Origin of the sequence: Micromonospora sp. NPDC057141, assembly GCF_042670805.1 — a bacterium.
Lineage (GTDB): Bacteria > Actinomycetota > Actinomycetes > Mycobacteriales > Micromonosporaceae > Micromonospora.
Genome location: NZ_JBHUVA010000001.1, coordinates 56,491 through 114,161 on the forward strand (window position 1 = coordinate 56,491; position 57,671 = coordinate 114,161).

Sequence of the window (57,671 nt, forward strand, 5' to 3'; positions counted from 1 at the left end):
CGGGGTGGCCCGCACCGGGCTGCTGCACGAGAGCGCGGAGCCGGGGCTGGGCTTCGTCAACCTGACGGTGCGGCCGGACCGGCGCGGTCGGGGCGCGGGGTCGGCCCTGCTCGCCGCCGCCGAGCAGCGGCTCGCGGGGCTCGGCGCGAGCACGGCGTACGCGATGGTCGACGACACCCCGACGGAGCTGGCCTTCGCCGAGCGGCACGGCTACCGGAGGGGCCGGCGGTCCCTGCTGCTGCGGTGCGACCTGGCCGCGATGCCGCTGCCCCCGGCCCCCGGGCCCGGCGTCCGGCTGCTCGCCGCCGCCGACCTGCCCGACCCGCGCCTGCTCTACGAGGCCGACCTGGACGCCGCGCGCGACGAGCCGGGCGAGGTCAGCATGGACGAGATCGCGTACGCGGACTGGCTGGCGGCGTACTGGGACCGCCCCGACCTGGACCGGGGGTTGACCACGGTGGCCCTGGTGGACGGTGAGGTGGCCGCGTTCACCGTGGCGCTGACCGACGGCCGCCACCGCCACCAGTGCGGGATGGCCGGCACCCGGCGGCCGTACCGCCGTCGGGGCCTGGCCCGGCTGGTCAAGCAGGCCGCCCTGGGACGGGCCGCGGCGGCCGGGTTCCGGCACTCGGTGACCGTGAACGACGCCGGCAACGAGGCGATGCTCGACCTCAACGCCACGCTCGGTTACCGGCCGGTTGCGGCACAGTGGCGATACCGGCGGGATCTGCCCAGGTAGGAGGCCCACGGCGGGTCTCTTGTGGAAGTGGGGAATGTCGCCCGCGAAAATTCTTCTTCTCTCCCCTGGAGAAGTTGACCTGCTCAATGGCATGCTCGGGGCGGGACCGTTACTTTCCACGGTCGTTCCGCGACGCACAGTTGATCAGGGGAGTGCACCACACGTGGTAACCCCACACCCGGCCCCCACCCGTGCTCGGCGAGCGAGATCCGTTCCGCTGCGGCACGTCGCGCCCGGCCTGCTCCGCGACCCCGTCCGCGCTCTCGTCGGATTCGGCGAGCGGGCCGGCGGCGAGGTGGTCCGGCTCAACGTCGGCGCGTTCCGACCCTACCTGGTGACCGACCCCGACCACGTGCAGCAGGTGCTGGGAGACCGGGCCGACAACTTCGGCCGGGCCGGCGACGGCGCGTTCTGGGGCCCGCTGCGCCGGCTGTTCGGTGACGGCATCCTCGGTGACGGTCCGGTGTGGTCGGACAGCCGGCGCATCCTCCAGCCGCTGTTCACCGCCCGGCGGGTCGAGTCGGTGCTGGACCGGCTGGCCGCGACGATCGCCGACGCGGTCGCCGAGCTGGACGCGCCCGCCCGCGCCGGCCGGCCCGTCGACATCGGCGCCGAGCAGGCCCGGATCGTGTGCCGGGCGATCATGGAGACGTTCTTCGGGGACCGCATCTCGGTCGCCGACGCGCTGCGCGTCATCCAAGCCCAGGACGCGATCGCCACCTCGGTGATCCCCCGGGTGCTGGTGCCGTTCGCCCCGCTGGCGCTGCCGATGCCCGGCGACCGGGCGTTCCGCGACGCCGCCCGGCGCATCGACGAGGTGCTGGTGCCGATCGTCCGGTCGGCGCGGGGCAGCGACGGCGACGACGTCATCGCCACGCTGTGGCGGGGCACCACCGCCGACGGCCGGCCGCTGGACGAGCGGCAGGTCCGCAACGACACCGTCGCCATGGTCGCCGTGACCACCGAGACCACCGTCAACGTGCTGACCTGGCTGTGGCCGCACCTGGAGCGCGCGCCCGAGGTCGCGGCCCGGTTGCAGGAGGAGATCGACTCGGTGGCGGGCGGCGGCCGGGTCGGTCCCGAGCACCTGCCGCGGCTGCGCTACACCCGGATGGTGCTCGACGAGCTGATCCGGCTATACCCGGTGGCCTGGCTGGTGCCCCGGCAGGTGCTGCGGCCGACGACGCTCGGCGGCGTACGCCTGCCGGCCGGGGCGACGCTGCTGGTCAGCCCGCTGGTCACCCAGCGGCTGGCCCGCTACTGGGACGACCCCGGGGCCTTCGACCCGAACCGGTTCACCCCGGAGCAGGTCCGGACCCGGCACCGGTACGCGTTCTTCCCCTTCGGCGGCGGCCCGCACCAGTGCCTGGGGATGCACCTGTTCTATCTGGAGGCACAGCTCATCGTGGCGAACCTGTTGACCCGCTACCGGCTGCGGGCGCGCAGCCCCCGCCTGCCCGCCGTGCAGCTCGCCGCCGCGCTGCGCACGAGGGACCGCGTGGAGCTGGACGTGCGTCCCGCCCACACCGGGGCCGCCGCGTGAACGTCGTCACGCCACCGTCCACGGTGCTGCCCGACCAGCTCTCCGTCGCCGCCGAGCAGGGCCGCATCTGCGCGCTCGCCGCGCAGGGGCAGCGCGACCTGCAACGGCAGGCCGACCGCTACCCGGACCTCTTCGCCGGCCGGGCCTTCGATGCCGCGCTGTTCAGCAACATCGCCCTGGCCATCGCCTTCGGCGCGCCCTGGTGCACCGCCGAGCAGCTGCGGCTGACCAACCGGATGGTGCTCTGGGGGTTCGCCCTCGACTGGCGGATCGACTACCTGGCGAAGTCCCGGGCGGACGTCGACCGGGTGGTGACCGGCGCCCTCGCGGTCGCCGAGGGGGCGAGTCCCGACGCCGAGGACCCGCTCGGCCGCCTGCTCGCCGAGCTCCGCGACGACCTCGCGGAGGTTCCGGCCTTCGCCGAGCTGGGCGGCGCCTGGCGCGCGGCGGTGCGCCGCACGGTGACGGCGATGGCCCGGGAGTGGGGCTGGAAGACGGCCCGGGAGCGGGACGGGGCACCGTTGCCCGGCATCGCCGAATACCTCGCCAACGCCGACAACCTCGCCTGCACCGTGGTCAACGTCGCGCACTGGATCTGGACGGGCGACGCGGAGACGCACCGGCGGCTGGGCCCGCTGGTGACCGTCAGCGACGAGGTGCAGCGGGTGCTCCGGCTCGTCAACGACCTCGCCACCTACGAGCGGGACCTCGAATGGGGCGACCTGAACGCGCTGCTGCTGGTCGACGACCGCGCCGAGGTCGACCAGCGTATCGTCGAGCTGGTCGAGCGGTGCACCGAGCTGCTGGCCCCACTGTCGGGCGGCTGCCCGCTCCAGGCGGCGTACCTGGCCCGGCAGATCGGGTTCAGCAGCGGCTTCTACCGGTCCGCCGACTTCTGGGGGCAGCGGTGACGATCGCCCGGCAGCGGGCCACCGCTCCCCGCCGCGCCGACCGGCCGGCCCGGGACGCGGAGTCCGCCGCGGACGCCCGCGAACTGGTCGCCGCGATGACCCTCACCCCGGGCGGGCAGTCCTCCGCGTCGGTGTACGAGACCGGGCGCCTGGTCAGCCTCGCGCCCTGGCTGACGCACCACGTCGAGCGGGTCGCGTATCTGCTCGCCGCCCAGCGCCCCGACGGCGCGTGGGGCGGCCCGCAGGGGTACGCCCTGGTGCCGACGCTGAGCGCCACCGAGGCGCTGCTCACCGCCCTGCGCCGGGGGGACGCCGACCGGCTTTCCGGTGCTCGCGCCGCCGAGCGACTGGGCCGGGCCGTCGACGGCGGGCTGCGCGCCCTGTACCGGTGGCTCGCCGGCCCGGCCACGATCACGCCGCCCGACCTGCCGGCCGCCGACCTGACCGTCCCGGCGCTGGTCGGCTCGGTCGCCGCGCACCTCGACGCGGTGCGCGCCGACCCGCCGCCCGGCCTCGCCGCCTGGCGCGCCGCCGGCCCGCTGCCGCTGCCGTCCGGGCTGGACAACGTCCGGCTCGACCGGGTCCGCGCGCTGGTCGCCTCCGGCCGTGCGCTGCCGACGAAGCTGCTGCACGCCCTGGAGGTGGCCGGTCCGGCGGCCCGGCGTGCCGCCGGGGTGACCCCGGTGGGGCCCGGCACCGTGGGCGCGTCCCCGGCGGCGACCGCCGCCTGGCTGGGCGCGCCCGACGCGGGGCCCGGGGCCGCCGCCGCAGTGGCCTACCTGGAGGACGCCGCCCGCCAGCAGGGCGGCCCGGTGCCGTGCGCGACCGGGATCACCGTCTTCGAGCGGGCCTGGGCGCTGAGCACCCTGAGCCGGGCGGGTATGACGCTGCCGGTCCCGCCCCGGCTGCTCGCCGGGCTCGCGGCGACCGTCGGCCCCGCCGGCACCGCCACCGCGCCCGGCCTGCCCGTCGACGCCGACACCACGGCGGTGACCCTCTACGCCCTGGCCCGCCTCGGCCGCCCGATCGACCCGGCCAGCCTCTGGGGCTACGACACGGGCGAGCACTTCTGCACCTGGTCGGGGGAGGACGGCGCCTCGGTCACCACCAACGCCCACGTGCTCGACGCGTTCGGTTGGCACCTGGCCCACCACGCGCCGGCCGACGCCCGGCTCGCCGCCGTGACGCGGCGGCTCACCGGCTGGCTCGCCGACCGGCAGTCGTCCGACGGGGCGTGGACCGACCGCTGGCACGCCTCGCCCTACTACGCCACGAGCTGCGCGGTGCTCGCCCTGGCCGGTCCCGGCCGGGGCCCGGCCGCCGTGGGCGCGGTGACCCGGGCCGCCGGCTGGGTGCTCGCCGGGCAGCGCGCCGACGGCTCCTGGGGACGGTGGGGCGGCACGGTCGAGGAGACCGCGTACGCCGTGCAGGTCCTGCGCGCCGCCGGGCCAGCCGCGTCGGCCGGCGTCGACGCGGCGCTGGGGCGGGCGCGGCGCTACCTGGCCACCATGGAGGGACGCGACGGCGCGCCCGCGCTCTGGCATGACAAGGACCTCTACCGTCCCGTGGTGATCGTCCGCGCCGCCGTCGCCGCGGCCCGCCATCTCGTCCGAGCCAGGGCTGGCGGTGACGTCGTCGCAGGGTCCGGGTGCCGGAGGGCACCCGTGATCAGTGCCGCTTGAGTGAACAAACCCGACACTGCTAGCGTGCGCGCGTGGTCGACCGTGTACCGGCCACACACGCTCCGGCAGCCCTCGAACACCCGGCCAGGACGGTGTGATGCGTTCCCGCAGTACGAATCTCCGTACCAAGATCGTCGCCCTGCTGGCGTCGCTCGTCGCGCTCTGGGCCTTCGCGGCGTGGGTGACCGTGCGGGATGGGTTCAACCTGCTCGGGGTGCAGACACTCAACGAGTCGGTGTCCGAACCGAGCGAGGCGCTGGTCCTCCAGCTCCAGCGGGAACGGAAGCTGTCGCTGGCCTACCTGGGGCGGCCGGACGAGGCGCGGCGTGAGGCGCTCGGCGCGGAACGGCGGCGCACCGACGAGCTGGCGTCGACGTTCCGCGAGTCGTCCGGCGGCTGGCGCACCGCCGTCGCCGCCAGCGACACCCTGGAGCAGCGCCTCGACGCGGTCTACGGGCAGCTGACCCGGCTGGGCGACACCCGCGCCGAGGTGGACGCCCGCAGCGGCGACCGGTCGTCGACCCTCGCCGCGTATGGGCAGGCGGTCCGGTCCATCTTCGACGTCTACGCGGCCCTCGGCCTCCTCGACGACCAGCAGGTCGGCGAGGACACCACCGCCCTGATCGAGCTCAACCGCGCCCGTGAGCTGCTCTCCCAGGAGGACGCCATGCTCACCGGCGTGCTCTCGGCGGGGCGGATGACCACGGCGGAGCGGTCCCAGCTCGCCCAGCTCATCGGCGCGCAGCGGTTCGCGGCCGACCTGGCGGTGAGCTGGCTGCCCGCCGCCGACCGGGAACGCTACGACGCGATGATCGGCGGCGAGGCGTTCGCGAACCTGCGCGACCTGGAGGACGGCATCCTGCAGGGCCGGGGCGCCGACCCCCGGCTGGGCTTCGAGGTCGCCGACTGGGACTCGGCGGTGGCCCCGGCGCTGTCCCGGTGGAGCGAGGTCGTGATCGCCGGCGGCGACGACGTGGTCGAGCGGGCCACCCCGGTCGCCGTCACGGTGATCATCCGGCTGGTGCTCGCCACGGGCCTGGGCCTGCTCGCCGTGGTCGCGTCGATCATCGTGTCGATCACCACCGCCCGGGCGCTGCTGCGGCAGCTGGAGCGGCTGCGCGACGCGGCGTTCACCCTCGCCAACGACCGACTGCCCAGCGTGGTGGAGCGGCTCGGTCACGGTGAGGACGTGGACGTCGCCACCGAGGCGCCACCGCTGGAGTTCGGCGACGACGAGGTCGGCCAGGTGGGCAAGGCGTTCAACGCGGTCCAGGAGACCGCGCTGCGCACCGCCGTCGAGCAGGCGGAGCTGCGCCGCAACGTCCGCGAGGTCTTCCTCAGCCTGGCCCGGCGCACCCAGGCGCTGGTGCACCGCCAACTCACCCTGCTCGACGCGATGGAGCGCCGGGAGCAGGACGCCGAGGAGCTGGAGGACCTGTTCCGGGTCGACCACCTCGCCACCCGGATGCGGCGCAACGCCGAGAACCTGATCGTGCTCTCCGGCTCCACGCCGGGCCGGGCCTGGCGGCGCAACGTCCCGATGGTCGACGTGGTCCGCGGCGCGGTCGCCGAGGTGGAGGACTACACCCGGGTCAACGTGCTGCCGCTGGGCAACGTCTCGCTGGCCGGCCGGGCGGTCGGCGACATCATCCACCTGCTGGCCGAGCTGATCGAGAACGGCCTGTCGTTCTCGCCGCCGCACACCACGGTCGAGGTGCGCGGCCAGGCGGTGGCCAACGGCTTCGTCATCGAGATCGAGGACCGGGGCCTCGGCATGAGCGAGGAGGACCTCGCCGCCGCGAACCACCGGATCGTCGACCGTTCCGAGCTCAACCTGGCCAATGCCGCCCGGCTCGGCCTGTACGTGGTGAGCCGCCTCACCGACCGGCACGGCGTCCGGGTGCAGCTGAAGGAGTCGGCGTACGGGGGCACCACCGCGGTCGTGCTGATCCCGGCGGAGCTGGTCACCGACTCCGGCGAGGCCGGCGGCCCCGGGCGTACCGGCAGGACCGACCCGAGCGCACCGGTCGTGGCGGCCCGGCCCCGCCCGGCCGGCGACCGCCCGGCCGCGCCGGTGGCACTGGCGGAGGCCCCGACGGCCCCCACCGCCGGACCGGCCGTGGCGGACGACGGCGTGCCGGGCCTGCCCACCCGCGCGCGGCCCCGCGCGGCACCGCCTGCACCGGCCGCCCCGGGCAGGGAAACCGAGCTTCCGGTACGCTCCCGGCGCCCCGCCGGACAGTCGGCGTTGGACGCGCCGACCGTGCCGACCGGCCTCCCGATCACCACGCCCCGGCCGTCCGGCGGCGACCCGGCTCCCGGCTCCACCGTGGAGCGCCCGGAGCACGCCGGCCGGCCCGACGGGATGGCCGCCGACGGCGAAGCCGCCGCCGCGTCCGACGCCCCGACCCCTGCCCCGGTGCAGCGGACCGGCGCCGGGCTGCCGGTACGCGTACGCCAGGCCAACATCGTGCCGGAGCTGCGTGAGGACCCGGCCGCGCAGCCCGACGACGACGAGGACACGCCCCGGGCACCGGAGCAGGTCCTCAAGATGATGAGCTCCTACCAGAGCGGCACCCGGCGTGGCCGCACCGACGCGGCCCGGCTGCTCGGTGGGGCCGGCGGCGCGGAGCCCACCGGTGGCTCCGGTGACGCCGCCGACGAGCACGAGGCGACCTGAGGACAGCGCGGACGACGCGCGCCCGTGGCGGGACGGCAGGTCCCAGACGACAAAACGGCGACACCAGCCGGGGGAGAAGAGGACGACGAGTGGGGCAGAAGACGGCTTCGAGTGCCGATCTGACGTGGTTGTTGGATGATCTGGTCGGCCGGGTGAAGCAGGCCGAGCACGCTGTCGCGCTCTCCACAGACGGCCTGCTGATGGCCTCGTCGCAGGGGCTGAGCCGGGACGACGGGGAACACCTCGCCGCCATGGCGGCCGGCATCCAGAGCCTGGCCCGGGGAGCGGGCAAGCGGTTCGGCGGCGGCCAGGTGCAGCAGACCATCATCGAGATGCAGTCGTCGTTCCTGTTCGTCACCGCCGCCGGCCGCAACGCCTGCCTCGCGGTCCTGGCCTCCGAGGACGCCGACGTCGGCCTCATCGCGTACGAGATGGCCATGCTGGTGACCCGGGTCGGCAAGTACGTGGCCTCCCCGACCCGGCTTCCCGAGCAGCCGGTCGGCGAGAAGTAGCCCGCCATGACGGTCCCGGGGGAGTCCACAGAGGAACAGTGGGTCGACGACCACGCCGGGCCGGTGGTCCGACCGTACGCGGTGACCGGTGGCCGGGCGCGCCCGGTCACCGGCACGTTCGACCTGATCTCCCTGGTGACGGCCACCCGCGCGGAGGTGTCGCCGGAGGTCGGGCTGGGTCCGGAACACCTGGCCATCGTCGCGCTCTGCCAGCGGATCCAGTCCGTGGCGGAGGTCGCCGCCCACCTGGACCTGCCGGTGGGCACCATCCGGGTCCTGCTCGGCGACCTGATGGCGCGCGACCTCGTGCAGGTACGCGAGCCGCGGACGACCGCGGGCCTTCCCGACGACAGCATCTTCGAGGCGGTTATCAATGGACTACGGGCACTCTGAGCGGCCGGCGGGAGCCGTGCCGCTGCCCACCGCGATCAAGATCCTGGTCGCGGGCGGTTTCGGCGTCGGCAAGACCACGATGGTCGGTGCGGTCAGCGAGACCCGGCCGTTGCGGACCGAGGAGGTGCTCACCGAGACCGGGGTCGGCATCGACGACCTGTCCGGGGTGGAGGGCAAGACGACCACCACGGTGGCGATGGACTTCGGCCGCATCACCATCAGCGACGACCTGGTGCTCTACCTGTTCGGCACCCCGGGTCAGGACCGGTTCTGGTTCGTCTGGGACGAGCTGGCGCTCGGCGCACTCGGCGCGGTGGTGCTTGCCGACACCCGGCGGCTGGCCGACTGCTTCCCGTCGATCGACTACTTCGAGGGGCGCGGCACCCCGTTCGTGGTGGCGGTGAACTGCTTCGAGGGCGCCCGCCGCTATCGGCTCGACGAGGTGCAGGCCGCGCTCAACCTCGACCCCGGGGTGCCGGTGCTGCTCTGCGACGCGCGGCAGCGGGAGTCGAGCAAGGAGGTGCTCATCACGCTGATGGAGCACGCGCTGAAGACCCGGGAGGCCCGCCGCCGCGCGGGCTGACGGTCACGCTGACCTGGCGTCCCGGTTCGCCGGGTCCGGTCCCCGCCCGCTGTCCGGGATCTTCCCGGACAGGCCGCTGTGGGCCGACCGTGGTGGGGAGCATTCCACACCAGGGAGGTCAGATGCGACGTCGATGGATGGCGGCCGGTGCGGCGCTGGTCGTGCTGGGAACGCTAGCGGTGGGGCCGCCGGCCGGGGCGGCGTCCCCGCCGGAGCAGCACTGCGTGGTGGACGTGGCCACCGAGGAGATGGACTGCTACGACAGCTTCCGCAAGGCCACGGCGGCGGCCAGCGGCGGCCGGATCACCGACGCGCCAGACGACGCCCAGGCCGCAGCGGCGGATCCCGGTTTCCGGCGCCTGCTGAGCGGCGGCGGTCGGAAGCTGGACGGTGTCGGGGCGGCCCAGGAGGGTTTCGTCGCCCAGGCCGACATCGTGATCGGCGTCATGTACGAGGACGACAACTACGCCGGCAGCACGTTGACCTACCGCGCCCCGTCCGGCTGTACCGGGCCGATCACGGACGTCGACTGGTTGGTGGAGCTGATCACCCCGGACTCCTGGAACGACGAGATCGGCTCGTTTCTCGCCGGTGGCGGGGCCTGTTGGGTGAGCCTCTTCGAGCACCGGAGTTGGCTCGGTGCGTCGACGCCCTTCGCCTCCCTGGACGACGAGCTCGGCGTTCTGGACGACGAGGCCAGCTCGATCCGCTGGAGCTGAGCTGCCGCAACTCCGCTCGTCCGAGGGGGCGAACCGAGAGGCCCTCTCCCACCTGGCCGACGGTGGGAGAGGGCCTCGTGCTGCGGCCTACGACTAGCTGGCGATCATGCGGCGCAGGACGTACTGGAGGATGCCGCCGTGGCGGTAGTAGTCCGCCTCGCCCGGCGTGTCGATGCGGACCACGGCGTCGAACTCGACGCCGGTGTCGGTGCTGACCTGCACCGTGCGCGGGGTCTCGCCGTCGTTCAGGGCGGTCACCCCGCTGATCGAGAACGTCTCGGTGCCGGTGAGGCCCAGCGACTCCGCGGTGGTGTCCACCGGGAACTGCAACGGCAGGACGCCCATGCCGATCAGGTTCGACCGGTGGATCCGCTCGTACGACTCGGCGATGACCGCCCGCACGCCGAGCAGCATGGTGCCCTTGGCCGCCCAGTCCCGCGACGAGCCGGAACCGTATTCCTTGCCGGCCAGGATGACCAGCGGGACCCCCGCCTCCTGGTAGGCGCTGGAGGCGTCGTAGATGGTCGTCTGCTCGCCGGTCAGGTGGTTGACCGTGAACCCGCCCTCCACGCCCGGCACGAGCTGGTTGCGCAGCCGGATGTTGGCGAACGTGCCCCGGATCATCACCTCGTGGTTGCCCCGGCGTGAGCCGTACGAGTTGAACTCGTGGCGCGGCACGCCGTGCTCGGCCAGGTAATTCCCGGCGGGGGAGTCGGCCTTGATCGAGCCGGCCGGGGAGATGTGGTCGGTGGTGACCGAGTCGCCCAGCTTGGCCAGCACGCGAGCACCGGCGATGTCGGCCACCGGCTGCGGATCCTTCGCCATGCCCTCGAAGTAGGGGGGCTTGCGGACGTAGGTGCTCTCGCCCTCCCAGGCGAACGTGTCGCCGGTCGGGGTGGGCAGCGACTGCCACCGCTCGTCGCCGGCGAACACGTCCGCGTACGCGGCACTGAAGCCGGTCGCGCCGATCGACTTGGCGATGACGTCCTGGATCTCGGCGCTGTTGGGCCAGATGTCGCGCAGGAAGACGGGGTCGCCTGCGCTGTCCTCGCCGATCGGCTCGTTGGCCAGGTCGATGTCCATCGTGCCGGCCAGCGCGTACGCCACCACCAGCGGCGGGGACGCCAGGTAGTTCATCTTCACGTCCGGGTTGATCCGGCCCTCGAAGTTACGGTTGCCCGACAGCACCGACACGACCGCCAGGTCGCCGTCGTTCACGGCGGCGGAGACCTCCTCCGGCAGCGGACCGGAGTTGCCGATGCAGGTGGTGCAGCCGTACCCGACCAGGTTGAAGCCGAGCTTGTCCAGGTAGGGGGTGAGGCCGGCGCGGTCGTAGTAGTCCATGACGACCTTGGAGCCCGGCGCGAGGGTGGTCTTCACCCACGGCTTGCGGGCCAGGCCCTTGTCGACGGCGTTGCGGGCCAGCAGCGCCGCCCCGATCATCACCTGCGGGTTCGAGGTGTTGGTGCAGGAGGTGATCGCGGCGATCACCACGGCGCCGTGGTCCAGCTCGTATTCCCCGCCGTCGGCGCCGGTGACGCGGACCGGGTTGCTGGCCCGGCCGCCCGCACCCACGGCGGCGGTGACCAGGTCGCGCGGCGCGTCGGCCGGGTCGTTGACCCCGTTGGCGGGGGAGTCGCTGGCCGGGAAGGACTCGGCGGACGCCTCATCGGCCGGCCCGGCGGCACCGAGCGGCTTCTCCTGCTGCGGCACGCCCGCCTTGCGGCCGGCGTCGCCGCCGGTGACGTAGTCGGTCAGCGCCGAGCGGAACAGCGTCTTGGCGCTGCCCAGCGGCACCCGGTCCTGCGGGCGCTTCGGGCCGGCCAGGGACGGCTCGATGGTGCCCAGGTCGAGCTCCAGGCGCTCCGAGTAGTCCGGCTCGGCGGCCGGGTCGTGCCAGAGGCCCTGCTCCTTGGCGTACGCCTCGACGAGCGCGACCTGCTGCGGGTCGCGACCGGTCAGCTCCAGGTAGCGGACGGTCTCGGCGTCGATCGGGAAGATCGCCACGGTGGAGCCGTATTCCGGCGACATGTTGCCGATGGTGGCCCGGTTGGCCAGCGGCACGGCGCTCACGCCGGGGCCGTAGAACTCGACGAACTTGCCGACGACGCCGTGCTTGCGCAGCATCTCGGTGATGGTGAGCACCAGGTCGGTGGCGGTGGTGCCGGCCGGCATCTCGCCGTGCAGCTTGAAGCCGACGACCCGGGGGATCAGCATGCTGACCGGCTGGCCGAGCATCGCGGCCTCGGCCTCGATGCCGCCGACGCCCCAGCCCAGCACGCCCAGGCCGTTGACCATCGTGGTGTGCGAGTCGGTGCCGACCACCGTGTCCGGGTACGCCTGCCCGCCCCGCTCCATGATCGTCCGGGCCAGGTACTCGATGTTGACCTGGTGCACGATGCCGGTGCCCGGCGGGACGACCTTGAACTCGTTGAACGCGGTCTGGCCCCAGCGCAGGAACTGGTAGCGCTCCTTGTTGCGCTCGTACTCCAGCGCGACGTTGCGCTCGAAGGCGTCCTCACGGCCGAACAGGTCGGCGATGACCGAGTGGTCGATGACCAGCTCGGCGGGCGCGAGGGGGTTGACCTTGGTGGCGTCGCCGCCGAGGTCGCGGACCGCCTCGCGCATGGTGGCCAGGTCGACCACGCAGGGTACGCCGGTGAAGTCCTGCATCAGGACCCGCGCCGGGGTGAACTGGATCTCCACGCTCGGGTCGGCGGTCGCGTCCCAGCCGCCGAGCTGGCGGATGTGGTCGGCGGTGATGTTCGCGCCGTCCTCGGTCCGCAGCAGGTTCTCCAGCAGGATCTTCAGGCTGTAGGGGAGCCGTTCGTGCCCCTCCACCTTGCCGATCTTGAAAATCTCGTAGCTCGCGTCTCCGACGCGTAGCTGGGTCTTCGCACCGAAGGTGTCGAGGCTCGCCACGTCGTACTCCTTCACACCAGCGACCGTGAGTAGTCCTGAGCAGTCTGTCGCACCGGCCGGGGCGGCGCCCCGGTTAGGTGACACTTACCGTGATTCTCGCTCCAACAAAACCGTACGTCCGTCTTGCTAGTCGCGCAACCTCGCGCCAGGCTTCGGGATCGCGAGCCGGCGTCGCCACCGCCGGCCCCGGCCCGGCCGGCTGTCGTCCGATGCGCTGTCGCTTCTGGCTAGGGGCCACCGCAGGTCTTCAGGGGGCTCCACCGGTCGGCCGCCCCGATCGTCAATCCGCCGTCAACCGGCGGGGTCACCTCGTGCCCCGGTTTTGACGGGGAGGGAGTGGACTGGCTGCACAACTCACTTGAAGGGGTGACGATAGGTGCCTAGATCCCGATACGCTGCGGTGCTGGCCCTCGCAGTCCTGGCTGGAACCCTCACCTTCGCCCCTCCGGTGCGGGCCAACGGAAACTTTGTCTTCTTCCCCACCAACGACAGCTACGTGAGTGCGGGCTCGCCGAACAGCAACTTCGACAACCAGCCGGTGCTGGCGGTGGCCGCCAACCCGACCCGGATCTCCTACCTCAAGTTCTCGGTCACCGGTCTCCTCGATCCCGTTATTCACGCCCGGCTGCGCATCCACGTGTCGGCCATCCCCGACGCCGGCAGCCGCACCGGCGGCACCGTCTACCGGTCCGGGACCAGCTGGTTGGAGACGACCCTGACCTACGCAAACCGTCCCGCCCTGACCGGTGCGCCGCTCGGCACCTACGGTCGGGTGGCCGCCAACACCTGGTACGACGTCGAGGTCACGGCGGCGGTGGTCAACAACGGGATCGTCAGCTTCGGGATCAGCTCCGCCGACGCCAACGGCGCCTACTACAGCAACCGCGAGAGCGGCTCGACCACCGCACCGCAGCTACTCGTGGAGACCGGTATCCCGGGCACCGGCGAGAACGTGCTGCTGGCGGCCGGCGACATCGCCTCCTGCGACCGGGACAACGACGAGCAGACCGCGCGGATCCTCGACCGGGAACCCGGCACGGTGGCGGCCCTCGGTGACGTGGTCTACGAGAAGGGCACCCCGGCCGAGTTCACCAACTGCTACGGGCCGACCTGGGGGCGGCACAAGGCCCGCACCAGACCCGCCGTCGGCAACCACGAGTACCTCACCGCCAATGCGGCCGGTTACTTCGGATACTTCGGCGCCGCAGCCGGCCGGCCGAACGAGGGCTGGTACTCCTACGACATGCCGGCCGGCGGCTGGCACATCATCGTGCTGAACTCCAACTGCAGCAAGGTCGGCGGATGTCACGCCGGCTCGCCCCAGGAACGCTGGCTCCGCGCCGACCTGACCGCCAACCCGGCCCGGTGCACCCTGGCGTACTGGCACCACCCGGTCTTCAGCTCCGGTGACCGGGAACGACCGGAGTTGCTCCCGCTCTTCCGGGCGCTCTACGAGGCGGACGTCGAGATCCTCCTCAGCGGCCACGCCCACCAGTACGAGCGGTTTGCCCCGCAGACCCCGAACCGGGTGGACGACCCCATGCAGGGCATCCGAAACTTCGTGGTCGGCACCGGCGGTCGTTCCCTCCAACCGGACTTCGGGACGATCGTGCCGAACAGCGAGGTCCGCAACGGCACCACCTACGGGGTGCTCAAGCTGACCCTGGTCCCCGGGATCTACCAGTGGCGTTTCCTGCCGGTGGCGAACCAGACCTTCACCGAGAGCGGCGCCGGCACCTGCCACTGATTCCACCGCAGATCAGGCCTGTCGGGTCGCCCGCCACGCCCTGCGGGCCTGCTCCGCCAGCCGCTCCGCTGTCGCCGGGTCTGCCTGGTACAGCGCGGTCAGCATCCGCATGTCGCTGACGCTGATCCCGACCGCACCCAGTTCCACCCGGCGCAGTTTCGACGTCGACCAGTCCATCCACTGGGCTGCGGCCTCCAGTGACAGGCCATGTTCCTCGCGCAACCGGGCCAGCTCATGCCGGTAGGTGCGCAGGCTCTGCCCCGGCCACACCCGAGGCACCCGTTGAGCCTGCTCGGCCAGCGCGCGGACCCGGTCCGCGTCGCCCGGTGCCGTCAGCGCGACCAGTTCGGCGACCACCTGGTCCAGCGTGGCCAGCTCCCGTACGTCCGCGTGCTCGGTCATCGCGTCACCCCGGTCGCCTCCGCCAACGCGAGCAGGTGCGGATCCGGCCGGCGTACCCCGGCCAGCACGTCGGCCAGCGCGGCCCGCCCGGCGGGCCTGATCCGTACCTCGGCGGGCACCAGGCGGTCCGCGTGCAGCAGCGCCCCGCCCGCCCCGGCCGCGTCGCCGGCACGCACGTACGCGCCGGCCACGTCGACCAGGTGCGCGGCCCGGTGCTCGATCGGCAGCCGTTGCCAGCCCGGCCCACCGACCAGCGCCTCGTGGAGGTCGACCGCGCGCCGGCCGTCCCCGAGCAGAACGGCGGCGGCGACCCGGGCCGCGTCGACCGCCGCCCGCTCCGGCCCGCCCGGCGACGTCACCACGGTGGCGTCGCCGAGCATCTCCTCCACCGTCGACCGGTCGCCCGCCTCGGCGGCGGCCAGCGCGGCCTGGAGCAACGCCGCCGCGCACGCCGCCCGCTCGGCGGCCGTGCCCCCGCCGGGCTCCAGCGGGGCGACCTGGTGAGCGGCGACGACGGCCAACTCGAACGCGGCCTGCTGCCGGCCGGCGGCGCGCAGCGCCTGACCGAGCGGCACGACGGCGACCGCCGCCAGCACCGTATCGTCGCCAGCGGCGGCCAGCGCGCGGTCGGCGGCCAGCCACGCCAGCTCCGCAGCGCCGAACTTCACCAACACCAATGCGATGAGCTGGTACGCCCAGACAAGCTGCTCGCCCTGCCCGCCCGGAAGCCGGTGGCCGTCGACGAGCAGAGCGGGGGCCAGCCGCAGCAGATCGACGTACCGGCCGTGCCGGTACGTCGCACCGGCGTGCGCCACCCGGGTCCGGTAGACGACCGGATCGGTCGGGGTGGCCGGCGCGCCCAGCAGGCCGGGGTGGCGGGTGAGCGCGGCCCGGACCACCTCGACACCGGCCACAGCAGCTTGCTCACGCCCGGACTCAGGCGGGTTGTCGCGGTCGATCAGCACGTCCGGGTCGATACGCAGCACTGCGGCGATCTCCCGCAGCGTCGACACCTTGTCCAGGGCGCGGACGCCCCGCTCGACCTTGTCCACCCACGACTTCGACCTGCCGAGCCGGTCGGCGAACACCTGCTGCGACATGTTGCGCCGGCCCCGCCAGTACGCGACCCGGCGACCCACGGGCAGCTCATCCACCCTGCACCATCCGGGCCACGATGCGCGCCGAGTTGGCGTTCGCCCACGGCCAGCACCGCTTCGGTGTGCCGCAGACCGGGCAGCGGCCGTCGCGCTGCCGGTGGTCGTCCAGGTCCCGCTGCCACCACGGCACCTCCAGATCGCTGACAGCCTGGCTCACCGGTCGGCCCTGCCGTCGGTGGACTCGTGGCCGAGTGCCACGGTCGGGACGATCTCGGTCGGTTGGCAGTGCTGCGAGGTGGTGCGCGCGGCCTGGGCATCGGCGAGGATCTGCCGACGGGCAGCCGCCTGCTCGGCCGCCTGGATGCCCTGGCCGGTGCCGGGCGGCGGGGGCGGGTCAGACCGCCGCAGTAGCCATCGCACGATGCTCCGTACCTCGGACCAGATCGCCATGCCGCCGCCTATTTCTCTCAGGGGGCGCGGCAGCGGTGGCTCAGGTGGGAGGACCGGCCGCCGCCGCGCCTTGGGGGCGGGCAGTCACCTGGGAAGCAACAGCACCCGCCATACCTGGCTGGACGCGGCGTGGCCGTTTTCCGTGCTGTCGCCACGTCCTCTCGAAGAACGTAGGCGGGTGCGCGCCGTTCACGTATTGCTACCGGCTATGCGGTGAGCGTGATGTCCAGGCGTCGGGCGAGAACCCTGAGTTCCTTCGACACGGCCCGGCGGTGGGCCCGGCGGACCATCGCCGACACCGCGTCCCGAGCCAGCGGGTTCAGGATGAACAGCGACGGGGCGATGTGTTCTGCCCGGGTGAAGGCAATCTCCGCCTCCCGGTCCTTGCGGCCGGACTGCGCAAGGGCCCGCCCGAGGTCCATCCAGTACGCCTGCCGGCGATTGGCGATCGGTAGCGCATCCACGTTGACGGTCCGGGCCAGATCGATCACTTCCGGATGGTCACCGGACTCGCCGGCGATGGCCATCCGCCACAGCACGACGTTGGTCGGCCCGAAGCACATGGTGTTGAACCCGCCGTCCGGCGGCGGGTCACCGAGGGTCGCCGCCTCCCGCTCCGCTTCGGACAGGTGGTCGGCTGCGGTGCCGGTCTGCCCGTCGACCGCAGAGCGCAGCGCAGCGGCCAGGTGTAGTTGCCCGAGTACCTGCCGCACGTCCCGGTCCGTGGCGTGCGGTTGCAGGTCGGTCATCGTCCGGCCGGCGGCGCGCGCGGCGACTCCGGCTGCTTCGACGGGCAGGGCCTGCGCGTATGCGAACCGGGCCGCGCCCCGCCACGCCTGGTGCTCGACGTCTTCGGCGGCGGCCTGGGCGATGCGGGCCGCGTCGACGGCCAGGTGCCGGTGCCCGAGGTGCCGCAGGCAGGTCGACGTCAGGTAGGCCGCTTCGGCGAGCAGGACTCCGCCATGGGCGGAGGCTTCCGCGAGGAGCCCGGGAAGGGCCCGGGCCATGCGAATGTAGTCGGCGCTGAGCCGCAGGACGTTGGTGGCGTGAAGGGACGCGACAGCCTGTTCCCGGCTGCCGGCGGGCTTGCGCCGGTCACCATCGCTGATCTCCAGCAGGGCGGCCCAGATGGCGGGTACCGCGTCTGCGGCACCGGTCTTCGCCGGGTCGGTCGGATCGCCGGGCTGGTCGAGCAGGTCGGCGACCGTGACCTGTAGGGCAGCGGCGATGGCGATCAGCGTGGACCGACTGTCGATGCTGCGGTGCCCGGCCTCGATCTGGGAGATGTACGGCTGTGATAGGCCGGCGAGACCGGCGAGCACAGCTTGGGTCATTCCGCCTCGGCGTGCCCGCCAGTACTTGATGCGTGTGCCGATGGTGCCGGTCGACATCGTGCTGCCTCTCCCCAGGTAGCGGTCTGGGCGGTGGGCCGTCGACCTGCTACCACCGGTGGCCCCACCGTCTGCAACGGTACGCCCCCGTACGGTTATTCGGCTCGATGCGGTGAGGTGGGCCGACCCTTCAAAGCGCCGCTAGCCGGCCGACCCGGCCGAAGATCGTGCTCGATCCGGGAAAGTGTGGCCTCCGAGTCCGGGCGATGCCACTCTTTCCCTGTCGAGCGCGATCTTGTTCCCCTGGCCCGTCGGTCAGGCCGGCCTGTCGGGCGGTGCGGCGCCGATCGCGCCGGTGGCCGTGGCCTCCGCGTGCCGGTCGCGCAGCCGGGCGCGGATCTCCTCCGGGGTGTACGCCCGCCGCCGCCGCTCGGCGCGGGCGACGACCACCCCGGTCGCGGCGACCCCCGCGAGACCGGCCAGGCCGAGCCACTTCCACCACCGCATCCGTTGCCGCATGCGCCTAGGGTAGACGTTCATGAGCGAGCAGAGCGCCGGTGGCGACGGGGTCACGGGATGAGCATCGGCCTGGACGAGGCCGTGGAGCTGACCCGCACCGGCGACGTGTGGGTGTTCCGGGGCCGCAGTGTGCCCGACCGCGCCATCCAGCTCACCACCAACAGCCCGGTCAACCACGTCGGCATGGCGGTGGTCCTCGACGACCTGCCGCCGCTGATGTGGCACGCCGAGCTGGGCCGGTCGCTGCCGGACATGTGGACCGGCACCCGCCAGCGTGGGGTGCAGCTGCACGATCTGCGGGACGCGGTCTGCGTCTGGGCCAACCGGTACGGCCAGCGGGCCTGGCTGCGCCAGCTCGAACCGCCCGCCGACGCGACGATGGAGCAGGCGGTGCTGCGCACCGTCGCCCGCCTCGACGGCACGCCGTTCCCGTCGACCGCCCAGCTCGCCTGGCGCTGGGCGCGGGGCCGTGTGCCGCAGGTGCGGCTGCCATTGCCCCTGCCCGGGCGGCGGGACCGGGGGACCGGCCCGGCGGAGCGCGGAGCCGGCCGGCCGGAGCCGTCGGGCGGGGTCGCGGTGCGGGACCGGGCACTGGAGACGGCATACTGCGCCGAGGTGGTCGCGGTGACGTACGAGGCGATGGGCCTGCTGCCGGCGGGCCGCCGTCCGAACTGGTACGACCCGGGCCGGTTCTGGAGCGGCGACGACCTGGGGCTGACCGGCGGGGCCCAGCTCGGCGCCGAGATCGAGGTGCGCATCCCGCCACGGTGAGCGCTCGGGTCGGCGCGGTGCGGGGTGCCGCCGCCGGCTGCTGTGCCCTGCCGGGGCTGGTCGTCGCCGCCATCTGTACGGTGATCCGCACCGCCTGACCGCGTCGCGGCGACCTCCGGGTATGCGCGGCATCGACGGAACCGGGCCCACTGGACTGTTAGGACGGTTCAGTGATGCTCCGACTCTTTCCGACAATGCCGTTGATCGCTACGCTCTCCGGGCGGGACCGATGAGGGAGGGACATGTCGGGCACACGTCGCGCGCAACCCACCCCCGGGGCCAACACCGCCATCGCCAGTTCGCCCTGGATCGTGGTCTCGGTCGGGGTGGTGGTGATGGTGGTGCTGCTGTTCGTGGCGCTCGGCACGTACCGTAGCCGGGGGCCCGTCGGTGAGGCGTTCCCGGCTCCCGAGTGGACGATGTCGCTGCCGACGCTGCCGCCGACGGTGAGCCGGTCGGTGACGGAGCCGCCGGCGCCGGTGGTGCCGGGCCTCTCCCCGCGCTCGACGCTGTCGCCCAGCGGGGCGCAGCCCGCCGGGCACGTTGTGGTGCCCACCCCGGCCGGCGAGGGCGGTGCCGCCTCTCTGCCGGCGGAGCCGGCCGCCCCGCCGCCCGCCGGCCCGCCCGCGCCTGCGCCCGAGCCCCCGCCCACCCCGGCGAAGCCGCCCGCGTCGCCGTCGGTCACCGGCGCGTACCGGGTGATGAACGCCTACGACGGTGCGTTCATCGGCGAGGTGCTGGTGCGCAACGAGTCCCGCTCCCAGCAGGACTGGACGGTCCGGATGACCTTCCCGTACGCCCATCTGGTGACCGCCTGGATCGAGGGCGCGCCGCAGGGCAGGATCAGCCGCTCGGGCGACACGTGGACCTTCACCAGCGGCGTGGACCTGGCCCCGGGCGCCTCGGTGCCGCTGCGGTTCCACTTCGACCAGACCCGGTCCACCCGGCCGACGACCTGCACCGTCGACGGGGCCGGCTGCTCCGGCCTCCGCTGAGCTGATCCCCCTCCGTCACCACCGGCCGGGCCCGGGGTCGTCCCGTGCCGTGTGCACGTGCCTGCCTGCCCCTGCGCAGGCGCTTGCAAGATGACTGCTTTGTTACGACTCTGTTTGCAAGGTATTGCAGAACCTTTCGGCAAGGGCTAGCGTGCGGGCCAATCACGACCAGAGGAAGGCCGTCGATGAAACCCCCGCCGATGTCCCGTAAGGCGATGCTCGCCTTGGTCTCCACCCTCACCCTCGCCCTCGTCGGCACCCCCGTCGCCGTGCGCCAGCTCGGCGGCGACGCCGCCGACCGGGGCACCGGCACCGACCCCCTCGCCGCCGCCGGCGCGGTGCAGTGGCGCGCCGAGCCCTCCGCCGAAGCCCTGCTCGCCGCCGGCTCCGCCGACGCCCGGGCCGAGCAGTTCTACTTCGTCCTGCCCGACCGGTTCGCCAACGGCGACCCGCGCAACGACGCCGGCGGCCTCACCGGCGACCGGCTCGCCACCGGCCTCGACGCATCCGACAAGGGCTTCTACCACGGCGGCGACCTCAAGGGTGTCATCGACAAGCTCGACTACATCCAGGGGCTGGGCACGACGGCCATCTGGCTCGCTCCGATCTTCAAGAACCGGCCCGTGCAGGGCACCGGCGCGGACGCCTCCGCCGGCTACCACGGCTACTGGATCACCGACTTCACCCAGGTCGACCCGCACTTCGGCACCGAGGAGGAGCTGAAGCGGCTGGTGCAGCTCTCGCACCGACGGGGCATCAAGGTCTACCTCGACGTCATCGTCAACCACACCGCCGACGTCATCAAGTACGCCGAGGACAAGTACGCGTACGTCGACAAGAAGACCGCGCCGTACACCGACGCGCAGGGGCGGGCCTTCGACGACCGCAACTACGCCGACGGCACCCGGGGATTCCCGAAGGTCGACGCCGGCTCCTTCCCGTACACGCCGACCTTCGACAGCCCCGCCGACGCGAAGGTCAAGGTTCCGGCGTGGCTCAACGACGCCACCATGTACCACAACCGGGGCGACTCGACCTTCACCGGCGAGAACAGCGAGTACGGCGACTTCTTCGGCCTGGACGACCTGTGGACCGAGCGCCCCGAGGTCGTCGCGGGCCTCACCAAGGTCTACGGCGACTGGATCGGCGCCACCGGCGTCGACGGATTCCGGCTGGACACCGTCAAGCACGCCAACCTGGAGTTCTGGCCGCAGTTCAGCCGGGGCATCGAGCGCGCGGCCGAGAAGGCGGGCAAGAAGGACTTCTTCATGTTCGGCGAGGTCTACAGCGCCGACCCGGAGATCACCTCCAGCTACGTGCGGCGTGGCGGCCTGCCGGCCACCCTCGACTTCGCCTTCCAGGAGGCCGCGCGCGGCTACACCGCCGCCGGTGGCTCCGCGAAGGCCCTCGCCGACGTGTACGCACGTGACGACCTGTACGCCGCCCGCGACACCGACGCCAACCGGCTCACCACCTTCCTCGGCAACCACGACATGGGCCGGATCGGCTCGTTCGTCGCCGCCGCAGGCGGGGACGACGCCGCGCAGCTGCGCCGCGCCACCCTCGCCCACCAGCTGATGTTCCTCACCCGGGGGCAGCCGGTCGTCTATTCCGGCGACGAGCAGGGTTTCACCGGCCCCGGCGGCGACAAGGACGCCCGGCAGGACATGTTCGCGTCGAAGACGGCCGACTATCTCGACGACGACCTGATCGGTACCGACCGCACCCACGCCGCCGACCAGTACGACCCGGCGCACCCGCTCTACCGCACCATCGCCGAGTTGGGCGCGCTGCGCCAGGCCCACCCGGCGCTGCGCGACGGCGTCCAGGTCACCCGGTACGCCGCCGACGGCCCCGGCGTCTTCGCCTTCTCCCGCGTCGACCCGCGCCAGCGTGTCGAGTACGTCGTCGCCGTCAACAACGCCGACACCGCGCAGACCGTCACCGTGGACACCTGGTCGGCGGGCACCGCGTTCGCCGGCATCCACGGCGGCACCGACACGCCGACCGCCGGGGCGGACGGCCGGCTCACCGTCACCGTGCCGGCGCTGTCCGCCGTGGTGTACCGGGCCGCCAAAGCCATCCCGCAGGCCGCCGCGAAGCCGGCGATCGCCATCACCGCCCCCGCCCCGGACGCGCCCGTCGCCACCCGGGCCCCCGTCACCGCCCAGGTCACCGGCGATCCCCTCGCGACCGTCACCGTCGCCGCCCGGGTCGCCGGCGGCCGGTGGACCCTGCTGGGCAGCGCCCACACCGCCCCGTACACCGTGCACCACGACCTGACCGGCCTGGCCGGCGGCACGAAGATCGAGTACAAGGCGGTCGTCCGCGACGGCCGGGGACGCGTCGCCGGCACCCGCGCCACCGCCACCGTCGGCACCCCCGCCCAGAGCGCGTCGCGGGACTGGGCGGTCGTGCACTACCAGCGTCCCGCCGGCGGCTACGCCGACTGGGGCCTGTACGCCTGGGGCGACATCGACCCCGCGTACGCCACCGAGTGGCCCGAGGGGCAGCCGTTCGCCGGTGAGGACTCCTTCGGCCGGTTCGCCTGGGTGAAGCTCAAGCCCGGCGCGAAGTCGGTCGGGTTCCTCGTGGTCGACGCCGCCGGCACCAAGGACGTCGCCGTCGACCGCACCATCGACGTGACGCAGACCGGCGAGGTGTGGGTGAAGCAGGGCGACGCGGCGCTCTACCCGAGCCGGCAGTCCGCCACCGGCGAGCCCGACCCGCCCGTCGCCGAGAACACCGCGCTGATCCACTACCGCCGCGCCGACAACAGCTACGACGGCTGGGGCCTGCACCTGTGGGACGGCGCGGCCAACCCCACCGACTGGGCCAGCCCGCTCAAGCCGGAGCAGGTCGACTCCTTCGGCGCGGTCTTCCGGGTGCCGCTGGCCGCCGGGGCGACCGGCCTGAGCTACATCGTCCACAACGGCGACGCCAAGGACCTGCCGGACGACCAGCGGCTGGACTTCGCCACCGCCGGGCGTCAGGTGTGGCTGCTCGCCGCCACGCCGGGCCGGCTGCTGCCGTCGACCTCGTCCGGGGTATCCAGGGACGTGGACATCAGCAAGCAGAAGGCGCAGTGGATCGACCGGTCCACCGTCGCCTGGCAGACCGGCGAGACCGACGGCAGGACGTACGCCCTGGTGACCGCCCCGGCCGGCGGGCTGACCGTCGCCGACGGGGAGCTGTCCGGGACGTACACCTCGCTGCCGCTGCGGGCGCAGCGCAACGGGCTCACCGAGGCCCAGCGCACGCGGTTCCCGCACCTGTGGGCCCACCGCGCCTTCACCCTCGACCGGGGTGACCTGGCGAAGGTGCCGGCGGCGCTGCGCGGGCAGCTCGTGGTGACCGAGCGGGACGCGGCCGGCGCGCTGCTCGGCGCGACCGGGGTGCAGATCCCGGGCGTGCTCGACGACGTGTACGCCGCCGCGACCGCCGCGAAACTCGGCCCCACCTTCGCCGGCCGGGTGCCCACCCTGTCGGTCTGGGCGCCCACCGCCCGGTCGGTGGCGGTGGAGCTGTCCGACACCCCGACCGCCGCGCCGAGGGTCGTCGCGATGCGCCGCGACGACCGCACCGGCGTGTGGTCGGCGCGCGGCGAGAAGAGCTGGACCGGCAAGTACTACCGGTACCGGGTGTCCGCGTGGCAGCCTACGGCGCAGCGGGTGGTCACCGCGTCGGTGACCGACCCGTACTCGCTGGCCCTCGCGCCGGACTCCACGCACAGCCAGCTCGTCGACCTGACCGACCCGGCGCTCGCCCCGGCCGGCTGGGCGGGCCTGCGCAAGCCGGCGGCCGTGCCCCCGGCGAAGGCGCAGATCCAGGAGGTCTCCGTGCGGGACTTCTCCATGGCCGACGCCACCGTGCCGGCGCAGCGGCGCGGCACCTACCTCGCCTTCACCGACCCGGACACGGCCGGCATGAAGCACCTGCGGGCGCTCGGCGACGCCGGGGTCGACTACCTGCACCTGCTGCCGGCGTTCGACTTCGCCACCATCCCCGAGCGCCGGGCCGACCAGCAGCAGCCGGCCTGCGACCTGGCGGCGCTGCCGGCCGACTCCGACGAGCAGCAGAAGTGCGTTGCGGCCGTGGCCGACACCGACGGTTACAACTGGGGGTACGACCCGCTGCACTACACCGTGCCGGAGGGCGGCTACGCCGTCGACCCGGCCGGGGCGGCGCGGACCACCGAGTTCCGCCGGATGGTCGCCGGGATCAACGGCGCCGGCCTGCGGGTGGTCATGGACGTCGTCTACAACCACACCTCGGCCGCCGGCACGGACGGAAAGTCGGTGCTCGACCAGGTGGTGCCCGGCTACTACCACCGGCTGCTCGACGACGGGGCCGTGGCCACCTCGACGTGCTGCGCCAACACCGCCCCGGAGCACGCCATGATGGGCAAGCTGGTGGTGGACTCGCTGGTCACCTGGGCGAAGGCGTACAAGGTGGACGGCTTCCGGTTCGACCTGATGGGCCACCACCCGAAGGCGAACATCCTGGCCGTGCGCGCCGCCCTGGACCAGCTCACCGTCGCCCGCGACGGCGTCGACGGGCGCAAGATCCTGCTGTACGGCGAGGGCTGGAACTTCGGCGAGGTCGCCGACGACGCCCGGTTCGTGCAGGCCACCCAGGCCAAAATGGCCGGCACCGGGATCGGCACGTTCAACGACCGGCTCCGCGACGCGGTGCGCGGCGGCGGCCCGTTCGATGCCAACCCGCGCGTGCAGGGCTTCGCCTCCGGCCTGTTCACCGACCCCAACGGCGACCCGGTCAACGGCTCGGCCGCCGAGCAGAAGGCCCGGCTGCTGCGCGCCCACGACCTGATCAAGGTCGGGCTGGCCGGGAACCTGCGCGGCTACCGGTTCACCGACTCCTCCGGCCGGCAGGTCACCGGCGCGCAGGTGGACTACAACGGCTCGCCGGCCGGCTACACGGCCGCGCCGGGCGAGGCGGTCACCTACGTCGACGCGCACGACAACGAGATCCTGTACGACGCGCTGGCGTACAAGCTGCCGCAGGCCACCTCGGCGGCGGACCGGGCCCGGATGCAGGTCCTCGCCCTGAGCACGGTGGTGCTGGGGCAGGGCACCGGGTTCGTGACGGCCGGCTCGGAGCGGCTGCGGTCGAAGTCGCTGGACCGCAACTCCTACAACTCCGGCGACTGGTTCAACCAGATCCGCTGGGACTGCGCCCAGGGCAACGGGTTCGGCGCGGGCCTGCCCCCGGCGCAGGACAACCAGGACAAGTGGCCGTACGCGAAGCCGCTGCTGGCGGACCCGAAGCTGGTGCCCGACTGCGCGGCGATCGACCTGGCCGACGCCCGGTACGCGGAGCTGCTGCGCATCCGCGAGTCGTCGCCGGTGTTCGGGCTGGACACCGCCGAGCAGGTGCAGCGGCGGGTCGCGTTCCCGCTCTCCGGTGCCGCCGAGACGCCGGGCGTGCTCACCATGACCCTCGACGCCCGCGGGCTCGGCGGGGCGTGGCGGTCGGTGACCGTCGTGTTCAACGCCACGCCGCAGCCGGCGAAGCAGACCGTGACCGGCCTGCGCGGGTCGGACGTGGCGCTGCACCCGGTGCTGCGCGCCTCGGCCGATCCGGTGCTGCGTACCGCCGCGTTCGACCGGGGCACCGGCACGTTCACGGTGCCGGCGCGCAGCGTGGCGGTCTTCGTCCAGCGCTGACAGGCATACGGGGCCGGCCCCGTCGGGAGCGACTCCAGGTCGCGCCCGGCGGGGCCGGTTCCTTGTTGCGGTCGGTGGAGCGGTTGCTCCGTACCGGCCCGGTCAGCCCTGGCAGTTGACGATCGGGTTGGGGCCGTTGCAGTTGTTCGGGTTGTTGCGGAACACCAGCGTCTTGACGTCGATGGTGGCGGTGCCCGCGTTGAAGATGCCGCCACCGGTGGTGCCAGCCTGGTTCTCGGTGATCACGCTGCGCTGGACGACGAGCGTCGCGCCGGCGGCGTTGTTGATGCCGCCGCCGTTGTTGCCGGCCTGGTTGCGCAGCAGCACGCTGTCGGACATTGTGAGGATGCCGCCGTTGAAGATGGCCCCGCCGTCGGTGCCGGCGACGTTGCCGAAGAACGTGGTGCCGTTGTAGCGCTCCACCTTCTTCTCGTACTCCGAGCCGTCGCCGCCGGGCTGGAGGCCGTCGGGCTGCGGCTCGTCCATCCCGCCCTTGCCGCCCTTGTCCTCGCTGCCCTTGGCCTTGGTGCCCTGGCCCGGGGCCCCTTCGCCCCGATACCGGTCGGCCAGTTCGGACGTCCACTTGTCGTCGCCCGGCAGGATCGTGGTGGTGGAGCCGGCGAAGGTGTAGAGGCCGCCACCCGCGCCGAGCGTCGTGTTCTCCACGAACTTGACGTTGCGCAGCTGGAGGTTGCCCTCCGTGACGGCGATACCGCCGCCGTTGGTCAGCGCGACGTTCAGCCGGAAGGTGCTGTCGCTGACGGCGGCGGACCCGCCGGCCAGCAGCAGGCCGCCGCCGTTGCCGGCGGTCTGGTTGCCGACGAAGTTGCTCTTGCGGATGGTCACCGCCCCCGCGGTGCTGGCGATCGCGCCGCCGCCGATGGCCGAGCCGGGTTGGGGCGTCGGCGGCACCGGGGTGCGGGACTTGTTGGCCTCGAAGTGGGAGTCGTGCACCGTCAGTGTGCCGGTGTTGAAAACGGCGCCCCCACTGTTCTGCGCGTTGTTGAGGGTGAACTTGGTGTCGGTCAGGACGGTGGTCCCCAGGTTGGTGATCGCCCCACCGTTGACGCCGGTGGTGGAGGCGTTGTTCTGGGTCAGCTTCACGCCCTTCAGCTCGGCCCGGCCGCCGGGGTTGACCAGCATGGCACCGCCGCCGGGGGCGGCGATGACCAGGCCGTTGCGCAGCGTGACGTCACTCAGCCGCAGGCTGCCCCCTGCGTCGACCTGGAAGATGCGGAACAGGGTCGGCGGCAAGCTCGCCAGGTCCCAGGCCCGCTCCAGGACCGAGTGCTCACCCAGGATGGTGATGTCGGTGGTGATCGGCGGCAGCGCGTTGCTGCCGGTCGCCGTGGCGGTGCCGGTGCGCAGCTCGTACGTGCAGCCGCGGGCCAGCTTCAGGGTGCCCCCCAGGTGCTGGTTGGCCCGGTTGATGGCGGCGAACAGGGCGGTGACGTTGCACGGCACGGGCGTGATGTGCCGCCCGTCCTCGCCGGGGCGGCCACCGTCGTGTCCGTCCCAGCCCTCGCCCCGGCCCGAACCGTCCTTCTGGCTCTGGTGTCCGCCGGAGTCGTCGAGGCGGGTGACCGCGCTGGCGTTGGTGGCGGCCATCATGCCCAGACCGACCACGCCCGCCATGCCGGCGATGCCGGTGGCGAGCCACTTCTTGCGGCGGTTCCTCGGCGTCGGGTTGGCGACGCCGCTCTGCTTAAGGTGATTGGACATCGGAGCTCTCTGCCCTCTCCTTGCATCAGACAAGGTCGCTTCGCCGTGACGAGGCGCCCTTGGCTACAAATCGGTTGTAGCTACTGAAAATCACCGTAGGAGAGCTTTCTTCGCTTCGTGGGCTTATCCGAGGAAACCCCACATTTGAGAGCCGATGTCTCAAGCCAGAGCAGACGGGACTTGGGGCGCGCGACGCGCGGTACTGGAGGAAGGGCGCGTACGGCCCTCCCGTGCGGCAGACGCCGAACCGGCCACGGGCAGCCTTGTGGTAGACGTCGGGGCCTGTGCCCGGACTCGTCGTCCCGCGCAGGCCCCGCGCTATGTGGATCAGTCGAGCACCGGAGCCGGCGCCGACGTGGCTCGCCGGTTCGTGCCGACGACTGCAACCAGTGGATGGAATGACGCCAACAGGATGTCGGCCCTGGAACCCACCGTAGCGGTCGAACCGTCCTCAGCTGGACGTATCCGAGGAAACCCCGTGTTCGGTGTCTTCCTGCTCGTCACCGGGACGAGCGGGACGCCCCGTCACCGTCAGCCGGGCAGGCGGGGTCCCGCCTCGCGCTGCTCGGCCAGCCAGGTCTCCACCTCGTCGGCCCGGCGCGGCAGCCCCGCCGACAGGTTGACCGCGCCGGTGGCCGTGACCAGCACATCGTCCTCGATCCGGATGCCGATGCCGCGCAGCTCCTCCGGGACCAGGTCGTCCTCGGGCTGGAAGTAGAGCCCCGGCTCCACGGTGAGCACGTAGCCCTCGCCGAGGGCGCCGTCGCGGTACGTCTCCTTGCGGGCGTTCGAGCAGTCGTGCACGTCGATGCCGAGCATGTGCCCGAAGCCGTGCAGCGTCCACCGCCGGTAGACCGTCGACTTCTCGTCCATCGCCTCGTCCACGCTCACCGGCAGCAGGCCCAGGTCGTGCAGTCCCTCGGCGAGCACCCGCATGCACGTGCGGTGCACGTCCTTGAACGCCACGCCCGGCCGGATCGCGTCGATGCCGGCCTGCTGGGAGGCGTACACCACGTCGTAGACCTGCCGTTGCAGCGGGGTGAACCGGCCGTCGACCGGCAGCACCCGGGTGACGTCGGCGGTGTAGAGGTTGCGGTTCTCCACGCCCATGTCCATCAAGAGCAGCTCGCCCGGCCGGGTGGTGCCGTGGTTGTGCACCCAGTGCAGGATCGTGGCGTGCTCGCCGGCCCCGACGATCGAGCCGTAGCCGACGTCGTTGCCGTCGTGCCGGGCGCGCAGCGCGAAGACCCCCTCAAGCAGCCGCTCCGAGACGCCCCGGTCCGCCGGCAGGACCCGGGCCACGTCCTCGAAGCCGCGCACGGTGGCGTCGATCGCGTCCTGGAGCTGGGCGATCTCCCACTCGTCCTTGACCAGCTTCAGCTCGGAGATCGCGACGGCCAGCTCCCGGTCGCGGGCCGGCTGGCCCTCCTCGCGGGGCCCGTCGTACGGGCGCACGGCCGCGTCGACGCGGGCGTCGAAGCCGCGCAGCACCCGGGTGCGCCCCGGGGCCAGGTCGGCCAGCGCCGCGTCCAGCTCGGCCAGGTCGGCCGTGGGCAGGCCCAGCTCGGTCGACTTCTCCGCGAGGGTGTGCCGTCGGCCCACCCACAGCTCGCCGTGCCGGCTGCGGAAGAACTCGTCGGTGTCCCGGGACGAGCGGGGCCGCATGTAGAGCACAGCGTCGTGCCCCGAGCCGTTCGGGCGCAGCACGAGCACACTGTCCGGGTCGGGGTCGCCGGTCAGGTACGCGAAGTCGCTGCCCGGCCGGAACCGGTACTCGGTGTCGTTGGCGCGTACTTTCTCCCCGCCCGTGGGGACGACCAGCGTCTCGCCCGGGAAGGCCGCGGAGAGTGCGGCCCGCCGCTTGGCGTGATTGGGCACCTCCACCCGGGGACCGACCGGCAGGGTGGTGTCCCGCCAGCCCTCACGCATGAACGACAGGAACGCCTCCGGGAAATCCGGGTCGTGCGACTCGGTGCCGTCCGCCGGCTGGCCGTCCGTCCGGTCCTCGCTCATGATCCGCTCCCTCCGCCTCGTCGCTGGTCCAGACGGTACCCCGACGCAGGTGCGCGCGGAGACCCTGCGGTGCCCGCGACGGTCGCCCGCGCCGCGTGGAAAGATGACCACCATGTGCGGACTCCTGGCCTTCTTCAGCGCTAACGGCAACGCCGCCGCCCACCGCGACCACATCGCGGGGGCGTTGGAATGCCTGCACCACCGCGGACCGGACGAGACCGGGGTCGAGGTGGTCGGCGACGCGAGCGGCCACTACGCCGACGGGGTGTTCGCGCACAAGCGCCTGGCGATCATCGACGTGGCGTCCAGCCACGAGCCGCTGCCGTACGCGGGCGGGCGCTACCTGCTGACCTTCAACGGCGAGATCTACAACTACATCGAGCTGCGCGACGAGTTGGTGCGCAACTTCGGCGCCCAGTTCGCCACCGCCGGCGACGGCGAGGTGATCGTCGCCGGCTACCACTACTGGGGCGAGCAGGTGCTCACCCGGCTGCGCGGCATGTTCGCGTTCGTCATCTGGGACCGCCAGGAGCGCCGGGCGTTCGGCGCGCGCGACAACTTCGGCATCAAGCCGCTGCACTACCTGGAGACCGCCGACGGGCTCTACCTCGCCTCCGAGAAGAAGGCGCTGCTGCCGTTCGCCCAGTCGGCGTACGCCGGGGACGCCGGCATCGACACCGCCAACCTGAGCCACTACCTGACCCTCCAGTACGTCCCGGAGCCCGGCACCCTGCACCAGGGGATCAGCCGGATCGGGTCGGGGGAGTACCTGACCTGGACCCCGGGCGGCCGGATCGACGTGCGCCGGTGGTACCGCCCGGTGTTCCGGCCCACCCCGGTCGCCGACGAGTCTCGGCTCTACCACCAGATCCGGGAGACGCTGCGGGAGAGCGTCCGGATGCACATGCGCTCGGATGTGCCGGTCGGCTCGTTCCTGTCCAGCGGCATCGACTCCACCGCCGTGGTGGCCCTGGCCCGCGAGTTCAACCCGCACATCCTCACCTTCACCGTCGGCTACGACGTCCCCGGCTACTCGGAGATCGACGTCGCCCAGGACTCGGCCCGGCACCTCGACGTGACCACCATCCCGACCAAGATCGGGCCGCAGGACATGATCGACGCGCTGCCGAAGATCGTCTGGCACCTCGACGACCCGGTGGCCGACCCGGCGCTCGTGCCGCTGTACTTCGTGGCGAAGAAGGCCGCCGAGCACGTCACCGTGGTCCTCTCCGGCGAGGGCGCCGACGAGTTCTTCGGCGGCTACACCATCTACCGGGAGCCGCTGTCCCTCGGCGCGGTCAACGGCCTGCCCGGCGGGGTGCAGAAGGGGCTGCGCGCGGTCTCCAAGGCTATCCCGCAGGGGGTCAAGGGCAAGAGCTTCCTGGAGCGCGGCACCACCCCGATCGAGCAGCGCTACTACGGCAACGCCCGGATGTTCACCGAGGAGGAGAAGCAGCACCTGCTGCGCCGGTACGACCCCTCGGTGCGCTACACCGACGTCACCGCCCCGATCTACGCCGAGTGCACCGAGCTCGACGACGTCACCAAGATGCAGTACGTCGACCTCTACACCTGGCTGCGCGGCGACATCCTGGTCAAGGCCGACCGGATCTCGATGGCGCACTCGCTGGAGGTCCGGGTGCCGTTCCTGGACAAGGAGGTGTTCGACGTGGCGGCCACCATCCCGGTGGACCTGAGGCTCCCGCCGCGCTCCGACGCCACCAAGTACGCCATGCGCCAGGCGCTGCAGGGCGTCGTGCCGCCGGCCATCGTCAACCGCAGGAAGCTGGGCTTCCCCACCCCGACCCGGGTCTGGCTGCGCGGCGAGATGTACGAGTGGGCCCGCTGGGTGCTGTCCAACTCCGGCGCGGGCGAGCTGATCGACCTGTCGTACGCGATGCGGCTGCTGGAGGAGCACAAGCGGGAGGAGGCCGACCACTCCCGCAAGGTGTGGACGGTGCTGATCTTCTGCATCTGGCACTCGATCTTCGTGGCCAAGACGCTCGACCCGGGCATCCAACGCAACCAGTCGGCGCTGCTGACGAAGCCGGTCGTCGGCTCCGTGGTCCGCTGAGCCCGGCGAGCCCCATGGCCCGCTGAGCCACGCGAAGAGTTGGGCGAGAAAGGGCCCCCGCCGACGGCGGGGGCCCTTTCCGCTTCCCGCGCGCCGGCGCTCAGCCGACGGGCGGGTGCGGGATCACGCGCGGGCGCAGCTCACCGTCGGCAGCGAGCTCTGGCCGCTGCTGCCGGCGACGAAGCCGAAGGTGGTGGTCCCCTCCGGCGCGACCGTCCCGTTGTAGGGGCTGTTGGTGACCGTCACCGTCGACCCGGACGTGGTGTACGTGCCGTTCCACAGGCTGTGGATCGTCTGGCCGGTCTGCCAGGTCAGGGTCGCCTTCCAACCGGTGAACGGCGTCGAGCCGTGGTTCATGATGGTCACCTCGCCCTGGAACCCGCCGGACCAGGAGCTGATCACCTTGTAGACCGCCATGCAGTCACCGTCGGCCGGCGGCGGGGTGGTCGGCGCGGGGGTGGTCGGGCCCGGGGTGGTCGGGTTCGGGGTGGTCGGGGTCGGCGCGGGCGTGGTCGGGTTCGGGGTGCCGCCGACGCCGGTCACCTGGCCGTTGCCGCCGTCGAAGGTGACGTCCGAGCAGCCGAAGAAGTTCTCCTGGCTGTCCGAGCGCACCCAGCGCGAGTAGATGATGTGCCGGCCGCTCTTGCCCGACGGCATGTTGCCGCTGAAGTAGTAGTGCCCCTCGTTGGTGCCCACCGGGCCGTTCTGCGGCGGGTTGGTCACCGTGAGGAAGGGCTGCTCCTCCAGGTCGCTCCAGGCCAGCGCGCGGGTCGGGCTCCAGCTGTCCTTCGTCACGTAGAAGTAGAAGGTGCCCGGGTGGTGGGCCCAGTTGCTGTACTTGAAGTCGAACCGGGCGCCGGTGGTCAGGTGGGTCAGCGGCCAGTCGGTGCGGGCCGCGTCGTAGCCGCTGAAGCCGGGGTTGCCGCCGCTGCACAGCTTGCCGTCGGGGATGTAGCCGACGGTGCGGCCGCCCGCGTCCGAGCGCAGCACGCTGAACCAGTTGTACAGCGAGTTGGCCCCGTTCTCGGCGACCGCGGCCGAGCAGGCCGGGTTGATCGGCTTGATCTCACCGGTGGGGGTGAGGCCGTCCTGCCAGCAGAGGTAGGTGCGGCTGCCGGGGGTGATCGGGGTGCCGTGGGCCGCAGCGGGATCGGGGCTGGCCACGATGGTGGCGGCACCCGCGGCGAGGGTGGCGGCCGCGATGAGCAGCGCGGCCGTGCGGGAACGGGTCACGGGGTTCTCCTGACTCGCGGAACGACCGCACCGGCCGTTCCGCTGCGACGAGCGGATGTCACGATCGCGGTGCCGCGCCCATGCCCGTGGGCCGACGGCGCGCGTCACCGGCGGTCCGCCTCGGCGGACCGGCGTGCCCTCGCGCTGGCTCTCTCCCGGTGCCGGCGGACGCGACAGCCCTCGCATCGACCGGCAGCGTCATCTCACCACGCCGACGCCGCCCGCCGCAATAGTCGGCCGTCGATGAAATCCGGGCCTCGCCCGGGCCGTGGCCCCGCCACGTGGGGGTTCGGTGCCGGCGCCGCCGACACGTAGGACAGGATCGGGGGTACGGCAGCGGACCGACGGAAGGACCCACGATGGGATACGCGGTGGTGCTCGGTGAGGCACTGATCGACCTGCTCGACGCGGAGTGCGACGGCCGGCCCGTCTTCCGGCAGGCGATCGGCGGCGGACCGCTCAACGTCGCCGTAGGAGTGGCCCGGCTCGGCGGCTCGGTGCAGTTCGTCGGCTCGCTCGGCGACGACGCGCTCGCCGACCGGATCCGCGGCCTCCTGGCCGCCGCCGGGGTCGGGCTGGCCGGTGCGGTCACCGTGCCCGCGGCGACCGCGCTGGCGGTGGCCACCCACTCCGGCGCCGAGCCGGACTTCCGCTTCTACGGCGAGCCGCCGTCCTACGGGCTGCTCACCGCCGACGACCTGGACGTCGACCTGGTCGGCGGAGCCGACGTGCTCTACTGCGGGTCGATCGTGCTGCTGTCGCCGGGCGTCCTGGCTGCCGCGCGCCGGGCCTGGTCCGTCGCGGGCGGGCTGCGGGTGTTCGACCCGAACGTCCGGCCCCGGCTGCTCGACGGCCCGGCCGCGCTGGCCGCCCTGCGCGGGACGGTCGCGGAGTTCGCCGCCTCCGCCCACCTGGTCAAGCTCAGCACCGCCGACGCGGAGCTGCTCTACCCCGGCGAGCCGGTCGAGGGGGTCGCAGCGTACCTGCGGGAGCTGGGGGCGGGGACCGTCGTGGTCACCCTCGGCGCGGACGGCGCGGTCGTCGCCCCCGCCAACGCCGATCCGGTACGCGTGCCCGCGCCGAAGGTGCACGCGGTGGACGCCACGGGCGCGGGCGACTCGGTGATGGGGGCACTCGTGGCCGAGTTGCTGGTCGACGGGGAGCCCACCGACGCGGCCGACTGGCACCGGCGGGTCGCGTTCGCGCTGCGCGTGGCCGGCCTGGTCTGCGAGTCGCCGGGCGGCGCGGTCGCCATGCCCACCCGCCCCGACGTCCTGCGCCGCTTCCCCACCTGACCCCCCACCTGACCCCCCACCCCCACCCCCACCCCCGGCTCGGTTCGGCTCGGTGATCAAGAGGAATACGTCAGAGTTGATCTCGAAAGTGACGCAAACTTCTTGATCACCGGGGCGGGTGGGGTGGGGTGGGGCAGGGCGGGGGGCATCAGCGGGTGCCGTCCAGTTCGGCGTAGCCGCGGCGGGCGGCGTTGAGGGCGGCGCGGGCGCCGAAGGGTGCCTCGGCGGCCACCCGTTCCGGTGGGGCCCCGCCGGTGTGGCCGGCCCGGATCAGCCAGGACAGCTCGGCCAGCTGCCCGTGCTGGGCCCGGACGAACTCCGGATCGACCAGTTCGCCGTGCCCCGGCACGACCACCGTGCCCGGGGTGGTGAGCCGCAGCAGCGCGGCGAGCGTGTCCGGCCACTGCAACGGGTACGACTCCTCGAACGCCGGCGGACCGCTCTGCTCCACCAGGTCCCCGGCGACCAGCACGTCCGCGTCCGGCACGTGCACCACCAGGTCGGCGTCGGTGTGCCCGTGACCCGGGTGACGCAGCACCACCCGCCGGCCGCCCACGTCCAGCACCGTTTCGGTGCGTACGACGTGCGTCGGGGCCAGCAGCCGGGTGCCCGCCAGCTCGGCGGCCAGCTCCGGCCGGGCGGCGCGCATCTCCTCGTACGCGGCCCGGCGCACCTCGTCGGGGCGGTCCCGCAGCGCCACGGCGGCGACCTCGTGCGCGTACACGGGACGGGCCGGTTCTCCGGCGACGACGGCGTTGCCGAAGCAGTGGTCGAAGTGGTGGTGGGTGTTCACCACCGCCCACGGGTGCGGGGTGACCGCTCGGGCGGCGGCGACCAGCTCGGCGGCCTGCCCGGCGGTGGAGAGGGTGTCCACCACCAGCGCCCCGCCGTCGCCGACGACCAGGGTGACGTTGACGTCGAGCAGCGGCTCGCGCAGCACGTACACCCGGTCGGCGACCTCGGCGAACCGCGGCGTCATGGCGTGGCCGCCCCGGCCGACGCGCCCGTGGCCTGCTCGACGGACGGTGCGCCCGTGGCCCGCTCGACGAAGCGCCGCCGGTCGACCAGCACCCGCTCCACCCGCCCCCGCGCCACGGTCTGGCCGGCGTCGGTGACCGTCACCTCGAAGCCCAGCCGCCGCCCGTCGACGTCGGTGAGCCGGGCCTGCGCGACCACCGTCCGCCCGACCGGCGTGGGGGCGAGGTGGTCCAGCTCGACCCGGGTCCCGACCGTCGTGCCGTCGGGTGGCAACGCTCCGGCGGTCGCCGCCACCGTGGCCGCCTCGGCCAGGGCGACCACCCGAGGGGTGCCCAGCACCGGAACGTCGCCGGAACCGGCGGCCCGCGCGGTGTCGGCCTCGGCCACGGTCAGCTCGACCCGGGCGGACCGGCCCGGCGCGAGGGACTGCTCCGACTGCTCCTGCATGGGCACAGCCTAGGTGGTCGGCGTCGGCCGTTCCGGGTGCCGCCGCCAACGTGGCGGATGCCGCCGCTCGACGGCAGGGTGCCGCCGCGAACGGGACGGGTGCCGCCGTTAACCTGGACGGCGATGGCCGTCGTGACTGACCCCCCGCCCCCCGCCCCCACCGGACCACCGGAGCCCCCCGACGGCGGTCGCCGCCGCGTGGTCGCCATGGCGGCCTGGGCGGTCGCTTTCGTGGCCGGCTGGCTCGGCATCGGCCTGCCCACCGACCCGGCGTACGCGTTCCTGTGGATCTGGGCGGCCACCATCGCCTGGAACTCCCGCCGCCCGTGGCGCAGCCACCTGCGCTTCGCCCGCGACTGGGTGCCCGTGGTGCTGCTGCTCGCCGTCTACAACCTGTCCCGGGGGTTCGCCGACAACGGGGCCACCCCGCACGCGATGGAGCTGATCGTCGCCGACCGGTTCATGTTCGGCTGGGCCACCGGCGGCGAGGCGCCGACCGTCTGGTTGCAGGAGCACCTCTACCGCCCCGAGGTGCGCTGGTGGGACGTGGTGGCGAGCTGGGTGTACTTCTCGCACTTCGTGGTGGCGCTCGCCGCCGCCGCCGTGCTCTGGCTGCGCGACCGGCACCGCTGGGCGGCGTTCATGCGCCGCTGGGGGTTCCTGTGCGCGTCCGGGCTGGTCACCTACTTCCTCTACCCGGCGGCCCCGCCCTGGTGGGCGGCGCAGAACGGCCTGCTCACCGAGGTGGCCCGGATCTCCACCCGGGGCTGGAAGGCGTTCGGCATGCACGGCGCCGGGAACCTGCTCAACGCCGGGCAGATCGCCTCGAACCCGGTGGCCGCGATGCCGTCGCTGCACACCGCGTTCGCCCTGTTCGTGGTGGTGTTCTTCCTGCGTTCGGCCCGCCGCCGCTGGTGGCCGCTGCTGCTGGCGTACCCGCTGGCGATGACGTTCACCCTGGTCTACTCCGGCGAGCACTACGTCATCGACGTGCTGGTCGGGTGGGCGTACGTGGGACTGGCCTTCCTGGTGGTCGGCCTGGGGGAGCGCTGGTGGGCCGCGCGCCGGGCCCGCCGTACCCCCGGCTCGGAGCCGGCCGACGGCGGGCCGCACGGCGCGGAACCGGCCGACCCGGTCGTCGACCCGTCGGCGGTGCCGGCGACCCGCTGAGCCGTCCCACCCGGTCCACGCTCCGGCTCAGCCGGCCCGGCCGCACGGCGGCTCAGCCGGCGCGATGGGCGGCGTGCGCCCGGGCCGTCAGCTCCGCCGCCAGCCGCCACGCCTCGTCGAGGTCGCGGTCGAGCGCGGCGGCGCCCGCGCCGCCCGCCGTGTCCGCGTGCACGGTGGCCAGCCGCAGCCGCCGCTGCGCCGGGCCCTGGGTCACCCGCACGCTCTGGATCCGGGCGTACGGCACGACGGTGAGCTGCCGGGTGAGCAGCCCGGACCGGGCGGCGAAGACCCGCTCGTGGAGCCCGGCGCCGACCGCGCGCCGGCCCAGCGGGCGCAGCCACCGGGCCCGGGTCGGCGGGAGACTGGTCGCCAGCCCGCTCAGCCGCACCCCCGGCAGCACCTCCGCGACGATCCGCTCGCCGGTGCCCTGGTCGCCCACCGGCAGCAGCCGGTCCGGCCGGTTGCGGTCGTCGGCCTCGCCGCCGGAGTAGCCGGCGACCTCCAGGCGTAGCCGCAGCCAGCCCTTGGCCCGCCAGAGCAGCGGCCAGGTCACCCCGACCGTCTGCACCCGGTTCAGCGGCACGGTCTGTGCCCGGGTCTCCAGCAGGCCGTTGCGGACCCGCAGGGTGCCCTCGTCGCGGGCCAGCCGGAAGTTCCAGTCGTCGAGCACGCGGCGGATCGGTTGCAGCAGCACGCCGGCCATCGCGGTGATCGTGCTCGCCACCGCGATGAACGACCACGAGCCCGCGGAGAGGAACTGCGTCACGACGAATGCCACGCCGAGGGGGAGCAGGAACGCCTGCGGGGTGAGCAGCTGGCTGACCAGCAGGTCCCGGTTGGCCACGGCGTGCAGCGCGCGCCCGGGCGGGACGGGCGTGACCGTCGGCCCGGTCGAGGCGGACGGCTGCGGCCCGGCCACATCCGGGTGCGGCCCGGGGCCGGCGAGCGTGAGCAGGCGCTGCCGCAGGGCGGCCGCCTCGGCCATCCCCAGGTACGCCAGCGGCGCCTCGGTCTTGCCGCCGCCGACCACCTCCAGCCGCAGCTCGGCCAGGCCGGTGAGCTGGGCGAGCAGCGGGCGGACCACCTCGACGGCCTGGAGGCGCTCCAGCGGGATGGCCCGGGTGCGCCGCCACAGCAGCCCCTCGTACACCCGCAGCTCCCGGCCGACCACGTGGTAGCCGGTGTTGTACCAGCTCACCACCGCAAGCACCGTCGCGCCGAGGGCGAGCACGGCCGCCATCGCCGCGAACCAGCCGAAGCCGACCCGCGACAGCGTCGACCAGGACAGGCCCGCGACGACCACGACCAGCGACTTGGCCCCGTGCAGGGCCGGGCTCAGCGGGTGCAGCCGCCGCCGGGGCTCCGCGCCGCCGTCCGGGTGGTCCTGCGGTGCCGGCGGCGTGTGGTCGTCCTGGGGTGCGGGCGGAGCGTCGGTGGCCGGGCGGGGCAGCTCGGGGCCGGGGTGGGTCACAGGCCCTCCGCGCGGTCCTCGCCGAGGGCGGTGAGCCGGTCGCGCAGCCGCGCCGCCTCCGCCGGGCGCAGGCCCGGCACGCGGGCGTCGCTGGCCGCGGCGGCGGTGTGCAACTGCACCGTCGCCAGGTCGAACGCGCGCTCCAGGGGGCCCGCGCTGACGTCGACGAACTGCATCCGCGAGTACGGCACGATGGACAGCCGGCGCACCAGCAGCCCGTGCCGGACGAGCAGGTCGTCCTCCCGCTCGGCGTATCCCCAGGCGTACACCGCCCGGACGATCGTGACGGCCCGCCACGCCCCGGCCAGCACGACCGCGCCGAGGGCCACCCCGAACGGCCAGTGCCCGCTCACCGCCCAGCCGACCGCCAGCCCCAGCAGCACCACCCCGACCAGCACCGCCAGGCGCAGCAGCTCGACCCAGATCAGGTCGGTGGAGACCGACTGCCAGCGCACGGTCGCCGGCCACGGCTCCAGCGGCCCGGGCTGGTGCGCCGCCGGCGGTCCGGACGCCGGGTACGCCGCCGGTGCGGACGGGACCGGCGGTATTTCGGGCGGGTGCGGCGGCGGGCCGGCGGGCGGGTGCGGCCAGGGCGGGTGCGGCGGCGGGCCGCCGAAGGGCTCGTCGGTCACCGGGGACGTCCGCTGCGCGCGCTCACCCGTCGAGCGTAGGCGATCCGGCCAGTGACGCGACCTCCCGGAGGAAGCCCCGTGCGTCGAGGAAGTCACCGAGCGAGGCGCGGTGGTCGGCGCAGGCGAGCCAGGTCTTGCGTCGGTCGGCGGTGTGCAGGCGGGGATTGTTCCAGCGCAACGCCCACTCGGCCGGGGCGCGGCAACCCCGCGCCGAACAGATCGGCGCGTCGCCGGTGGAACGGGGGACGCTCATCCGGGCCAGTCTAGGGGCGCGGGGCGAAGCCTGAACGCGGGGCGAGGCCTGCGGGGCGAGGATTGAGCGCCGGGCGGCCACGGGGGGAGCCGCCCGGCGACGGGGTGAATGGTACACACGCCGGACCCCCTGCTGTAAACCCGTGACCGGCGATTCGGAACCCCGGGACGGCGTGGCGAAAATCGGCTTCTCCCCGCCTTGGCACTCAGCCGGGCATGCGAGTCTTGATACGCACCACGCACCACGCACCACACCCGCGACGATCGATCATGCTGTGGAGGACCGGTGGCCCAGCCGACCACGCCCGACGCCCCGACGCCGAACGGCAGCGCGCCGGAGCCGCCCCCGCCGCCCGCCGCGCCGCCGACGACCACACCCGCGCAGGACGCGACGCTGTTGGAGCGGGCGCTGTTCGAGATCAAGCGGGTGATCGTCGGGCAGGACCGGATGGTCGAGCGGATGTTCGTGGCGCTGCTCGCCCGGGGGCACTGCCTGCTGGAGGGCGTCCCCGGGGTGGCGAAGACCCTGGCCGTGGAGACCCTCGCCCGGGTCGTCGGTGGTTCCTTCGCCCGGGTGCAGTTCACCCCGGACCTGGTCCCCGCCGACATCATGGGCACCCGGATCTACCGGCAGTCCAGCGAGAAGTTCGACGTCGAGCTGGGGCCGGTCTTCGTCAACTTCCTGCTCGCCGACGAGATCAACCGGGCCCCGGCGAAGGTGCAGTCGGCCCTGCTGGAGGTGATGAGCGAGCGGCAGGTGTCCATCGGCGGCCAGACCCACCCGGTGCCCGACCCGTTCCTCGTGATGGCCACGCAGAACCCGATCGAGCAGGAGGGCGTCTACCCGCTGCCCGAGGCGCAGCGGGACCGCTTCCTCATGAAGATCGTCGTCGGCTATCCGACCGACGCCGAGGAGCGGGAGATCGTCTACCGGATGGGCGTGGCCCCGCCGGAGCCGGCGCGGGTCTTCGACACCGTCGACCTGATCGCCCTGCAACGCAAGGCCGACCAGGTCTTCGTGCACAACGCGCTGGTCGACTACGCGGTGCGGCTGGTGCTGGCCACGCGTACCCCCGCGGAGCACGGCATGCCCGACGTCGCGCAACTGATCCAGTACGGTGCCAGCCCCCGGGCCTCGCTCGGTCTGGTCCGGGCGACCCGGGCGCTGGCGCTGCTGCGCGGCCGCGACTACGCCCTGCCGCAGGACGTGCAGGACATCGCGCCGGACGTCCTGCGCCACCGGCTCGTGCTCAGCTACGACGCGCTCGCCGACGACGTGCCGGCCGACCACGTCGTGCACCGGGTGATGTCGACCATCCCGCTGCCGTCGGTGGCCCCGCGCCAGCAGGCCACTCCGGGCGGCGCGCCGCCGGCCGCCGCCGGGTGGCCCGGGCAGCGGCCGTGACCCCACCCACCCCCCACCCCTCCTCGGGTACGCGGCCCCCGCTCTCGCCCGCCGCCGCGCCCCGCAGCGAGGCGGTGCTGTCCCGGCTCCAGCTGCTGGTCACCCGCAAGCTCGACGGCCTGCTCCAGGGCGACTACGCCGGCCTGCTGCCCGGCCCCGGCAGCGAGGCGGGGGAGTCGCGCGAATACCGCCCCGGCGACGACGTACGCCGGATGGACTGGCCGGTGACCGCCCGCACGACGATGCCGCACGTGCGGCGTACGGTGGCCGACCGGGAGCTGGAGACGTGGCTCGCGGTGGACCTCTCGGCGAGCCTGGACTTCGGCACCGGCCGGTGGCTCAAGCGGGACGTCGTGGTGGCCGCCGCCGCCGCGCTGGCCCACCTGACCGTGCGCGGCGGCAACCGGATCGGCGCGGTGGTCGGCAGCGGCGCGGACCCGCAGGCCCCGGCCGGGCGCCGGCGTGGCGCGGCGCCGCCACCCGGTCCGGGGCGGCTGGTGCGGCTGCCCGCCCGGGGCGGACGTCGGGAGGCGCAGGGGCTGCTGCGGGCGATCGCCGGCACCGAGATCCGGCCCGGGCGCAGCGACCTGGGCGCGCTGGTCGAGGCGCTGAACCGGCCGCCCCGCCGCCGTGGCGTCGCGGTGGTGATCTCCGACTTCCTCGCGCCGCCGCCGCAGTGGGCGCGGCCCCTGCGCAAGCTGCGGGTCCGGCACGACGTGCTGGCCATCGAGGTGGTCGACCCGCGCGAGCTGGAGCTGCCCGACGTGGGGGTGCTGCCGGTGGTCGACCCGGAGACCGGTGAGCTGCACGAGGTGCAGACCGCCGACCCCCGGCTGCGCCGCCGGTATGCCGAGGCCGCCGCCGCCCAGCGGGCGGAGATCTCCGCGCAGTTGCGCGGGGCCGGCGCGGCCCACCTGCGACTTCGCACCGACACCGACTGGCTGCTCGACATGGTGCGCTTCGTCGCCGCGCAGCGGCACGCCCGCACCCGGGGGACGACACGATGATCCGTTTTCTGCAACCGTGGTGGCTGCTGGCCGTGCTGCCGGTGCTCGCCCTCGCCGCGCTGTACGTGTGGCGGCAGCTGCGCCGCCGGGTCTACGCGATGCGGTTCACCAACGTGGACCTGCTGCGCACCCTCGCGCCGAAGGGGCTGGGCTGGCGGCGGCACGTGCCGGCGGTGGCGTTCCTGCTCTGCCTGCTGGTGCTCTCCACGGCGCTGGCCCGGCCGGCGATCGACACCCGGGAGCCGCTGGAGCGGGCCACCGTGATGCTGGCGATCGACGTGTCGCTGTCCATGCAGGCCGACGACGTCGCGCCGAACCGGCTGGAGGCCGCCCAGGAGGCGGCCAAGCAGTTCGTCGGCGAGCTGCCGCAGAGCTACAACCTCGGCCTCGTCTCGTTCGCCAAGGCGGCGAACGTCCTGGTGCCGCCAACCAAGGACCGGGACGCGGTGACGAACGCGATCGACGGGCTGGTGCTGGCCGAGGCGACCGCCACCGGCGAGGCGGTCTTCACCTGCCTGGAGGCGATCCGGTCGGTGCCGGCCGACGGCGCGGCGGGCATCCCCCCGGCCCGGATCGTGCTGCTCTCCGACGGGTTCCGCACCTCGGGGCGGTCGGTGGAGGAGGCGGCGGCGGCCGCGCAGGCGGCCAACGTGCCGGTTTCCACCATCGCATTCGGCACCGACGACGGGCAGGTCGACATCGGTGGCCAGTTGCAGCGGGTGCCGGTGGACCGGATGGCGCTGGCCGAGTTGGCGGAGACGACCGAGGGTTACTTCTACGAGGCCGCCTCGGTCAGCGAACTGAAGCAGGTCTACCAGGACATGGGCAGCTCGATCGGGTTCCGCACCGAGCCGCGCGAGGTCACCCAGTGGTACGCGGGGATCGCCCTGCTGCTGGCCCTGTGCGCGGGTGCCACCAGCCTGCTCTGGTCGTCCCGGCTGCTCTGAGGCTGGCCGGGGCTGCTCCGAGGCTGGCCGGGGCGCTCTGCGGCTGGTCGGGGCGCGCACTGGCGGCCCTGGCGCGACCGACGTGCCAGGGCCGCCGGCCCGGTGCCGGTGGCCGGCGTCGAGCCGGCGTCCGGCGGTGGCGTCGGGCTGGTGGCGTTCAGTGGCCGGCGCTGGCCAGCACGAAGACGACGGCCACCCAGACGGCGGCGAGGGTGAAGCCCAGCGGGGCGACGTAACGGCTCATGGGAAGGCTCCGGTGGCGACTGGACGGTCCACGCTGGCGTGGTGACCGCGAGGGAAGACGGGGCGCGCACACGAAGTCGTGACCGGGTGCCCCCTCCCCGTCCTGGCCGGACGGCGCTGCCCGGTAGCCACCCCGGCCAGGGGCCGAGGGGCGGGCGGTGCGGAAGGAGCGGAGCTGGGTCAGCTCACCTGCTGAGTCGCGGCTCAGCGGGGCTGACGTTCGGCCCGGCCACGACTGGGAGGATCGCTATCTCGCACAGCGATCACCTCCTGCGGTCGGCCTGGCCGGAACGCGGATCATCGTACATGCGGCCACGACGCGGCCCGCACTCGGCCGGGCGCCCGCACCTGGCTGTTAGCAAGGGGCCCTTTTACCTCCGAAAGCGTTGACAGGGGGCCCTTCCTTGCGCCAGGTCCGCGTGGCGCGGGCCCGCGTTAGCGCTTACCTGCCGGTAGCGCCTAGGCTCCGGACCGACGTGGATCAGCTGAGCAAGAGGGGGACCCGTGGCCCGTACCGTGCTGGTGACCGGCGGCAACCGGGGGATCGGCCTGGCCATCGCGCAGGCGTTCGCCAAGCAGGGTGACCGGGTGGCGGTAACGCACCGTAGCGGCGACGCGCCCGAGGGGCTGTTCGGTGTCGTCTGCGACGTGACCGACTCCGCCTCCGTCGACGCGGCCTTCACCGCCGTCGAGGCCGAGCTGGGCCCGGTGGAGGTGCTGGTCGCCAACGCCGGCATCACCGACGACACGCTGATCATGCGGATGTCGGAGGAGCAGTTCACCCGGGTGCTGGACACCAACCTCACCGGTGCGTTCCGCTGCGCCAGCCGGGCGTCCAAGAAGATGCTGCGGGCCCGGTGGGGTCGGATGATCTTCATCTCCTCGGTCGTCGGCCTCTACGGCGGCCCCGGGCAGGTCAACTACGCGGCGAGCAAGGCCGGCCTGGTCGGCGTGGCCCGCTCGATCACCCGGGAGCTGGGCGGGCGCAACATCACCGCCAACGTCGTCGCGCCCGGCTTCATCGACACCGACATGACCGCCGCGCTGCCCGAGGAGCGGCGGGCGGAGTACGTGAAGGCCATCCCGGCCGGCCGGCTCGCCGCGCCCGAGGAGGTGGCCGCAGTGGTCACCTGGCTGGCCTCGGACGCCGCCGGCTACGTCACCGGTGCCGTGATCCCGGTCGACGGTGGCCTCGGCATGGGCCACTGACCGGCCCCGGCAGGGGTCATCGACGCTGCCACCGCGCCCACCGCACGAATCCCAACGGAGGAACTCCCATATGTCCGGACTGCTGGCCGGTAAGCGGCTGCTGGTCACCGGCGTCATCACCGACGCCTCGATCGCCTTCTCCGTGGCCAAGCTCGCCCAGGAGAACGGCGCGCAGGTCGTGCTCACCGGCTTCGGCCGGCTCTCCCTGGTCGAGCGGATCGCCCGGCGGCTGCCCCAGCCGGCCCCGGTGATCGAGCTGGACGTGACCGACGCCGAGCACCTCGCCGGCCTGGCCGACAAGGTCCGCAAGCACGTCGACGGCCTCGACGGGGTGGTGCACTCGATCGGGTTCGCGCCGCAGAGCTGCCTCGGCGGCGGCTTCCTCGACGCCCCGTGGGAGGACGTGGCGACCGCGCTGCACGTCTCGACGTACTCCTACAAGTCGCTGGCCATGGCGGCGCTGCCGCTGATGCAGCCGGGCGGCGCGGTGGTCGGGCTCACCTTCGACGCGACCAAGGCGTGGCCGGTCTACGACTGGATGGGCGTGGCCAAGGCCGGCCTGGAGTCGGCGTCGCGCTACCTGGCGCTGCACCTGGGCAAGCAGGGCATCCGCAGCAACCTGGTCGCCGCCGGGCCGCTGCGCACCATGGCCGCGAAGTCGATCCCCGGCTTCGCCCAGTTCGAGGACACCTGGTCGGGCCGGGCGCCGCTGGGCTGGGACCTCACCGACCAGGAGCCGGCGGCGCGCGCCTGCCTGGCGCTGATGTCGGACTGGTTCCCGGCTACCACCGGTGAGATCGTCCACGTCGACGGCGGCTACCACGCCCTCGGCGCCTGAGGCGCGAGGAAGGGCCCCCTGTTAACGCTTTCGGCATAGCAGGGGTCCCTTCCTCACCACCACCCCCCGGGGCCAGGACCGCCGCCGGAGGCGGGGAAGAATGGGCCCCATGGCGTACGACGCGTTGGTGCTGGTCTCCTTCGGCGGACCCGAGCGGCCCGAGGACGTGCTGCCCTTCCTCCAGAACGTGACGCGGGGGCGGGGCGTGCCGCCGGAGCGGCTGGCGGAGGTCGCCGAGCACTACCTGAACTTCGGCGGGGTGTCCCCGATCAACCAGCAGTGCCGGGACCTGCTCGCGGCGATCCGGGCGGACTTCGCCGCACACGGCGTCGACCTGCCGGTCTACTGGGGCAACCGCAACTGGGACCCGATGCTCGCCGACACCGCGGCGCGGATGCGCGACGACGGGGTCACCCGGGCCCTGGCGTTCGTGACCAGCGCGTACGGCGGCTACTCGTCCTGCCGGCAATACCAGGAGGACATCGCCGCCGCCCGGGCCGCGGTCGGCCCCGACGCCCCGGTGATCGAGAAGCTGCGCCAGTTCTGGGACCATCCCGGCTTCGTCGAGCCGCACGCCGACGCGGTGCGCGCGGCGCTGGGCCAGCTCGACCCGGCGAAGCGGACCACCACCCGGCTGGTGTTCACCGCCCACTCGATCCCCACCTCGGCGGCCGCCAACGCGGGCCCGCACGGCGGCCGGTACGAGGCGCAGCTGGCCGAGGTCGCCCGCCTGGTGCACGCGTCCGCCGCGCCCGACCTGCCGTACGACCTGGTGTGGCAGAGCCGTTCCGGCCCGCCGCACGTGCCGTGGCTGGAGCCGGACGTCAACGACCACCTCGCCGCCCTCGCCGGGGCCGGGACCACCGCGGTGGTGGTGAGCCCGATCGGGTTCGTCTCCGATCACCTGGAGGTGGTCTGGGACCTCGACACCGAGGCGCTGGAGACCGCCAAGCGGCTCGGCCTCGACTTCGCCCGGGCCGGCACCCCGGGCACCGACCCGCGCTTCGTCGCGATGGTGCGCGAGCTGGTCACCGAGCGCACCGAACCGGGCGGTGAGCGGCTGCGCCGCCGCCTCGGCGACCTGCCGCTGTGGGACACCTGCCCGACGGTGTGCTGCGTGCCGGCCCGCCGCCCCTGACCCCGGGTCCCCCCGGTCCTGCCCCGCCACCCGACACCCCCTGGGACGACGAATGTACGAACGCAAGCCGGTGCAGAGCTGGCTGACCGACATGGACGGCGTGCTGGTGCACGAGGGACAGCCGTTGCCCGGCGCGCCGGAGTTCATCAACAAGCTGCGCTCCTCCGGCAAGCCGTTCCTGATCCTGACCAACAATTCGATCTACACGCCGCGCGATCTCCAGGCGCGGCTGACGCGAATGGGCTTCGAGGTGCCCGAGCACGCGCTGTGGACGGCGGCGCTGGCCACCGCCCAGTTCCTCGCCGACCAGCGGCCGGGCGGGACCGCGTACGCGATCGGGGAGGCCGGGCTGACCACGGCCCTGCACGCGGTCGGGTACGTGCTCACCGACTTCGCCCCGGACTACGTGGTGCTGGGGGAGACCCGCACGTACAGCTTCGAGGCGATCACCAAGGCGGTCCGCCTGATCAACGACGGGGCCCGGTTCATCTGCACCAACCCCGACGTGACCGGCCCGTCTGTGGAGGGGGCGTTGCCGGCGGCCGGCTCGGTCGCGGCGATGATCTCCAAGGCGACCGGGGTCGAGCCGTACTTCGTCGGCAAGCCCAACCCGATGATGATGCGCTCGGCGCTCAACACGATCAACGCGCACTCCGAGACGACCGCGATGATCGGCGACCGGATGGACACCGACGTCCTGTGCGGCCTGGAAGCCGGGCTGGAGACGATCCTCGTGCTGACCGGGATCAGCACCCGGGCCGAGGCCGAGCGGTACCCGTACCGGCCGTCGCGGATCGTCGGCTCGGTGGCCGACCTGATGGACGAGATCTGACCCGCGCCCGGGGCGGGCCGGTCAGGGGCGCAGCGGGGCGTTGCAGGCGGCGACGAGGGCCTGGCGGCACGCGGTGGTGAGCGGGCGCAGCGCCGCGTCGCGCTGCTGGGCCTCGTGGTTGTTGACCGCCCCACCCGGCGCGCTGTGCCCGGCCAGCGCCAGCACCCGGTCGAGCACGGCGGCGCGGGCGAACAGCCGGCGCGCCCGCGGGTCGAAGCCCGGCGGCAGGTCGGTGGTGCCGTCGGCGCGGCGCAGCGCCTCCAGCGCGCCGGCCAGCTCCGGCCGCCACTGGGCGACGTCGAGCCGGGTCAGCGCGGCGGTGGTCTCGGCGAGCGCGGTGGCCAGCTCGGCCTCCGCCTCGGCGGCACCGGGCGTGCCGAGCGACGCGGCGGGGGCGTCGGCGGGCAGCGGGTAGCACCGCCACAGCACCGTCTCCCACGTCATCCCCGAGCCGGAGGTGTGCGTGCGGACCTCCGGGATCACCCCGATCCCCCCGGCGACGACCGCCTCGCCGGTGAGCAGCGCCGCGCCGGTGAAGTCGCCCGGCCCGGGCAGCCCCCGAGGGTCGCCCGGCACGGGCAGCACCAGCCGGATCTCGTCCGGGGAGAGCTTCGCCAGGGTGGGCAGCGCGTCGCGCAGCGGGACGTCGGTCCAGGTGCCGGGGGCGTCGGCGACGAGGTGCTCCTCGTCGCCGGCGATCTCCTCGGCGACCTCGTCGTACGGCACGAGCCCGGCGCGCCACGCGCGTATCCAGGCAACGAACCGGCTCGACCGGCGCGGCGCAACCTTGACCGCGCCCGTTGCGGGGGAGGACATGCAAGAGAGGGTACGTGGTGCGCACCGTCCGTGTCTCGACTGCCGCTTGCCCGGCTCTGGCTGCCCCCACCTACGCCCTACCGCCCGCGCCATCCGCTGCCGTCCCGTCTGTCCGATTTCCCTGTGCCTGCCCGCTCCCATGATCGGCGCGGCTGCCGGGCCGACGGGCGCGGCGGGGGTTAGCGTGGCGGGCATGGTGGGGCGCTACGGCGAGGACGTGTTGGCGGGCGACTGGCGGCGGCGTCGGGTCGTGCCCGAGGTGGACGCGGAGGCCGACCTCGTGGTCGAGGACGCCGACTCCGGGTTTTGCGGGGCGGTCGTCGGTTTCGAGTCCGGCGCGGTGGTGTTGGAGGACCGGCACGGCCGGCGGCGCAACTTCCCGCTGCTGCCGGCGGCGTTCCTGCTCGACGGGAAGGCGGTGACGCTGCGCCGTCCGGCCCGGTCGCCGGTGCCGGCCGCCCGGCGGCGTACCGCGTCGGGTTCGGTCGCCGTGGCCGGCGTGCGGGCGCAGGTCGCCAAGGCCAGCCGGATCTGGGTCGAGGGCGTGCACGACGCCGCCCTGGTGGAGCGGATCTGGGGCGACGACCTGCGGATCGAGGGCGTGGTGGTGGAGCCGCTGGACGGCATCGACGACCTCGGCGCGCGGGTCCGCGACTTCGACCCCGGGCCCACCCGGCGGCTCGGGGTGCTCGTCGACCACCTGGTGCCCGGCTCGAAGGAGAGCCGGATCGTGGCCCGGGTGACGTCCCCGCACGTGCTGGTCACCGGGCATCCGTACGTCGACGTGTGGCAGGCGGTGAAGCCGGCCGCGCTGGGCATCGCGGCGTGGCCGGTGGTGCCGCCGGGGCGGCCGTGGAAGGAGGGGGTCTGCGCCGCCCTCGGGGTCGCCGAGCCGGCCGACATGTGGCGGCTCGTCCTGTCCCGGGTGGACAGCTTCGCCGACGTGGAGACCCCGCTGATCAACGCGATGGAACGGCTGATCGACTTCGTCACCGAACCGGCCGGTGCCGGCGGGGGTCGTTGACCGTTCAGCTGATTGGGCCCTGATATTCCGCGTCGATGTCGCCGTCGTACAGCCGCCAGCAGAAGGCGTTCATCCGTGCTGCTGCGGGGGCGTGCCGGGCGAGGATTCCTGCCACGGCCGCCGGCACGCCCGGCGGGATGTCGCCGGTCGCGCATCGGCGCACGTACGCGTCGCGGGCGGTCGGGCGGCCGCTGGCCGGCACCGTCATCCCGCACGCCGTGGTGGCCAGCCAGTTGACCAGCCGCATCGCCGCGTAGTCGGCGTCGTGGTGGAGGTGGTGCGCGACGAAGTCACGTTCGGCGGCGGACAGGTCGAACCGGGGTGAGGTGGCCAGCCCGAAGTCGACGAGGTAGATCTGGTCACCGTCGGTCCGGATGTTGCCGAAGTGTCCGTCCATGTGCAGCAGCTCACGGCTGCGCAGGAACGCCACGACGTCGAACAGTTGCCGCTCAAGGGTTTCGGCCCTGTCGACCGGCTGGTTCAGCCAGTCGCGCAGCGGTGCGGGGATGTGTTCGCAGAACAGCACGAGGCTGGACGTCGCACGGGCAAGTTCCTCGAAGCGGGTGCGTACGGCCGGGGAGCCGTCGAACTGGGCGACGACGGCGTCGATGTCGCGGTGTTCCGCCGCGACAGGTGGGCGGCCGGGTAGCACCCGCCAGTGGTGCAGCAGCGGGAACGACTCCGTCTCGCCGGCGAGGACGCCCGCTGTGACGATCATGTTCGCGGCCAGTTCCCGCCAGGCGCCGAAGCCCGGGCCGGCGAGGCGGTACATGCCGTACTGGCAGTAGGTCGGTAGTTCGAACAGATTCGCTGTGCTGTGCGGACGGGCCAGCTCCCGATCGGTTATCGGGATCCGCTTGGCGAAGACCGGCACGCTGTGGACGTCGAGCACCGAGGAGTCGCCGCCCACGCCCGCGACGCCGGTGGGAGCGGCCTGCAGCAACCTCGCCAACTCGGCGTCGCTGCTGCTGGCGAGCGAGGCCGCAACGATGTCATGGCGGAGACATCGGGCGGTGAGCATCGCCGCCATCATGCCATCCGGTCAGGGCTCTTCGTCGGGGGTGCGGGTGAGCAGGAACGTGGCCACGTCGAGGGCGACCGGTCGGCCGGCGTCGTCGCGGACCACGGTGAGGATCTCGCCGTCCTGCCCGCCCGATCGGCCCCGCCAGCGGTCGCGCCCCTCCGGGGTGAACCGCAGCGCCGGGGCGCCGGCCGGGGGGCCGGCCAACAGGTCGCCGGTGGCCGGGTCGACGCGGAACTCGAACTCCCCGCCCATCCACCACCAGCGGCCGGTCAGTTCGGCCACGTCGGCCGGGGGCGGGGCGTCGGCCGGGAGCCACGGCGCGACGGGCTCCGGCAGCGCGTCCAGCACGGTGGTGAGCACCTCCCGGGCGAGCGCGCCGAGGTGGCCGCCGCGCAGCCCGTACGCGTTGGCGAAGCCGACCACCGCGGTGCGGGCGGGCCGGTGCACGGCCAGCGCGGCGACGTACCCGGGCATCGAGCCGCCGTGCCCGACGTGCACCCGGTCGCCGACCCGGTACAGCTCCAGCCCGAGGCCGTGCCCACCGGTCCACCCCTGCGGGTCGCTCATCGTCACGGTCGCGCACATGTCGGTGAGCGTCTGCGGGTCGAGCAGCGCCGGGTCGGGGTCGGCCAGGAACGCCGCCCAGCGGCCGAGGTCGGTGACGGTGGACCAGAGCTGCCCGGCCGGTGCCATCGCCCCGGTGTCGGTACGCGGCTCCTCCCGCAGCGTGTCGTGCCACGGGTGCACCACGTACCCCCGGGCGAACGGCTCGACGGCATCGTAGGTGGTGCGGGTCATGCCCAGCGGCTCCAGCAGCCGCCGCCGCAGCAGGTCGAGCCAGGGCGTGCCGGTGACCGCCTCCAGCGCGCCGCCGAGCAGCCCGTACGCCAGGTTGGAGTAGTGGTAGACCCGGTGCGGCGGGTACGCGATCTTGTGCGCGTCCACCCCGGCCAGCACGGATGCCAGGTCGCCGACGTCGACCCGTTCCCACCACGGCCCGTCGGGCTCGCGTTGCAGGCCGCTGGCGTGGCCGAGGAGTTGGCGCAGGGTGAGCTGGCCGACGCCGGTGCCCGGCAGGTGCCGCTCCAGGGGGTCGTCGAGGGCGAGCGCGCCGGCGTCGCGCTGCTGCATGAGGAGCACGGCGGTCATGGTCTTGGTGATCGAGCCGAGCCGGTACTGCCGGTCGGCGTCGGGGCGGGGCCGCTCGCCGGCGGCGGCGAGGTGGGCCAGTTCGCCGTCGCGCACCACGCCGAGCACCAGCGAGGGGGCGCGCCCCTCGGCTTGGGCGCGGGCGACCCGGGCATCGATCCGGCGGGCGGTCTCGGGTGGCAGCGACACGGGCTCCTCCAGCTCTCGGGGCGGTCCCGCGGGGCTTCCGGGGGCGGTCCCGCCGAGCCTACTGATCTTGCCGCCGGGCCGCGCGTGCTTTGACGTGTCACCCTTGGGGGGTGGACGCAGTGTTCTGGGTCGTACTGGGCGTGGTGTTGGCGGTCGCCGAGATCTTCACGACGACGCTGTTCCTGATCATGTTCGCGGTCGGCGCGTTCGCCGCTGCGGGCGCGGCGGCCCTGGGTGCTCCGACCGCCGTGCAGGCGGTGGTCTTCGCGGTGGTATCCGCGCTCACGGTGGCCGTGGCGCGCCCGGCGATCCGCCGGCACGCCCGCTCGTCTTCCGACGGCGGCGAGCCGATCGGTCTCGCGGCGATCGAGGGTTCCACCGCGCTGGTGCTGGAACGGGTCGACGCCGAGCAGGGCCTCGTCAAGATCGACGGCGAGCTGTGGAGCGCCCGGTCGTACGACGTGACGCAGAGCTTCGTCCCTGGTCGACGGGTGCGGGTGATCAAGGTCCAGGGCGCGACGGCCCTGGTGTGGGATGACGACGTTTCCACCCCGGGCGAGCTGCCCGAAGCGAGAGGGTGAAGGGTATGGAGTTTGTGACGGTGCTGTTGGTCGCCGTGGCGTTGATCGCCGTGGTGACCCTGATCAAGGCGGTGCGGATCGTGCCGCAGCAGCGCCAGGACGTGGTCGAGCGGCTCGGCAGGTACAAGCGCACCCTCAACCCGGGCCTGAACCTGCTGGTCCCCTTCGTTGACGCCGTGCGCACCAAGGTCGACATGCGGGAGCAGGTGGTCAGCTTCCCGCCCCAGCCGGTGATCACCTCCGACAACCTGGTGGTGTCGATCGACACGGTGCTCTACTTCAAGGTCGTCGACTCGGTCCGGGCCACGTACGAGATCTCGAACTTCCTCCAGGCCATCGAGCAGCTCACCGTCACGACGCTGCGTAACGTGATCGGCTCGCTGGACCTGGAGCGGGCCCTGACCAGCCGGGAGGAGATCAACCGGCACCTGTCGGGCGTGCTGGACGAGACGACCGGCCGGTGGGGCATCAAGGTGACCCGGGTGGAGATCAAGGCGATCGAGCCGCCGCCGAGCATCCGCGACTCGATGGAGAAGCAGATGCGCGCCGAGCGGGACCGCCGGGCGGCGATCCTGAACGCCGAGGGGCACAAGCAGTCGCAGATCCTCACGGCCGAGGGCGAGAAGCAGGCGGCGGTGCTGCGCGCCGACGGTGACCGGCAGGCCCGCATCCTCCAGGCGGAGGGCCAGGCGAAGGCGATCCGCACGGTGTTCGACGCGATCCACCAGGCCAACCCGAGCCAGAAGGTGCTCGCCTACCAATACCTCCAGGCGCTTCCGCAGATCGCCAACGGCACGGCGAACAAGGTCTGGATCGTCCCGGCGGAGCTGACCAAGGCCCTGGAGGGAATGGGCGGCGCGCTGGGCGGGCTGAGCCAGATGGTCGGCGACGCGCCGTCGCCGGAGGCCGCCGACGGGGCGAGCGCCGTCGAGCGCGAGGCCGCCGAGGCCGCGCGGGCGGCGGCTGCCGCCGCCCAGCAGATCCACGACGAGGTACGTGTCGCCGAGGCGCAGGCCACCGGCGGGAAGGCCCCGCAGGGGCTGCCGGCACCGGAGCCGGTCTCCCCGGCGAGCCTGCTGAACGACCCGGCCGACCAGCGCGAACGGGGCTGACCCGGGCGGGAGCGTCGCTCGCCCGCCAGTCGGGCGGGAATGTGAATAGTCCTCATGCAGCGCTCCGGCGCCTGACACGATCGGTCCGACAGGACGGGTCGTGACCAGGGCCGGGGCGCTGCGGCGCGTCCCGCCCCGTCGACGAGCGCAGCGAGGTGTCGCATGAAGGATCCGCTGGACAAGTTCTTCTCCCGGCCGCCGGTGCCCGGCGCGCACGACCCGGCCGGTCCGCTCGGCACCCGCCGCACCGGAGGCGGGTTCGGGGTGCTGCCGTTCGTCACCGAGCCGGGCCCGGCCGCCCCCGCCACCAACGCCACCTGGGCCTGGTCGCTGCGCCGCTTCGGCCGCGCGTCGGTCTGGCTCCTGCCGGCGTACGCGCTGCTCTACGGCAGCGTCGCGATGGCCAGCGACGGCGGCGTCGGCAACGACCCGTACCCGGCCGACGGCGGGCAGCTCTACCTCGTCGGCTGGGTGGCCGCCGTCTGGCTCGGCCTGCTGGCCCTGCTGGCCCTGACCGGGCTGCTCGCCGCCACCCGCAGCCGCCGGGTGGCCGCCGCCGGCCTGCTGGCCAGCATCGCCGGCACAGTGCTCATGCTGCCCTTCGCCGGGCTGGCCGAGCAGGCGCCGGTCTTCGGCACCACCGCCCGCACGCTCGTCCTGGTCGGTGCCACCTGCTACACGGCCGGTTGGTTCCTCACCGGATGGGCGGTGGCCCGCTCGGGCATGTTCAGCCTCGGCGACGGCACGATGCTGATGATCGCCGCTCCGCTGCTCGGCATCGGCGGTGCGCTGGTCGGTTCGGTGCAGACCTTCGGGGCGATCTTCGTGTTGGTCGCGGGGATCGGCATCGGCTACCGGTCCGGCCGCCTCGTGCCCGCCGCCATCGCCCGCGACGCGGCCAGCGCCAGCGTCGCGACGGCGACCGGGCCGGCCGGCGGCGCTGCCCCGGGCACCGGGTCGGCCGGCGGCCCGTTCGCCGCCGGCTGACCGTGTCGCCGTTCGCCGCCGGCACCGTGTCGCCGTCTACCGGCCGACCCCGCCGCGCCGCCTATGCGTTGCGACCGCCCTGGGCAGCGTCAGGGGCAGCCGGCAGGCCGCCGAGACCACGGCGATCGGACGTACCCGTCTCGGCACCTACGGAGCTGCCCCGTTCGTGCTACCGGCGGCAGCGCGGGGGCCGGCCTCGTGCGGGTCGGCGTCGTTCGGTGTGGCGTGGTGTGGTGTGGCGCCCTGTCCGCCGTCGGGCGCACATCCGGGGCAGCTCCCTAGGCGCTGCGAGGAGCCTCCGGCGCCGGCCCGGGACACCGGACCCCGACGATGGACCGGGCTCCTAGCGCCAGCTCCACCGCTGGTTGTCGGCGGAGCCGCACGTCCAGAGCAGGATCTTCGTGCCGTTCGCGGTGGCGGCTCCCGACGCGTCGACGCACAGGCCGGACTGCACACCCCGGATCGTCCCGTCGGTGTTGACGGTCCACTGTTGGTTGGTCTGGCCGTTGCAGTCCCAGATGACCACCCTCGTGCCGTTGGTGGTGCCCGCGTTGTACGCGTCCAGGCACTTGTTGCCGTAGATCTGGAGCTGTCGGCCGGAGGTGTACGTCCAGGTCTGGTTGCTCGCGCCGGTGCAGTCCCACAGTTGGGCCTGGGTGCCGTTGGTGGTGGCGAAGTTGTCGATGTCCAGGCAGCGGCCGGACTGCCTGCCGACCAGCGTCCCGGTCCGGGTGCCGCCGCCGGGGTCCTCGGTGCCGCTGACGACGAGCAGGACGGCCTCGCGGGCCGGGACGCTCGCCGTGTAGCTGTTCGTCCGGGTGCCCAGGTCGGTGGCGGTCCACACGTTGCGTACGGTCGCGGTGCCGCCCAGCCCGAGGTCGGCGAAGCGGGCCGTGACGTTGGCGGCCGAGCCGGTGCGGTTGAGCAGCACGACGGCCCGCTGGCCGCTGGTGGAGAGCACCTTGCTGTACACCTGGAGCCCGGTGGCGTCCTCGGCTACTTTGACGCCCTGCCTGCTCAACGGGTCCTGGTCGATGGCGATGACCTCCCGGTTGCCCAGGATGGCCCGGGTCTCGGCGGACATGGTGGCCAGGTTGTTGCCGGCGAGCAGCGGGGCACCGGAGATCGCCCACAGGCTGAGGTGGGTGCGGTTCTGGGCCGCGCTGAAGCCCGGCATGCCGGCGATCAGCATGTCCGGGTCGTTGTAGTGGCCGACGCTCTGGGCGGCGGGGTGCTGCGCGGAGTCGAAGTTGGCCAGCACGCGGTCCATGGACGGCTGCTGCCCGTAGTAGATGATGTCCCCGCTGGTGCGCCACATGGTGGACATTCCGGGCGCCCAGTCCCACGGATTCTGTACGCCCCAGTTGCAGACCGACAGCACCATCGGCCGGCCGGTCTGCGCGGTGGCCCGGGCGATCGCGTCGCTGATCGCCTGGTAGGTGGTCCGGGGATTGAGCCCCTCGGCGGAGCCGCCGCACCAGTCGACCTTGACGAAGTCGAAGCCCCACTGGGAGAACGCGAGGAAGTCCTGGTCGTAGTGTCCCTCGCTGCCGGAGCCGGGGGCGGGCGGTCGGCCGGTCGGGTAGTAGTACCCACAGCCGTCGCGGCCGGCGTCGGTGTAGATGCCTGCCTTCAGGCCCTTGCTGTGGATGTAGTCGGCGACGGCCTTCATCCCGCCGGGCCATTCGGTGGTGTCGACGGTGATGTTGCCGGCGGCGCCCCGGGTGCCCTGCCACCAGCCCTCGTCGATGTTGACGTACTCGTAGCCGGCGTCCTTGAGCCCGCTGGAGACGAGGCTGTCGACCTGAGCCTTGATCACGTTGTAGTCGATCTTCGCGGCGAAGGTGTTCCACCTGCGGGACTCCACCACCAGTGTTAGCGCTAATATAGGTGAACGTCAATCTGATTGAGCGCGCTCGGATCCGGACAGGGGTGTTGAGGTGGGGTGATCCGCCCCGGAACCCCGGCCGCTGCCGGTGAATTAGGCGACAACCCGCCGCCGAGGGTGGCCGGATCGTGGCTTTCGTGGCAATCCTTGGCGGCATGCCGCCACCCCGGTCGCCGCTGTCGCGGCTGTTCACCGTGCTGCTCGCCGGACTGCTCGCCGGCCTCGCCCTCGCCGCCGCCGCGCTCCCGGCCAACCTGCTGCTCGGCTATGCCGCGAAGTCGGCTGTCGGGTCCTACGCGGCGCTGCCCGAGGCCCTGCGCACCCCGACCACCCCGCAGCGGTCGTACCTGTACGCCAACGACGGCAAGACGCTGATCACCACGTTCTACGACGTCAACCGCACCGACGTGCCGCTGGCCGAGATCGCCCCGGTGATGCGCGAGGCCATCGTGGCCGCCGAGGACCGGCGCTTCTATTCCCACGGCGGCACCGACGTGCGCGGCATCGCCCGCGCACTGGTCGCCAACGTCACCGGCGGCGGCACCGAGCAGGGCGGCTCCACGCTGACCATGCAGTACGTGCGCAACGTGCTCAAGACCGACCCGAACCGCACCGCCGAGGAGCGGGCCGCGGCCACCGAGCAGACCGTCGGGCGCAAGCTCCAGGAGATCCGGTACGCCACGGCGCTGGAGCAGCGGCTCAGCAAGGACGAGATCCTCAACCGCTATCTCAACATCGCGTACTTCGGCTCCGGCGCGTACGGCATCGCGGCGGCCAGCCAGCGCTACTTCGCCAAGTCCCCGGCCGAGCTGACCCTGCCCGAGGCGGCCCTGCTCGCCGGCCTGGTGCAGTCGCCCGACGCGTACAGCCCGATCGACGGGGACGCCGACGCGGCCCTGACCCGGCGGGCGTACGTGCTCGACGCGATGGCGGCCACCGGCGCGATCACCGCCGAGCAGGCCACCGCCGCGAAGGCCGAGGAGTTGACCCTGCACCCCACCCAGCAGCCCAACGGCTGCACCGCCGTCGCCGAGGGCCACGACGACTGGGGCTTCTTCTGCGACTACCTGCGCCAGTGGTGGCTCACCCAGCCCGCGTTCGGCGAGACCGTCGCCGAGCGGGAGCAGGCGCTGCGCCGGGGCGGCTACACCGTCGTCACCTCGCTGGACCCGAAGCTCCAGCAGACCGCGCAGCAGCAGGCCACGGCCGTCTACGGGTACGACGACAAGCGGGCCCTGCCCATCGCGGCAGTGCAGCCCGGCACCGGCCGGGTGCTCGCCATGGCGGTCAACCGGCACTACAGCCTCGACGCCAACCCCGACGGGCAGACCAACCACCCCAACACCGTCAACCCGCTGATCTCCGGCGGCGGCGGCGTCGACGGATACCAGGCGGGGTCGACGTTCAAGCTGTTCACCATGCTCGCCGCGCTGGAGAACGGCAAGCAGCTCGCCACCGGCTTCGACGCGCCCAGCCGGCTGCCCACCCGGTACGCCGCCGAGGGGGAGGGCAGCTGCGGCGGGAAGTGGTGCCCCGCCAACGCCAACCCGCAGTGGATGGACGGCTACCGCACCATGTGGGACGGCTTCGGCCGCTCCGTGAACACGTACTTCGTGTGGCTGTCGGAGCAGGTCGGCCCGGCGAAGGTGGTGGAGATGGCCCAGCGCCTCGGCATCACCTTCCGCGCCGAGGCCGACGCCGCCTTCGCCCGGGACAACGCCGCCAACTGGGGGTCGTTCACCCTCGGGGTGGCCGCCACCACCCCCCTCGACCTCGCCAACGCCTACGCCACCGTGGCCGCCGAGGGGACGTACTGCACGCCGCTGCCCGTGGTGTCGGTGACCGCCGCCGACGGCGACAAGGTCGACGTCGGCGAACCGTCCTGCCGCCAGGTGCTCGACGCCGACGTGGCCCGGGCGGCCACCGACGCGGCCCGCTGCCCGGTCGGCCAGCAGACCACCTACCAGCAGTGCGACGGCGGAACCGCCACCGCCGTGGACCGGATCGTCGGGCGCCCCGTCGCCGGCAAGACCGGCAGCTCGGAGGGGGCCGCCACGGAGACGTTCGTCGGCTTCACCCCGCAGGTCGCCGTCGCCGGCATCGCCGCCAACCCCGACGACCCGGGCGACGCGGTCGGCTCGGCCGTGCAGGCGAAGGTGATCGAGGCCGTGGCCCGCACGATCCGCGCCGCCGTGGACGGGCAGCCGGTGCGCGACTTCACCGCGCCCAGCCGCGAGCTGGCCGGCGAGGTGCACCGCCCGACCCCGGAGCCGACGCCCACCCCGAGCCAGCAGGAGACCCTTTCGCCGGAC

The 57,671-nt window shown here is 73.4% G+C and carries 47 protein-coding genes (2 of these 47 only partly in view); 28 read left to right on the plus strand and 19 right to left on the minus strand.

Features of this window, described 5'->3' with window-relative positions; genetic code table 11:
- The 9 genes from ACFT41_RS00265 to ACFT41_RS00305 form a co-directional block, all read left to right on the plus strand.
- Positions 1-739, plus strand: the 3' portion of a protein-coding gene (locus tag ACFT41_RS00265; RefSeq protein ID WP_377581909.1) for a GNAT family N-acetyltransferase. The gene continues 176 nt to the left of window position 1, outside the view; 739 of the gene's 915 nt are visible here — the last part of the coding sequence; the start codon falls outside the window, past its left edge; it ends in the stop codon at positions 737-739.
- A 163-nt stretch (positions 740-902) separates the two neighbouring features.
- On the plus strand, positions 903-2,282 hold the full coding sequence (locus ACFT41_RS00270) for a cytochrome P450 (protein WP_377581912.1): 1,380 nt from the start codon (positions 903-905) through the stop codon (positions 2,280-2,282).
- Positions 2,279-3,193: a terpene synthase gene (locus tag ACFT41_RS00275; protein ID WP_377581914.1), complete on the plus strand. Its 915-nt coding sequence runs from the start codon at positions 2,279-2,281 to the stop codon at positions 3,191-3,193. The genes ACFT41_RS00270 and ACFT41_RS00275 overlap by 4 nt, the downstream gene beginning before the upstream one ends.
- Positions 3,190-4,875, plus strand: coding sequence for a prenyltransferase/squalene oxidase repeat-containing protein (locus ACFT41_RS00280; protein ID WP_377581917.1), 1,686 nt, complete (start codon positions 3,190-3,192; stop codon positions 4,873-4,875). Before ACFT41_RS00275 ends, ACFT41_RS00280 begins: the two co-directional genes overlap by 4 nt.
- 97 nt (positions 4,876-4,972) lie before the next feature.
- Positions 4,973-7,555: a nitrate- and nitrite sensing domain-containing protein gene (locus ACFT41_RS00285; protein ID WP_377581919.1), complete on the plus strand. Its 2,583-nt coding sequence runs from the start codon at positions 4,973-4,975 to the stop codon at positions 7,553-7,555.
- Positions 7,556-7,644: 89 nt separating this feature from the next.
- The gene (locus tag ACFT41_RS00290) at positions 7,645-8,067 is read left to right on the plus strand and encodes a roadblock/LC7 domain-containing protein (RefSeq protein WP_007072006.1); all 423 of its coding nucleotides are present in this window, start codon (positions 7,645-7,647) and stop codon (positions 8,065-8,067) included.
- 6 nt (positions 8,068-8,073) lie between these two features.
- Positions 8,074-8,460: a DUF742 domain-containing protein gene (locus tag ACFT41_RS00295; RefSeq protein WP_377581921.1), complete on the plus strand. Its 387-nt coding sequence runs from the start codon at positions 8,074-8,076 to the stop codon at positions 8,458-8,460.
- The gene (locus tag ACFT41_RS00300; RefSeq protein WP_377581924.1) at positions 8,441-9,043 is read left to right on the plus strand and encodes an ATP/GTP-binding protein; all 603 of its coding nucleotides are present in this window, start codon (positions 8,441-8,443) and stop codon (positions 9,041-9,043) included. Before ACFT41_RS00295 ends, ACFT41_RS00300 begins: the two co-directional genes overlap by 20 nt.
- A 122-nt stretch (positions 9,044-9,165) precedes the next feature.
- On the plus strand, positions 9,166-9,762 hold the full coding sequence (locus ACFT41_RS00305) for a hypothetical protein (RefSeq protein WP_377581926.1): 597 nt from the start codon (positions 9,166-9,168) through the stop codon (positions 9,760-9,762).
- A 93-nt stretch (positions 9,763-9,855) separates the two neighbouring features.
- Here ACFT41_RS00305 and ACFT41_RS00310 read toward each other — a convergent pair whose 3' ends face one another.
- Entirely contained in the window at positions 9,856-12,699 is a 2,844-nt protein-coding gene (locus tag ACFT41_RS00310) for an aconitate hydratase (protein WP_377581928.1), read from the minus strand.
- A 361-nt stretch (positions 12,700-13,060) separates the two neighbouring features.
- On the opposite strand from ACFT41_RS00310, the gene ACFT41_RS00315 reads away from it, so the two are divergent.
- A complete protein-coding gene (locus tag ACFT41_RS00315; RefSeq protein WP_377581931.1) occupies positions 13,061-14,431 on the plus strand; it encodes a DNRLRE domain-containing protein in 1,371 nt (456 codons plus the stop codon).
- Positions 14,432-14,443: 12 nt separating this feature from the next.
- Here the strand turns inward: ACFT41_RS00315 and ACFT41_RS00320 are convergent, their stop codons facing one another.
- The 6 genes from ACFT41_RS00320 to ACFT41_RS00345 all read right to left on the minus strand — a co-directional run bounded on the left by ACFT41_RS00320 (position 14,444) and on the right by ACFT41_RS00345 (position 18,230).
- Entirely contained in the window at positions 14,444-14,833 is a 390-nt protein-coding gene (locus ACFT41_RS00320; RefSeq protein WP_377581933.1) for a helix-turn-helix domain-containing protein, read from the minus strand.
- A complete protein-coding gene (locus ACFT41_RS00325; protein ID WP_377581936.1) occupies positions 14,830-15,987 on the minus strand; it encodes a helix-turn-helix domain-containing protein in 1,158 nt (385 codons plus the stop codon). The genes ACFT41_RS00320 and ACFT41_RS00325 overlap by 4 nt, the downstream gene beginning before the upstream one ends.
- Entirely contained in the window at positions 15,980-16,147 is a 168-nt protein-coding gene (locus ACFT41_RS00330) for a hypothetical protein (RefSeq protein WP_377582066.1), read from the minus strand. Before ACFT41_RS00330 ends, ACFT41_RS00325 begins: the two co-directional genes overlap by 8 nt.
- Positions 16,144-16,380, minus strand: a complete 237-nt coding sequence (locus tag ACFT41_RS00335; protein WP_377581939.1) for a hypothetical protein — start codon at positions 16,378-16,380, stop codon at positions 16,144-16,146. The genes ACFT41_RS00330 and ACFT41_RS00335 overlap by 4 nt, the downstream gene beginning before the upstream one ends.
- 206 nt (positions 16,381-16,586) lie before the next feature.
- The gene (locus tag ACFT41_RS00340; RefSeq protein ID WP_377581941.1) at positions 16,587-17,771 is read right to left on the minus strand and encodes a helix-turn-helix domain-containing protein; all 1,185 of its coding nucleotides are present in this window, start codon (positions 17,769-17,771) and stop codon (positions 16,587-16,589) included.
- Positions 17,772-18,026: 255 nt separating this feature from the next.
- A complete protein-coding gene (locus ACFT41_RS00345; RefSeq protein WP_377581943.1) occupies positions 18,027-18,230 on the minus strand; it encodes a hypothetical protein in 204 nt (67 codons plus the stop codon).
- Positions 18,231-18,287: 57 nt separating this feature from the next.
- Here ACFT41_RS00345 and ACFT41_RS00350 point away from each other — a divergent pair, with 57 nt between their 5' ends.
- From ACFT41_RS00350 to pulA, 3 genes are all read left to right on the plus strand, one after another.
- Complete coding sequence (locus ACFT41_RS00350) at positions 18,288-19,001, plus strand: hypothetical protein (protein WP_377581945.1); 714 nt, start codon at positions 18,288-18,290, stop codon at positions 18,999-19,001.
- A 242-nt stretch (positions 19,002-19,243) separates the two neighbouring features.
- Positions 19,244-19,996: a cellulose binding domain-containing protein gene (locus ACFT41_RS00355; RefSeq protein WP_377581947.1), complete on the plus strand. Its 753-nt coding sequence runs from the start codon at positions 19,244-19,246 to the stop codon at positions 19,994-19,996.
- Between the two features lie 185 nt (positions 19,997-20,181).
- On the plus strand, positions 20,182-25,683 hold the full coding sequence (gene pulA / locus ACFT41_RS00360; RefSeq protein ID WP_377581949.1) for a pullulanase-type alpha-1,6-glucosidase: 5,502 nt from the start codon (positions 20,182-20,184) through the stop codon (positions 25,681-25,683).
- 102 nt (positions 25,684-25,785) lie between these two features.
- On the opposite strand, the gene ACFT41_RS00365 is transcribed toward pulA, so the two are convergent.
- Together ACFT41_RS00365 and ACFT41_RS00370 are read right to left on the minus strand one after the other, a co-directional pair.
- Positions 25,786-27,405 carry a hypothetical protein gene (locus ACFT41_RS00365; RefSeq protein ID WP_377581952.1) on the minus strand — a complete coding sequence of 540 codons (1,620 nt, stop codon included), beginning with the start codon at positions 27,403-27,405 and terminating at the stop codon, positions 25,786-25,788.
- 531 nt (positions 27,406-27,936) lie between these two features.
- The gene (locus tag ACFT41_RS00370; RefSeq protein ID WP_377581954.1) at positions 27,937-29,418 is read right to left on the minus strand and encodes an aminopeptidase P family protein; all 1,482 of its coding nucleotides are present in this window, start codon (positions 29,416-29,418) and stop codon (positions 27,937-27,939) included.
- Between the two features lie 112 nt (positions 29,419-29,530).
- On the opposite strand from ACFT41_RS00370, the gene asnB reads away from it, so the two are divergent.
- A complete protein-coding gene (gene asnB / locus ACFT41_RS00375) occupies positions 29,531-31,492 on the plus strand; it encodes an asparagine synthase (glutamine-hydrolyzing) (protein ID WP_377581956.1) in 1,962 nt (653 codons plus the stop codon).
- Positions 31,493-31,615: 123 nt separating this feature from the next.
- On the opposite strand, the gene ACFT41_RS00380 is transcribed toward asnB, so the two are convergent.
- Positions 31,616-32,725, minus strand: a complete 1,110-nt coding sequence (locus ACFT41_RS00380; RefSeq protein WP_377581958.1) for a lytic polysaccharide monooxygenase — start codon at positions 32,723-32,725, stop codon at positions 31,616-31,618.
- 359 nt (positions 32,726-33,084) lie between these two features.
- Between ACFT41_RS00380 and ACFT41_RS00385 the strand changes: the two genes are divergently transcribed.
- A complete protein-coding gene (locus tag ACFT41_RS00385; RefSeq protein WP_377581960.1) occupies positions 33,085-34,020 on the plus strand; it encodes a carbohydrate kinase in 936 nt (311 codons plus the stop codon).
- A gap of 148 nt (positions 34,021-34,168) precedes the next feature.
- Here ACFT41_RS00385 and ACFT41_RS00390 read toward each other — a convergent pair whose 3' ends face one another.
- Together ACFT41_RS00390 and ACFT41_RS00395 are read right to left on the minus strand one after the other, a co-directional pair.
- On the minus strand, positions 34,169-34,999 hold the full coding sequence (locus ACFT41_RS00390) for an MBL fold metallo-hydrolase (protein ID WP_377581962.1): 831 nt from the start codon (positions 34,997-34,999) through the stop codon (positions 34,169-34,171).
- Positions 34,996-35,445, minus strand: a complete 450-nt coding sequence (locus ACFT41_RS00395) for a thioesterase family protein (protein ID WP_377581964.1) — start codon at positions 35,443-35,445, stop codon at positions 34,996-34,998. Before ACFT41_RS00395 ends, ACFT41_RS00390 begins: the two co-directional genes overlap by 4 nt.
- Positions 35,446-35,568: 123 nt before the next feature.
- Here ACFT41_RS00395 and ACFT41_RS00400 point away from each other — a divergent pair, with 123 nt between their 5' ends.
- Positions 35,569-36,615, plus strand: a complete 1,047-nt coding sequence (locus ACFT41_RS00400; RefSeq protein ID WP_377581966.1) for a phosphatase PAP2 family protein — start codon at positions 35,569-35,571, stop codon at positions 36,613-36,615.
- Between the two features lie 52 nt (positions 36,616-36,667).
- Here ACFT41_RS00400 and ACFT41_RS00405 read toward each other — a convergent pair whose 3' ends face one another.
- From ACFT41_RS00405 to ACFT41_RS00415, 3 genes are all read right to left on the minus strand, one after another.
- On the minus strand, positions 36,668-38,086 hold the full coding sequence (locus tag ACFT41_RS00405) for a PH domain-containing protein (RefSeq protein WP_377581969.1): 1,419 nt from the start codon (positions 38,084-38,086) through the stop codon (positions 36,668-36,670).
- Entirely contained in the window at positions 38,083-38,634 is a 552-nt protein-coding gene (locus ACFT41_RS00410; protein WP_377582059.1) for a PH domain-containing protein, read from the minus strand. Before ACFT41_RS00410 ends, ACFT41_RS00405 begins: the two co-directional genes overlap by 4 nt.
- Before the next feature lie 106 nt (positions 38,635-38,740).
- Positions 38,741-38,971 (minus strand): hypothetical protein, encoded by a 231-nt coding sequence (locus ACFT41_RS00415; RefSeq protein WP_377581971.1) that lies wholly within the window; start codon positions 38,969-38,971, stop codon positions 38,741-38,743.
- A gap of 285 nt (positions 38,972-39,256) precedes the next feature.
- Here ACFT41_RS00415 and ACFT41_RS00420 point away from each other — a divergent pair, with 285 nt between their 5' ends.
- From ACFT41_RS00420 to ACFT41_RS00450, 7 genes are all read left to right on the plus strand, one after another.
- Entirely contained in the window at positions 39,257-40,375 is a 1,119-nt protein-coding gene (locus ACFT41_RS00420) for an AAA family ATPase (RefSeq protein ID WP_377581974.1), read from the plus strand.
- A complete protein-coding gene (locus ACFT41_RS00425; protein ID WP_377581977.1) occupies positions 40,354-41,382 on the plus strand; it encodes a DUF58 domain-containing protein in 1,029 nt (342 codons plus the stop codon). Before ACFT41_RS00420 ends, ACFT41_RS00425 begins: the two co-directional genes overlap by 22 nt.
- Positions 41,379-42,329 (plus strand): VWA domain-containing protein, encoded by a 951-nt coding sequence (locus tag ACFT41_RS00430; RefSeq protein WP_377581979.1) that lies wholly within the window; start codon positions 41,379-41,381, stop codon positions 42,327-42,329. Before ACFT41_RS00425 ends, ACFT41_RS00430 begins: the two co-directional genes overlap by 4 nt.
- A gap of 747 nt (positions 42,330-43,076) precedes the next feature.
- Positions 43,077-43,781 carry a 3-oxoacyl-ACP reductase FabG gene (fabG, locus tag ACFT41_RS00435; RefSeq protein ID WP_377581982.1) on the plus strand — a complete coding sequence of 235 codons (705 nt, stop codon included), beginning with the start codon at positions 43,077-43,079 and terminating at the stop codon, positions 43,779-43,781.
- 70 nt (positions 43,782-43,851) lie between these two features.
- The gene (gene fabI, locus ACFT41_RS00440; RefSeq protein ID WP_377581985.1) at positions 43,852-44,619 is read left to right on the plus strand and encodes an enoyl-ACP reductase FabI; all 768 of its coding nucleotides are present in this window, start codon (positions 43,852-43,854) and stop codon (positions 44,617-44,619) included.
- Positions 44,620-44,728: 109 nt separating this feature from the next.
- Positions 44,729-45,757 (plus strand): ferrochelatase, encoded by a 1,029-nt coding sequence (locus tag ACFT41_RS00445; RefSeq protein WP_377581988.1) that lies wholly within the window; start codon positions 44,729-44,731, stop codon positions 45,755-45,757.
- 52 nt (positions 45,758-45,809) lie between these two features.
- Positions 45,810-46,589 (plus strand): HAD-IIA family hydrolase, encoded by a 780-nt coding sequence (locus ACFT41_RS00450; protein ID WP_377581991.1) that lies wholly within the window; start codon positions 45,810-45,812, stop codon positions 46,587-46,589.
- A gap of 21 nt (positions 46,590-46,610) precedes the next feature.
- Here the strand turns inward: ACFT41_RS00450 and ACFT41_RS00455 are convergent, their stop codons facing one another.
- Positions 46,611-47,405, minus strand: a complete 795-nt coding sequence (locus tag ACFT41_RS00455) for a hypothetical protein (protein WP_377581992.1) — start codon at positions 47,403-47,405, stop codon at positions 46,611-46,613.
- 193 nt (positions 47,406-47,598) lie between these two features.
- Between ACFT41_RS00455 and ACFT41_RS00460 the strand changes: the two genes are divergently transcribed.
- Positions 47,599-48,429, plus strand: coding sequence for a DUF3097 domain-containing protein (locus ACFT41_RS00460; protein WP_377581995.1), 831 nt, complete (start codon positions 47,599-47,601; stop codon positions 48,427-48,429).
- A gap of 4 nt (positions 48,430-48,433) precedes the next feature.
- Here ACFT41_RS00460 and ACFT41_RS00465 read toward each other — a convergent pair whose 3' ends face one another.
- Positions 48,434-49,450, minus strand: a complete 1,017-nt coding sequence (locus ACFT41_RS00465) for a serine/threonine protein phosphatase (protein ID WP_377581999.1) — start codon at positions 49,448-49,450, stop codon at positions 48,434-48,436.
- A gap of 21 nt (positions 49,451-49,471) precedes the next feature.
- The gene (locus tag ACFT41_RS00470) at positions 49,472-50,791 is read right to left on the minus strand and encodes a serine hydrolase domain-containing protein (RefSeq protein WP_377582002.1); all 1,320 of its coding nucleotides are present in this window, start codon (positions 50,789-50,791) and stop codon (positions 49,472-49,474) included.
- Between the two features lie 110 nt (positions 50,792-50,901).
- Here ACFT41_RS00470 and ACFT41_RS00475 point away from each other — a divergent pair, with 110 nt between their 5' ends.
- The 3 genes from ACFT41_RS00475 (at position 50,902) to ACFT41_RS00485 (ending at position 53,471) form a co-directional block, all read left to right on the plus strand.
- On the plus strand, positions 50,902-51,372 hold the full coding sequence (locus tag ACFT41_RS00475) for an NfeD family protein (RefSeq protein ID WP_377582005.1): 471 nt from the start codon (positions 50,902-50,904) through the stop codon (positions 51,370-51,372).
- 5 nt (positions 51,373-51,377) lie between these two features.
- Entirely contained in the window at positions 51,378-52,484 is a 1,107-nt protein-coding gene (locus ACFT41_RS00480) for an SPFH domain-containing protein (RefSeq protein ID WP_377582008.1), read from the plus strand.
- Positions 52,485-52,646: 162 nt separating this feature from the next.
- Positions 52,647-53,471 (plus strand): hypothetical protein, encoded by an 825-nt coding sequence (locus ACFT41_RS00485; RefSeq protein WP_377582010.1) that lies wholly within the window; start codon positions 52,647-52,649, stop codon positions 53,469-53,471.
- 343 nt (positions 53,472-53,814) lie between these two features.
- Here ACFT41_RS00485 and ACFT41_RS00490 read toward each other — a convergent pair whose 3' ends face one another.
- Positions 53,815-55,338: a glycoside hydrolase family 27 protein gene (locus tag ACFT41_RS00490; protein WP_377613702.1), complete on the minus strand. Its 1,524-nt coding sequence runs from the start codon at positions 55,336-55,338 to the stop codon at positions 53,815-53,817.
- A 176-nt stretch (positions 55,339-55,514) separates the two neighbouring features.
- On the opposite strand from ACFT41_RS00490, the gene ACFT41_RS00495 reads away from it, so the two are divergent.
- Positions 55,515-57,671 carry the 5' portion of a transglycosylase domain-containing protein gene (locus ACFT41_RS00495; protein ID WP_377582061.1) on the plus strand. It continues 33 nt past the right edge of the window, so only the first 2,157 of its 2,190 coding nucleotides appear in the window; the start codon lies at positions 55,515-55,517; its stop codon lies off the right edge, out of view.

Coding starts and splice junctions, on each gene's coding strand:
- ACFT41_RS00285 (WP_377581919.1), top strand. CDS start 4,973: ATGCGTTCCCGCAGTACGAATCTCCGTACCAAGATCGTCGCCCTGCTG.
- ACFT41_RS00295 (WP_377581921.1), top strand. CDS start 8,074: ATGACGGTCCCGGGGGAGTCCACAGAGGAACAGTGGGTCGACGACCAC.
- ACFT41_RS00300 (WP_377581924.1), top strand. CDS start 8,441: ATGGACTACGGGCACTCTGAGCGGCCGGCGGGAGCCGTGCCGCTGCCC.
- ACFT41_RS00305 (WP_377581926.1), top strand. CDS start 9,166: ATGCGACGTCGATGGATGGCGGCCGGTGCGGCGCTGGTCGTGCTGGGA.
- ACFT41_RS00320 (WP_377581933.1), bottom strand. CDS start 14,833: ATGACCGAGCACGCGGACGTACGGGAGCTGGCCACGCTGGACCAGGTG.
- ACFT41_RS00335 (WP_377581939.1), bottom strand. CDS start 16,380: ATGGCGATCTGGTCCGAGGTACGGAGCATCGTGCGATGGCTACTGCGG.
- ACFT41_RS00340 (WP_377581941.1), bottom strand. CDS start 17,771: ATGTCGACCGGCACCATCGGCACACGCATCAAGTACTGGCGGGCACGC.
- ACFT41_RS00345 (WP_377581943.1), bottom strand. CDS start 18,230: ATGCGGCAACGGATGCGGTGGTGGAAGTGGCTCGGCCTGGCCGGTCTC.
- ACFT41_RS00350 (WP_377581945.1), top strand. CDS start 18,288: ATGAGCATCGGCCTGGACGAGGCCGTGGAGCTGACCCGCACCGGCGAC.
- ACFT41_RS00355 (WP_377581947.1), top strand. CDS start 19,244: ATGTCGGGCACACGTCGCGCGCAACCCACCCCCGGGGCCAACACCGCC.
- pulA (WP_377581949.1), top strand. CDS start 20,182: ATGAAACCCCCGCCGATGTCCCGTAAGGCGATGCTCGCCTTGGTCTCC.
- ACFT41_RS00365 (WP_377581952.1), bottom strand. CDS start 27,405: ATGTCCAATCACCTTAAGCAGAGCGGCGTCGCCAACCCGACGCCGAGG.
- ACFT41_RS00370 (WP_377581954.1), bottom strand. CDS start 29,418: ATGAGCGAGGACCGGACGGACGGCCAGCCGGCGGACGGCACCGAGTCG.
- asnB (WP_377581956.1), top strand. CDS start 29,531: ATGTGCGGACTCCTGGCCTTCTTCAGCGCTAACGGCAACGCCGCCGCC.
- ACFT41_RS00385 (WP_377581960.1), top strand. CDS start 33,085: ATGGGATACGCGGTGGTGCTCGGTGAGGCACTGATCGACCTGCTCGAC.
- ACFT41_RS00390 (WP_377581962.1), bottom strand. CDS start 34,999: ATGACGCCGCGGTTCGCCGAGGTCGCCGACCGGGTGTACGTGCTGCGC.
- ACFT41_RS00395 (WP_377581964.1), bottom strand. CDS start 35,445: ATGCAGGAGCAGTCGGAGCAGTCCCTCGCGCCGGGCCGGTCCGCCCGG.
- ACFT41_RS00400 (WP_377581966.1), top strand. CDS start 35,569: ATGGCCGTCGTGACTGACCCCCCGCCCCCCGCCCCCACCGGACCACCG.
- ACFT41_RS00415 (WP_377581971.1), bottom strand. CDS start 38,971: ATGAGCGTCCCCCGTTCCACCGGCGACGCGCCGATCTGTTCGGCGCGG.
- ACFT41_RS00430 (WP_377581979.1), top strand. CDS start 41,379: ATGATCCGTTTTCTGCAACCGTGGTGGCTGCTGGCCGTGCTGCCGGTG.
- fabI (WP_377581985.1), top strand. CDS start 43,852: ATGTCCGGACTGCTGGCCGGTAAGCGGCTGCTGGTCACCGGCGTCATC.
- ACFT41_RS00445 (WP_377581988.1), top strand. CDS start 44,729: ATGGCGTACGACGCGTTGGTGCTGGTCTCCTTCGGCGGACCCGAGCGG.
- ACFT41_RS00450 (WP_377581991.1), top strand. CDS start 45,810: ATGTACGAACGCAAGCCGGTGCAGAGCTGGCTGACCGACATGGACGGC.
- ACFT41_RS00455 (WP_377581992.1), bottom strand. CDS start 47,405: ATGTCCTCCCCCGCAACGGGCGCGGTCAAGGTTGCGCCGCGCCGGTCG.
- ACFT41_RS00460 (WP_377581995.1), top strand. CDS start 47,599: ATGGTGGGGCGCTACGGCGAGGACGTGTTGGCGGGCGACTGGCGGCGG.
- ACFT41_RS00465 (WP_377581999.1), bottom strand. CDS start 49,450: ATGCTCACCGCCCGATGTCTCCGCCATGACATCGTTGCGGCCTCGCTC.
- ACFT41_RS00480 (WP_377582008.1), top strand. CDS start 51,378: ATGGAGTTTGTGACGGTGCTGTTGGTCGCCGTGGCGTTGATCGCCGTG.
- ACFT41_RS00485 (WP_377582010.1), top strand. CDS start 52,647: ATGAAGGATCCGCTGGACAAGTTCTTCTCCCGGCCGCCGGTGCCCGGC.